General features: G+C 69.0%; 42 protein-coding genes and 1 pseudogene. 13 read left to right on the top strand and 30 right to left on the bottom strand.

What is annotated here, in order from left to right; translation table 11 throughout:
• Positions 1–27 precede the first annotated feature (27 nt).
• From glgX to glgB, 3 genes are read left to right on the top strand one after another with little or no spacing between them, the layout of a single operon-like run.
• Positions 28–1,854, top strand: a complete 1,827-nt coding sequence (glgX, locus tag BFN01_RS12855) for a glycogen debranching protein GlgX (protein ID WP_256221159.1) — start codon at positions 28–30, stop codon at positions 1,852–1,854.
• Positions 1,855–1,885: 31 nt separating this feature from the next.
• Positions 1,886–3,970 (top strand): alpha-1,4-glucan--maltose-1-phosphate maltosyltransferase, encoded by a 2,085-nt coding sequence (locus BFN01_RS12850; RefSeq protein WP_071644739.1) that lies wholly within the window; start codon positions 1,886–1,888, stop codon positions 3,968–3,970.
• On the top strand, positions 3,967–6,174 hold the full coding sequence (glgB, locus tag BFN01_RS12845; protein WP_071644738.1) for a 1,4-alpha-glucan branching protein GlgB: 2,208 nt from the start codon (positions 3,967–3,969) through the stop codon (positions 6,172–6,174). Before BFN01_RS12850 ends, glgB begins: the two co-directional genes overlap by 4 nt.
• Positions 6,175–6,231: 57 nt before the next feature.
• On the opposite strand, the gene BFN01_RS12840 is transcribed toward glgB, so the two are convergent.
• On the bottom strand, positions 6,232–7,176 hold the full coding sequence (locus tag BFN01_RS12840; RefSeq protein ID WP_071644737.1) for a tetratricopeptide repeat protein: 945 nt from the start codon (positions 7,174–7,176) through the stop codon (positions 6,232–6,234).
• Entirely contained in the window at positions 7,173–9,056 is a 1,884-nt protein-coding gene (locus tag BFN01_RS12835) for a hypothetical protein (RefSeq protein ID WP_071644736.1), read from the bottom strand. Before BFN01_RS12835 ends, BFN01_RS12840 begins: the two co-directional genes overlap by 4 nt.
• A gap of 182 nt (positions 9,057–9,238) precedes the next feature.
• Between BFN01_RS12835 and BFN01_RS12830 the strand changes: the two genes are divergently transcribed.
• Entirely contained in the window at positions 9,239–10,318 is a 1,080-nt protein-coding gene (locus BFN01_RS12830) for an AI-2E family transporter (protein WP_071644735.1), read from the top strand.
• Between the two features lie 16 nt (positions 10,319–10,334).
• On the opposite strand, the gene BFN01_RS12825 is transcribed toward BFN01_RS12830, so the two are convergent.
• The 8 genes from BFN01_RS12825 to rpsB all read right to left on the bottom strand — a co-directional run bounded on the left by BFN01_RS12825 (position 10,335) and on the right by rpsB (position 16,330).
• On the bottom strand, positions 10,335–10,622 hold the full coding sequence (locus tag BFN01_RS12825; RefSeq protein ID WP_071644734.1) for a hypothetical protein: 288 nt from the start codon (positions 10,620–10,622) through the stop codon (positions 10,335–10,337).
• A gap of 9 nt (positions 10,623–10,631) precedes the next feature.
• Positions 10,632–11,255: a transglycosylase SLT domain-containing protein gene (locus BFN01_RS12820; protein WP_256221158.1), complete on the bottom strand. Its 624-nt coding sequence runs from the start codon at positions 11,253–11,255 to the stop codon at positions 10,632–10,634.
• Positions 11,256–11,369: 114 nt separating this feature from the next.
• A complete protein-coding gene (locus BFN01_RS12815) occupies positions 11,370–11,957 on the bottom strand; it encodes a DivIVA domain-containing protein (protein WP_071644733.1) in 588 nt (195 codons plus the stop codon).
• On the bottom strand, positions 11,957–13,120 hold the full coding sequence (locus BFN01_RS12810) for a phosphatidate cytidylyltransferase (protein WP_083428808.1): 1,164 nt from the start codon (positions 13,118–13,120) through the stop codon (positions 11,957–11,959). Before BFN01_RS12810 ends, BFN01_RS12815 begins: the two co-directional genes overlap by 1 nt.
• A 4-nt stretch (positions 13,121–13,124) precedes the next feature.
• Complete coding sequence (gene frr / locus BFN01_RS12805; RefSeq protein WP_071644732.1) at positions 13,125–13,679, bottom strand: ribosome recycling factor; 555 nt, start codon at positions 13,677–13,679, stop codon at positions 13,125–13,127.
• A gap of 74 nt (positions 13,680–13,753) precedes the next feature.
• Positions 13,754–14,470 (bottom strand): UMP kinase, encoded by a 717-nt coding sequence (gene pyrH / locus BFN01_RS12800; RefSeq protein ID WP_071644731.1) that lies wholly within the window; start codon positions 14,468–14,470, stop codon positions 13,754–13,756.
• A 90-nt stretch (positions 14,471–14,560) separates the two neighbouring features.
• Positions 14,561–15,388, bottom strand: coding sequence for a translation elongation factor Ts (gene tsf, locus BFN01_RS12795; protein WP_071644730.1), 828 nt, complete (start codon positions 15,386–15,388; stop codon positions 14,561–14,563).
• A gap of 42 nt (positions 15,389–15,430) precedes the next feature.
• Entirely contained in the window at positions 15,431–16,330 is a 900-nt protein-coding gene (gene rpsB / locus BFN01_RS12790) for a 30S ribosomal protein S2 (RefSeq protein WP_071644729.1), read from the bottom strand.
• A gap of 295 nt (positions 16,331–16,625) precedes the next feature.
• Between rpsB and BFN01_RS12785 the strand changes: the two genes are divergently transcribed.
• Positions 16,626–17,117 (top strand): murein hydrolase activator EnvC, encoded by a 492-nt coding sequence (locus tag BFN01_RS12785; RefSeq protein ID WP_083428809.1) that lies wholly within the window; start codon positions 16,626–16,628, stop codon positions 17,115–17,117.
• Positions 17,118–17,147: 30 nt separating this feature from the next.
• On the opposite strand, the gene BFN01_RS12780 is transcribed toward BFN01_RS12785, so the two are convergent.
• The 9 genes from BFN01_RS12780 to BFN01_RS12740 form a co-directional block, all read right to left on the bottom strand.
• On the bottom strand, positions 17,148–18,050 hold the full coding sequence (locus BFN01_RS12780; RefSeq protein WP_071644727.1) for a tyrosine recombinase XerC: 903 nt from the start codon (positions 18,048–18,050) through the stop codon (positions 17,148–17,150).
• Between the two features lie 54 nt (positions 18,051–18,104).
• Positions 18,105–19,280 (bottom strand): DNA-processing protein DprA, encoded by a 1,176-nt coding sequence (gene dprA / locus BFN01_RS12775; protein ID WP_071644726.1) that lies wholly within the window; start codon positions 19,278–19,280, stop codon positions 18,105–18,107.
• Positions 19,277–20,806, bottom strand: a complete 1,530-nt coding sequence (locus BFN01_RS12770) for a YifB family Mg chelatase-like AAA ATPase (protein ID WP_071644725.1) — start codon at positions 20,804–20,806, stop codon at positions 19,277–19,279. The genes dprA and BFN01_RS12770 overlap by 4 nt, the downstream gene beginning before the upstream one ends.
• Entirely contained in the window at positions 20,803–21,165 is a 363-nt protein-coding gene (locus BFN01_RS12765; protein WP_071644724.1) for a YraN family protein, read from the bottom strand. The genes BFN01_RS12770 and BFN01_RS12765 overlap by 4 nt, the downstream gene beginning before the upstream one ends.
• Before the next feature lie 92 nt (positions 21,166–21,257).
• Positions 21,258–21,584, bottom strand: a complete 327-nt coding sequence (locus BFN01_RS12760) for a DUF2469 family protein (protein WP_071644723.1) — start codon at positions 21,582–21,584, stop codon at positions 21,258–21,260.
• Between the two features lie 43 nt (positions 21,585–21,627).
• Positions 21,628–22,287, bottom strand: coding sequence for a ribonuclease HII (locus tag BFN01_RS12755; RefSeq protein ID WP_071644722.1), 660 nt, complete (start codon positions 22,285–22,287; stop codon positions 21,628–21,630).
• Complete coding sequence (gene lepB, locus BFN01_RS12750) at positions 22,284–23,015, bottom strand: signal peptidase I (RefSeq protein WP_071644721.1); 732 nt, start codon at positions 23,013–23,015, stop codon at positions 22,284–22,286. Before lepB ends, BFN01_RS12755 begins: the two co-directional genes overlap by 4 nt.
• 117 nt (positions 23,016–23,132) lie before the next feature.
• On the bottom strand, positions 23,133–23,480 hold the full coding sequence (gene rplS, locus BFN01_RS12745; RefSeq protein ID WP_071644740.1) for a 50S ribosomal protein L19: 348 nt from the start codon (positions 23,478–23,480) through the stop codon (positions 23,133–23,135).
• A gap of 175 nt (positions 23,481–23,655) precedes the next feature.
• Positions 23,656–24,150 (bottom strand): MFS transporter permease, encoded by a 495-nt coding sequence (locus BFN01_RS12740; protein WP_071644720.1) that lies wholly within the window; start codon positions 24,148–24,150, stop codon positions 23,656–23,658.
• Positions 24,151–24,252: 102 nt separating this feature from the next.
• Between BFN01_RS12740 and map the strand changes: the two genes are divergently transcribed.
• Both map and BFN01_RS12730 read left to right on the top strand, forming a co-directional pair.
• Positions 24,253–25,035, top strand: coding sequence for a type I methionyl aminopeptidase (gene map / locus BFN01_RS12735; protein WP_071644719.1), 783 nt, complete (start codon positions 24,253–24,255; stop codon positions 25,033–25,035).
• A gap of 141 nt (positions 25,036–25,176) precedes the next feature.
• Positions 25,177–25,884 (top strand): DedA family protein, encoded by a 708-nt coding sequence (locus BFN01_RS12730; RefSeq protein WP_143187244.1) that lies wholly within the window; start codon positions 25,177–25,179, stop codon positions 25,882–25,884.
• Positions 25,885–25,896: 12 nt separating this feature from the next.
• On the opposite strand, the gene trmD is transcribed toward BFN01_RS12730, so the two are convergent.
• Genes trmD through rpsP form a run of 4 tightly spaced genes read right to left on the bottom strand, consistent with a single transcriptional unit; the run spans position 25,897 to position 27,836 of the window.
• Positions 25,897–26,589 carry a tRNA (guanosine(37)-N1)-methyltransferase TrmD gene (gene trmD / locus BFN01_RS12725; RefSeq protein ID WP_071644717.1) on the bottom strand — a complete coding sequence of 231 codons (693 nt, stop codon included), beginning with the start codon at positions 26,587–26,589 and terminating at the stop codon, positions 25,897–25,899.
• A 16-nt stretch (positions 26,590–26,605) separates the two neighbouring features.
• Positions 26,606–27,169 carry a ribosome maturation factor RimM gene (rimM, locus tag BFN01_RS12720; RefSeq protein WP_071644716.1) on the bottom strand — a complete coding sequence of 188 codons (564 nt, stop codon included), beginning with the start codon at positions 27,167–27,169 and terminating at the stop codon, positions 26,606–26,608.
• A 1-nt stretch (position 27,170) separates the two neighbouring features.
• Complete coding sequence (locus tag BFN01_RS12715) at positions 27,171–27,401, bottom strand: RNA-binding protein (protein ID WP_071644715.1); 231 nt, start codon at positions 27,399–27,401, stop codon at positions 27,171–27,173.
• Between the two features lie 6 nt (positions 27,402–27,407).
• Positions 27,408–27,836, bottom strand: coding sequence for a 30S ribosomal protein S16 (gene rpsP, locus BFN01_RS12710; protein WP_071644714.1), 429 nt, complete (start codon positions 27,834–27,836; stop codon positions 27,408–27,410).
• A gap of 209 nt (positions 27,837–28,045) precedes the next feature.
• Here rpsP and BFN01_RS12705 point away from each other — a divergent pair, with 209 nt between their 5' ends.
• Positions 28,046–29,194: a glutamate--cysteine ligase gene (locus BFN01_RS12705; RefSeq protein ID WP_071644713.1), complete on the top strand. Its 1,149-nt coding sequence runs from the start codon at positions 28,046–28,048 to the stop codon at positions 29,192–29,194.
• A 42-nt stretch (positions 29,195–29,236) separates the two neighbouring features.
• Here BFN01_RS12705 and BFN01_RS12700 read toward each other — a convergent pair whose 3' ends face one another.
• Positions 29,237–30,205 carry a sugar-binding transcriptional regulator gene (locus BFN01_RS12700; RefSeq protein ID WP_071644712.1) on the bottom strand — a complete coding sequence of 323 codons (969 nt, stop codon included), beginning with the start codon at positions 30,203–30,205 and terminating at the stop codon, positions 29,237–29,239.
• Positions 30,206–30,305: 100 nt separating this feature from the next.
• Here BFN01_RS12700 and BFN01_RS12695 point away from each other — a divergent pair, with 100 nt between their 5' ends.
• From BFN01_RS12695 to glpK, 3 genes are all read left to right on the top strand, one after another.
• Entirely contained in the window at positions 30,306–32,024 is a 1,719-nt protein-coding gene (locus tag BFN01_RS12695) for a glycerol-3-phosphate dehydrogenase/oxidase (RefSeq protein ID WP_071644711.1), read from the top strand.
• An 87-nt stretch (positions 32,025–32,111) separates the two neighbouring features.
• Positions 32,112–32,864, top strand: a complete 753-nt coding sequence (locus tag BFN01_RS12690) for an MIP/aquaporin family protein (protein WP_071644710.1) — start codon at positions 32,112–32,114, stop codon at positions 32,862–32,864.
• Between the two features lie 28 nt (positions 32,865–32,892).
• On the top strand, positions 32,893–34,407 hold the full coding sequence (glpK, locus tag BFN01_RS12685) for a glycerol kinase GlpK (RefSeq protein ID WP_071644709.1): 1,515 nt from the start codon (positions 32,893–32,895) through the stop codon (positions 34,405–34,407).
• A 63-nt stretch (positions 34,408–34,470) separates the two neighbouring features.
• Here the strand turns inward: glpK and ffh are convergent, their stop codons facing one another.
• Positions 34,471–36,024 carry a signal recognition particle protein gene (gene ffh, locus BFN01_RS12680; protein ID WP_071644708.1) on the bottom strand — a complete coding sequence of 518 codons (1,554 nt, stop codon included), beginning with the start codon at positions 36,022–36,024 and terminating at the stop codon, positions 34,471–34,473.
• A gap of 39 nt (positions 36,025–36,063) precedes the next feature.
• Positions 36,064–36,648, bottom strand: coding sequence for a TetR/AcrR family transcriptional regulator (locus BFN01_RS12675; protein ID WP_071644707.1), 585 nt, complete (start codon positions 36,646–36,648; stop codon positions 36,064–36,066).
• A 103-nt stretch (positions 36,649–36,751) separates the two neighbouring features.
• Here BFN01_RS12675 and lipB point away from each other — a divergent pair, with 103 nt between their 5' ends.
• Positions 36,752–37,402 carry a lipoyl(octanoyl) transferase LipB gene (lipB, locus tag BFN01_RS12670; protein ID WP_071644706.1) on the top strand — a complete coding sequence of 217 codons (651 nt, stop codon included), beginning with the start codon at positions 36,752–36,754 and terminating at the stop codon, positions 37,400–37,402.
• Entirely contained in the window at positions 37,399–38,391 is a 993-nt protein-coding gene (gene lipA, locus BFN01_RS12665) for a lipoyl synthase (protein ID WP_071644705.1), read from the top strand. Before lipB ends, lipA begins: the two co-directional genes overlap by 4 nt.
• 3 nt (positions 38,392–38,394) lie before the next feature.
• Here lipA and BFN01_RS12660 read toward each other — a convergent pair whose 3' ends face one another.
• The 4 genes and pseudogenes from BFN01_RS12660 to BFN01_RS15910 form a co-directional block, all read right to left on the bottom strand.
• On the bottom strand, positions 38,395–38,895 hold the full coding sequence (locus BFN01_RS12660; protein ID WP_071644704.1) for a DUF2004 domain-containing protein: 501 nt from the start codon (positions 38,893–38,895) through the stop codon (positions 38,395–38,397).
• A gap of 48 nt (positions 38,896–38,943) precedes the next feature.
• The gene (gene ftsY, locus BFN01_RS12655; RefSeq protein WP_071644703.1) at positions 38,944–39,819 is read right to left on the bottom strand and encodes a signal recognition particle-docking protein FtsY; all 876 of its coding nucleotides are present in this window, start codon (positions 39,817–39,819) and stop codon (positions 38,944–38,946) included.
• A gap of 35 nt (positions 39,820–39,854) precedes the next feature.
• Positions 39,855–41,933: pseudogene (locus BFN01_RS15915) on the bottom strand (AAA family ATPase); the annotation flags it as partial.
• Positions 41,934–41,935: 2 nt separating this feature from the next.
• Positions 41,936–43,261 (bottom strand): chromosome segregation SMC family protein (locus tag BFN01_RS15910; protein ID WP_256221155.1); only part of this gene is annotated, 1,326 nt, incomplete at its 3' end.
• Between the last annotated feature and the right edge of the window lie 682 nt (positions 43,262–43,943).

The following is a 43,943-nucleotide window of genomic DNA, read 5'->3' as shown; positions in this document are numbered from 1 at the left end:
AGATGTGTATAAGAGACAGCCCTGCGCGTGGACGGCCCGCTCGGCCCTGGCAACGTGTTCAACTCCGAGACCCTGCTGCTCGACCCGTACTCGCGCGGACTCGCGCAGGGCGGCGGCTATCAGGAGTGGCGCTCGGTGGTCATCGCCGACGGCTTCGACTGGGGAGACGTGCGCAAGCCCGCCGTGCCGATGGACGAGACCGTCATCTACGAGGGCCACATCAAGGGCCTCACCAAGCGCCACCCCGGCGTGCCCGCCGCGCTGCACGGCACGTACGCCGGCCTCGCGCATCCGGCGATGACCGACTACCTGACGCAGCTGGGCGTCACGAGCGTCGAGCTGCTGCCGGTGCACGCGTTCGTTCCCGAACCGCGACTGCTCGAGCGCGGCCTGACCAACTACTGGGGATACAACACCCTCAACTTCTTCACCCCGCACGCCGCCTACGCGACCGAGGCCGCCCGCCGCGGCGGGCCCGGGGCCGTGCTCGCCGAGTTCAAGGGCATGGTCAAGCTGCTGCACCAGGCCGGTCTCGAGGTGATCCTCGACGTCGTGTACAACCACACCAGCGAGGAGGGCCTCGGCGGGCCTCGCTCCAGCTTCCGCGGCATCGACAACGCGCTCTACTACCGCCAGCTCGAAGACGGTGCGTACGTCGACACCACCGGCTGCGGGAACACGCTCGACACGTCGGCCGACGCCCCGGCGCGGCTCGTGCTCGACTCGCTGCGGTACTGGGCCACCGAGATGCAGATCGACGGCTTCCGGTTCGATCTCGCGACATCCCTCGCCCGCGACGGCGGCCACGAGTACGACCCCGAGCATCCGCTGCTGCGCGCCATCGCCGAGGATCCGGCGCTGGCGGACGTGAAGATCATCGCCGAGCCGTGGGATGTCGGACTGGGAGGCTGGCAGACGGGCAACTTCCCCGCCGGCTGGAGCGAGTGGAACGATCGCTACCGCGACCGTGCCCGCAACTTCTGGCTGAGCGACATCGACTACGCCCGGCGCGCGTCTGCACCGGTCGGCGTCGGCGGATTCGCCAACCGCCTCGCCGGCTCCGCCAACACCTACTCGCCCGAGCGCGGCCCCCTGGCCAGCGTCAACTTCATCACCGCGCACGACGGCTTCACGCTGCACGACCTCGTCAGCTACGACGTCAAGCACAACGAGGCCAACGGCGAGCACAACCGCGACGGCGCCGACGTGAACCGGTCGTTCAACCACGGGGTCGAGGGCGAGACCGACAGCCCCGGGATCCTCACCACGCGACGCAGGGCCATGCGCAACCTGATGGGCACCCTGCTGCTCTCCGCCGGCATCCCGATGATCACCGCCGGCGACGAGTTCGGCCGCACCCAGAAGGGCAACAACAACGCCTACTGTCACGACTCCCCCCTCACCTGGCTGAACTGGTCGCACGAGCCGTGGCAGCGGGATCTGCTCGCGCATGTCACGCTGCTCACGCGTCTGCGAGCGGAGAACCGCGCGCTGCGACCTGCGCGATACGCCGTGCTCGGCGAGCACGTCCCCGAGGCCTCGGAGATGGAGTGGTTCGATCAGAACGGCGAGACGATGGCCGCCGAGCAGTGGAACGACCCCCGTCACCGCACCCTGCAGTACGTCGCGACGAGCGATCCGCGCGACGGCGAGAGCAACCGCATCCTGCTGATCGTGCACGGCACCGAGGCTCCGATCGACGTCCGGCTGCCCGAGGGGCTCGACGGCGCCACCGTCTTCACGTCGCTGTGGTCGAGCGCCGACGAGGCACCGCGTGCAGAACAGCGGCGATACGCACCGGGCGAGGTGCTGCCGATCGCGGGCACCTCGATGCAGCTCTTCCGGGTCGAGTGACGCGCACCAGCCGGCACGGTACATTCGAGGTGTGGCAGCACCGACAGCACGTGACTCTGCGGGTCTGAGAAGCCCCGCCCAGATCCCTCTGCGCCCTGCCGCCGAGACGACACACCTCGCCGGCCTCAGAGCCGGGCGGATCCCGGTGTTCTCGCCGACGCCGCATGTGCCGCAGGGATACCCCGCGAAGGCCTTCGTCGGAGAGGCCGTGCCCTTCGACGTCGTGGCCTTCCGCGAGGGGCATGATCTCATCGGCGTGCATCTGCGCCTGGCCTCTCCGGATGGGCGCGAGACGCTGCACCGGCTCAGCCCGCTCGAGGACGGCACCGATCGCTGGCGCACGACCGTCGCGCTCGACCTGCCAGGCGACTGGCGCTACCGCTTCGAGGCGTTCTCAGACGACTTCGGCACCTGGGCGCACGCCGCCGACGTGAAAGCGGTGGCCGGCGTCGACGTGCCGGTGATGTGCGCTCTGGGTGTGCAGCTGCTCGCGGCGGCCGCCCGGCAGGCCGACCGGCCCGCCGCAGAGATCCGCATCCTGAAGGCCGCCGCGACGACCCTGCGGAAGGCGCAGAAGACGGCGGATGCCGTGTCGCTGCGCGCCGTGGCCGTCGACGCGGCGCTGGCCGAAGCGTTCACCGCTCGCCCGCTCGCCTCGCTCGGATCGGTGATCGACTGGCTGCCGCTGCGCGTGGAGCGTCACCGGGCGGGCGTCGGCGCCTGGTACGAGTTCTTCCCCCGCTCCGAGGGCGCGGTGCGTCGCAAGGACGGCACGGTGAAGAGCGGAACGTTCCGCACCGCAGCCAGGCGTCTGCCTGGCGTCGCCGGCATGGGCTTCGACGTCGTCTACCTCGTGCCGATCCATCCGATCGGCACGACCAACCGCAAGGGTCGCAACAACACCCTCACCACCGAACCCGGCGATCCGGGCTCGCCGTACGCGATCGGCTCCCCCGACGGCGGACACGACGCGATCCACCCCGAGCTCGGCACCGAGAAGGACCTGCGCGCCTTCATCCGCGCCGCCGCGAAGGAGGGCCTCGAGGTGGCCCTGGATCTCGCGCTGCAGGCGTCTCCCGATCACCCCTGGGTGACCGAGCATCCGGAATGGTTCACCACCCTCCCCGACGGAACCATCGCGTACGCCGAGAACCCGCCGAAGAAGTATCAGGACATCTACCCGATCAACTTCGACAACGACCCGGCGGGCAGCTACGCCGAGATGCTGCGCGTGGTCATGCACTGGGTGCGGCTCGGAGTGAAGATCTTCCGGGTCGACAACCCGCACACGAAGCCGCTGCAGTTCTGGGAGTGGCTGATCGCCGAGGTCAACGCCCAGGATCCCGACGTCATCTTCCTGGCCGAGGCGTTCACCCGCCCCGCGGTGATGCGCGCGCTCGCCGCGGTGGGCTTCCAGCAGAGCTACTCGTACTTCACCTGGCGCAACACAAAGGCCGAGCTCGAGGAGTTCCTCACCTCGGTGTCGCACGAGACGAGCGACTACATGCGCCCGAACCTGTTCGTGAACACGCACGACATCCTCACCGAGTACCTGCAGTACGGCGGACGGGCCGCCTACCGCATCCGCGCCTGCATCGCCGCCACCGCGGCGCCGATCTGGGGTGTGTACGCGGGTTACGAGCTGATCGAGAACGTGGCCAGGCCCGGCTCCGAGGAGAACATCGACAACGAGAAGTACGAGTACAAGTTCCGGGACTGGGAGGGTGCCGAGCAGCGCGGCGAATCCCTCGCGCCGCTGCTGCGACGCCTGAACGAGATCCGGCGCGAGCATCCGGCGCTGGGTCAGCTCCGCAACTTCGCCGCGCACTGGAGCGACGACGACGCCGTGCTGGTGTACTCCAAGCATCTGGATGCCGCATTCACCGGCACCGGCCGGGCCGACACCATCATCGTGGTGGCGAACGTCGACCCCCACTCGGTGCGCGAGACGACGGTGCACCTGGACACCACGGTCTGGGGTGTCGAACCCGGTGACGAGTTCGAGGTCGAGGATCTGCTCACCGGAGCGGTCTGGACCTGGCGCGATCACAACTACGTGCGACTCGACGCGTTCGCCGAGCCGGTGCACATCCTGAAGGTGAAGGAGCGATCATGAGCTATCTCGAAGACGTCTCTGCATCGGCGGAGTGGATCGCGGTGGCGCAATCCACCCATCACGATCCGCACGCTGTGCTGGGGGCGCATCCGCGCACCGACTCCGTGGGGCGCACCACCACGGCGATCCGTGCACGTCGGCCGTTCGCCGAGGCCGTTCAGGCGGTCTTCGACGACGGGTCGCGGCTGGACCTGGCGCATGTCGCGCACGGGATCTGGGAGGGCAGCCACAGCGGGCCGCCGGTGCCGTACCGCATCGCGACGACCTACGAGGGCGGTCACGAGGACATCGTCGGCGACCCGTACCGACACCTCAGTGCGGTCGGGGAGCTCGACATCCACCTCATCGCGGAGGGGCGCCACGAGCGACTCTGGGAGGTACTCGGATCGCACCCGCGCGCTCTGGACGGGGAGCAGGGGGTCGACTTCGCGGTGTGGGCTCCGAACGCCAGGTCGATGCGCGTGGTCGGCGACTTCAACGGCTGGAACGGCGAAGGCCACAGCATGCGCTCGATGGGTGGCAGCGGCGTGTGGGAGCTGTTCGTCCCCGGCGTCGCGGTGGGCGCGCGCTACAAGTACGAGATCCTCGGCGCCGACGGGCACTGGCGGCTGAAGGCCGACCCGATGGCGCAGGAGGCTGAGCTGCCGCCGGCCACCGCCTCCGTCGTCACGCTGAGCGCCTACCGCTGGAACGACGACGCCTGGCTCACCCGGCGGGCCGCCGGCCACGCCGTCGCCCAGCCGATGTCGGTGTACGAGGTGCACCTCGGTTCGTGGCGTGCGGGTCTGACCTACCGCGATGCGGCCGACCCGCTCATCGAGCACGTGCTGGCCACCGGCTTCACGCACGTCGAGTTCATGCCCCTCGCCGAGCACCCGTTCGGCGGATCGTGGGGATATCAGGTGAGCGGCTACTACGCCGCGACGAGCCGATTCGGCACACCCGACGACCTGAGGTATCTGGTCGACCGGCTGCACCAGGCCGGTATCGGCGTGATCATGGACTGGGTGCCGGGCCACTTCCCGAAGGACGCGTTCGCGCTGGCGCGCTTCGACGGCACCGCACTGTACGAGCATGCCGATCCGCGACGTGGCGAGCACCAGGACTGGGGCACCCTGGTCTTCGACTACGGCCGCAGCGAGGTGCGCAACTTCCTCGTGGCGAACGCCCTGTTCTGGCTCAGCGAGTTCCACATCGACGGCCTGCGCGTCGACGCCGTCGCGTCGATGCTGTACCTCGACTACTCACGCCGGGCCGGCGAGTGGGAGCCGAACATCCACGGCGGGCGCGAGAACCTCGAGGCGATCCACTTCCTGCAGGAGGTGAACGCCACCGCCTACCGCACGCACAAGGGCATCGTGATGATCGCCGAGGAGTCCACCGCCTTCCCCGGCGTGACCGCCCCCACCGACCACGCCGGACTCGGCTTCGGGTTCAAGTGGAATATGGGCTGGATGAACGACTCGCTGGAGTACATGAAGCGCGATCCACTGCACCGATCGCACCACGAGGGCGAGATGACGTTCTCGTTCGTCTACGGCTTCGGCGAGAACTACATGCTGCCGATCAGCCACGACGAGGTCGTGCACGGCAAGGGCAGCCTCGTCTCGCGCATGCCGGGTGACCACGCGCAGAGGCTCGCGAACCTGCGCGCGTATCTCGGCTTCATGTGGGGGCACCCCGGCAAGAAGCTGCTGTTCATGGGCCAGGAGTTCGGTCAGATCGGCGAGTGGTCGGTCGACCGGGAGCTGGACTGGTGGCTGCTCGATCAGCCGTCGCACGCTCAGCTGCAGCAGCTGGTGGGCTCACTGAACGCCGTGTACCGCGCGCAGGCGCCGCTCTGGGAGCGCGACAACGACAGCTCGTCGTTCTCGCGACTGGGGGCGCCCAGCTGGGATCCCAGCGTGATCGCGTTCGAACGCCGGGATGCCCACGGCGGCCGTCTGGTGGTCATCTCGAACTTCGCGGGCGTGACCCGCACCGGATACCGCCTCGCGCTGCCGGTCGAGGGATCGTGGCAGGAGATCCTGAACACGGATGCCGCTGCCTTCGGCGGAGGCGACGCGGGCAACCTCGGCATGATCAGCGCGCACCGGGAGGACGACGACGCTCCGGCGATCGCCACCGTCACGCTTCCGGCGCTGTCGACCCTGTGGTTCCGGTATCAGCCCGACCCGCACCTGCCGACACCGAGCCGCTGGTGAACGACGAGCGCCCGGCCCCTGAGGGGCCGGGCGCGGTCGTTCGGGCACGGCGTGCGGTCAGAACAGCAGCGAGGTGAGCCTGGTGCGCGCGGATGTCACGCGCGGGTCGGCGGGGCCGATCAGCTCGAACAGCTCGACCAGCCGCTCGCGGATGCGCGTGCGGCTGTCGGCGTCGACGGCGGTGAACAGGTCAAGCAGTCGGTCGAACGCGTCATCGACATGCCCGCCGGCGAGGTCGAGGTCGGCGACCTGGAACTGCGCGTCGACATCCGTCGGCGCGGCAGCCGCGGCTGCGCGGACCTGCTGCAGGTCGAGGCCCTGCACACGGTGCAGCAGGCGCACCTGGCCGAGACCCGCCTTCGCATCCTCGTCACGCGGGTTCTCCGCCAGGGCCTTCTCGTACGCGCCGATGGCGCGCGCGTAGTCGCCCGCTTCGATGGCCTCGAACGCCTCCGCGTGCAGAGGCGGCAGCGGCGCCGGCTCATCGTCCTCCGCCGCGGGTGCCTCGTCGCCGAACGGGACCGACCCGGTGACGCCGTTCTGCGCGGCCACCTCGAGCAGGCGTGCGAAGACCTCGCGCACCTGCTCCTCGGGGACCGCTCCGGTGAACATCGGCACGGGCTGTCCGCCGATCAGTGCGACGACCATCGGGATGGACTGCGCCCGGAAGGCCTGAGCGATCTGCGGGTTCGCGTCGACATCGACCTTCGCGAGCACGACGCGTCCGCGCTGCTCGCGCGCCACCTTCTCGATGATCGGGCTCAGCTGCTTGCACGGCCCGCACCACTCCGCCCAGAGATCGACGACGACGGGAACCGAGCGGGACAGCTCGAGGATCTCGCCGAACGACTGGTCCGTCACATCGACGACGACATCCGGCCGGCCGTCACCCGGCGAAGCCGGGGCTGGTGCGCCCGCCGGTGCCTGGTCGGCGGCCGGACGGCTGCGCAGAGAGGACAGGTCGACTGCGCCGCGGAGCGCGGCAGCGGAGATCTCGGTCACTTGTTCACCTTCACGCTGAGGAGGTCCTGATGGTACGCGAGGAGACGGATCTGCTCCTTGGAGCCCTGCGCGGGCACCGAGAAGAAGAGCTGGATGCCGTAGGTCGTCGTGAAGCCCTTCGCGGACTCCTTCACTCCCGTCAGCACACTCGCCTCCTGATTCTCGCCGATGCGGATCACCGCATCGGATGAGGTCGGGGTGATCGTCTCGGTGTCGTCGACCCGCACGGCCACGACCGCACCGCTGCCCAGAGTGGCGAGGGAGAGCGGCGTCTCCTCCGGTGCGGTCATGTCGAACGCGACCGACGACGTGGTGTCGGCCTTCTTCTCCTTGAGCCCGGTGAGGATGGCCGTGCGGCTGTCGCGGATGCTCTGGGCCAGCTTCTCGGCCGTGGCGTCGAAGCGACCGGCGAACTCGCTCTTGTCGCCGCTGTCGACGAAGTCGGAGAACGCCTCGGCCAGCTGCTCCGGTGCGAGCGCGAGGAACGGCGACTCGGCCGGGATCCGCGTGGTGCCGAGCCACGCCGGGGCGACGTCGGGGAACTCGGCAGCCGCCGGCATGTCGGCCATCTCGGTGATGCGGTAGTTCGACCACGGGTCGTCCTGCGTCATCGTCAGCAGCACGGGCGCTGCGGTGTCGTCCTTCTCGGAGACGGTCAGGGCCAGCACGGCGCGCGGCCAGCTGTCCGTCGCCTCAGGCAGCACGATCTTGACCTTGTCACGCGGTGCCGTCAGCGGCTCCGTGCGCTCGGCGATCTTCGCGCGGAGGGCGTACTCGGTGCGCCGGCCTTCGAGCACGGCGCCGGCGAGGCGGGTCTCCGCGCGCGCGATGTCGAGCTCCGCGTCTGCCTGCTGCACGACTTCGGTGATCTCGGACACGATGCGCTGGCCCTGCTTCTTCGTCACGACCGGCGGCTTCTGGTCTTCGGGGGTCACCACCGTCGGCGTGGGGGTCGGCGTGGGCGTCTGCGCGCCGAACTCTGGCCAGGACTCCGCTGAGCAGCCCGTCGCGAGCACTGCGGTCAGCGTCAGAGCCGGCAGCCCCAGAGCCAGACGACGGCGCAGCGCGGTGCGCGGCGCACGCCCGGTTGACTGTTCCTCGCCTTCGGAGGTCGGGGCGGGTGGGTCCGTTCGACCGGTCGCCGCGCCGTCGGGATCGGCGGCGGTGCCGTCACCGGCCTCGATGGGTTCTCTGCGCGGGCCGCTCTGCATCTCGATGGGCTGCGTCTCCGGCAGCGGCCCTGGGCCCTTGCGCAGCGGACCGCGTCCGCGACGCTGGTGGCGGATGGCCAGGATGTAGAGTACGAGGCCGGCGAGCAGCAGCACTCCCCCCGCGGTCATCAGCGGACCCGCGAGCGGTGTGCGCGTGTCCAGAGCCCAGCTCACGGCGATGTCCTCGGGCGCGGGCTCGACGCCGTCGCGCGCGATGAGCACGCTGTGTCCAGGGGTCAGCTGCATCTCGGTCACGAGATAGTCGTCTTCGACGAACGAGTCCAGCCAGAGATCGGATCCTGCCGGGTTCCGCCCCGACGTCTCCCCGCCGCCGGCCGGTGCCTGCTGCGCGTCGACGGTCTCGCTGACCGGCTCATCGCCCTTGCCGAGCGTGACCTTCGTGTAGCTCGTGTCGGACAGCCACGCCTCGGCATCGCCGGTACGGGCGTAGGCGACGAAGATCTGGCCCTCACCGCGCACGAGCAGCGTCTGCAGTCCCGGGTGCGCATTGAGCACCTCGGCGTCGACGAGCACATAGGGCTGCGCCTCGTCGGCTGACAGCTCCATCGTCTGCTCTGTGGGGCCCATGAAGATGGTGCGCTGAGCAATTCCGGCTCCGATGAGAACCGTGGCCAGCACGAAGGCCACGACGGCCCATACGAAACGCACGAATCAACTCCTTACGTGACCGGGCATCCGCCGCCGGTCCGCTCGACGTTTCAGACTAGCGAAACCACCTGGGCATTGCCCACGAAGCCCACCGTCTGCGCTGCGCCGGATGCGCTTCGGCCCGTCGCGCCGCCGCCGCACCGTGCAGCAACTAGGATCTTCGCAGATCGACCGGGAGAGCCATGAAGATCCACAGTCCCTTTCGCACCGCGCTGGTGGCGACACTCGGCGTGGGTCTGGGCCTTCTGCTGCTCACCGGCGTGCAGACGCTGTCGACCGTCATCCTCTACATCGGCACGGCTCTGTTCCTGAGTCTCGGACTCGACCCGCTCGTCACCTTCCTCGAGCGCCGCGGACTGCCGCGATGGGCCGCTGTGCTCTTGACCATCCTCGCCGTGCTGAGCGTGTTCGCCGCCGTCATCCTGATCGTGCTGCCCGTCTTCACCGATCAGATCACGCAGCTGGTGGCGCGCACCACGCCGCTGTTCGTCAACGGCGAGCAGACCGTGAGCGACATCAAGGCCTGGCTCACCGACGCCTTCCCCAATCTCGAGGTCAACCTCGTCTTCGACTACATCGACAGCTGGATCACCTCCGATCAGTGGACCAAGAGCGTGACCGAGTGGAGCACGACGATCGGCGAGGGTGTGTGGGTCGTCGGCGGTGCGGTGCTGGCCGGGGCGTTCGGCGCCTTCATCGTGCTGATCCTCACGATCTACATGACGGCCTCGACGCCTTCCCTCAAGCGGGCCGTGTACCAGCTGGTGCCGGCATCGCGGCGCGAGCGCTTCATCGACATCGCCGACCAGATCACCGATTCGGTCGGCCACTACGTGATGGGCCAGGTCACGCTCGGTGTGATCAACGGATTGCTGAGCATGGTGTACCTGTCGATCATCGACGCGCCGTTCACCGCGGTGCTCGCCGTCGTCGCCTTCTTCTTCTCGCTCATCCCCCTGGTCGGAACCCTGACCGGGTCGACGATCATCGTGCTGGCCTGTCTGCTGCCCGGGGTCGGCTCGCCGGGGACGGCGCTGGCCGCGGCGATCTACTACCTCATCTACATGCAGGTCGAGGCGTACTTCATCGCCCCGCGCATCATGAGCCGAGCGGTCTCGGTGCCCGGAGCGGTGGTCGTCATCGCGGCGCTGTCCGGCGGCGCCCTGCTCGGGCTCCTCGGTGCGCTGATCGCGATCCCGGTCGCGGCGAGCGTGCTGATCATCTACCGCCAGGTGCTGATCCCTCGGATGAACGAACGCTGAGCCGGGGCGGCCGCTCTCAGGCGACCCGCCAGCAGTGCGAATGCCAGTGCCGGCGGGCGGCGAGGTCGGCGCTCTCGCCCATCACTCCGTCCGCACGCCAGACGACGACGTGGGCGGTACCGGGCGCGATGATGCTCGTGCAGCCCGGGCACCGGTAGTCCTTGAGCGCCTGCGTCGCCGAGATCGGCTGCACGGTCCACTCCCGGCCCCGTTTCGTCTCGGTGCGCTTCCACCCCGCCAGAAGCCGATCGAAGGAATCGCCGGACGCGGGACGCTCAGGCCGGCGTCGACGGGATCGTGGCATGACGCCCGATCACCACCAGTGGTTGCGCGTCCAGAAGTCGTACGCTCCGGCCCAGCTGCCGTAGCGGCCGACGGCGTAGCCGTTGCCCCAGCGGAGGTTGTCGACCGGGTCGTATCCGTTGCCGGGCACCTTGCTGCAGGGCAGCGCCTGCACGAGCCCGCACGCGCCGGACGACTGGTTGGTCGCGTTCGGATTCCAGCCGCTCTCCTTGGAGACGATGTAGTCGACGTACGCCCAGTCGCCGCTCGCGATTCCGGCCGCAGCCATCCACTGCTCCTTGGAGCCGCCACCCGTGTACCGCGGCTGCGCGGGTGCACTGCTCTTCTGAGCCGATGCGGTCTTCGCCACCGGTGCGGGCGCTGGTTTCGGCTTGGGTTTCGGCTTGGGTTTCGGCTTGACGTAGACCTCGAAACCATTGCGGGCCACGGGCGCGATGTCCGCGCCCTCGACGGAGACCGTGATGCTCTGCGTGTCGGCGGCGGCGAGCGAGAAGGCGGTCACGGGTCCGTCGGTCGGCTCGGGGTCGGCGACGGCCACACCGCTCGGCGCCATCATGGCGGCGGAGATGCCGACGACGGCGAGCCCGGCCAGCACGGCGCTGACGGGGCGATGGGTCTGAGTCTTCTTCTTCAAGCGAGAGGCGGGCCGGCGCGTCTCGTTCGAGATCAATTCGTTATCGGGGGTCACGATGGCCATCAGTCTACGCACACCTGCACACCTCATCCATGAGAACTCACCGAGAACGCCTCAGCGCACCGAGAGAATGACTTCCACCGTGGCGTCGAGCAGGGCATCCACCTGCTCCTCGCGATACCCGCCGCGCTGCATGCGGAAGGCGGCGCCGCGCACCTGATCGACATCGAGCGGCTCGCCGTCCCGCAGGAACGCGGCGATGCGGTCGCCGACGTGGTCGACCTCGTCCACCTGGTAGCCGAACGTCAGGATGCTGGTGCGCGCGAACCTCTTCTTCCGCGGCCGACTCAGGTGATCGAGCACCTGCTGAGCGTCCTCCCGCGCCTGAGCCACCCAGGCGTCCACTCCGACGCGGGCGATCGCCCGTTCGCGGGCGCGCTGGGCGAACGCATCCTCCACCCGCGAGAGCGCGGCGTCGACCTCGGCGATGACGTACCCGCCCCTGACCAGCGGGAAGGATGCCGCGCGCACGTCGTCCGCGCCGAAATCTGCACGCGATTCCTCGAACGCCGCTCGGGCGGAGTCGAGGAAGCTGTCGACCGCAGCACGGTGGTACCCGCGCTGGCGGCCCTGTGCCAGGGCGAACGCCGGCGGCGTCTCGTCGTGCGGCCGTGTGAGCGTCTCGAGGTCGGGATCAGTCATCAGGATCCGATCAGAGGAGTAAGGAGGTGATACAGCGCGAGCGCGGGAACAGTCGAGGGCAGGATGCTGTCGAGGCGGTCGAGCAGCCCGCCGTGGCCGGGAAGCCAGGAGCTCATGTCCTTGATGCCGAGGTCGCGCTTGAGCATCGACTCGCCGAGATCGCCGAGCGTGGCGCAGATGAGGATCGCCGCGCCGAAGATCAGGCCGCACCACCAGGGCAGCTCGAGCAGGAAGATCGCCAGGAGCACGCCCACCGCGAGCGACCCGACGACGGCACCGCCGAAGCCCTCCCAGGTCTTCTTGGGGCTGATCCGCGGCGCCATGGGGTGCTTGCCGAACGCGAGTCCGGCCGCGTACGCGCATGTGTCGGCGGCGACGGCGACGGCGATGAAGCCGAGCACCCACCATTCGCCGTTCTCACGGCTCAGCAGCATGAGCGCGACCGAGGTCAGGAACGGCACGTACACCTGCACGAACGCCCCGACGACGACATCGGCGAGCACCGCACCGTAGGTGCGACCGTCGCCGGCGATCATCTGGCCGATCATCCGCCACACGCTGACGAAGGCGACGGCGGCGATGAGCACGACCCAGCTCAGCCACAGCGCCGCGAACGGCCCGGTGAGCAGCACCGCCGCACCCGCGATCAGCTGGGGGGCGATGTCCACACGGCGACCGCCCGCGCGAAGTGCCCGGGTGAGCTCGTAGGTGCCGAGCAGACCGGCCGCGATCGCGATCGGCAGGAACAGCCACTTGATGAAGAGCAGGGAGGCGATCAGAACCGCACCGAACGCGACGCCGATGAGGATGGCCACGATGAGATCGCGGCCGGTGCGCTGTTTGATCCGCTCGTTGGCCTGATCGAACTGCTCGCGAGCCTGCGTCACGTGCGACTCGAACTCGCCGCGCCTGGCGCGCCACTGCTCACGCAGCGCGTGCGAGTCCGCGCCGTCCTCGGCGGGCATCGGCGGGCGCGGGGGGATGCGGGCGGTGTCGAAGACCGGGAACGACGCACCCGCGAGCGGGCGCGTCGAGTCCGATGCGCCGACACCCGAATCGCCGAGAGCGCGGCGCGATGACTCATCGCCCTCAGCGGGAGCATCGCCCTGTCGGGCTTCTCTTCGCGTCAGCGGCTGTTCGCCGGAATCGCTGTCGCCTGCCATGCCGTCAGACCTCGAGCAGCTCTGCCTCTTTGCGCTTGAGCGCGTCGTCGATCGCGTCGACGTACTGACGGGTCAGCGCGTCGAGCTCCTTCTCGCCGCGAGCGATCTCGTCTTCGCCCACGTCGTTCTTGAGCGCGTCGAGCTGATCCTTCGCCTTGCGTCGGATCCCGCGCACCTGCACCTTGGCGTCCTCGCCCTTCGAGCGCACGAGCTTGACGTACTCCTTGCGACGCTCTTCGGTCAGCTCGGGCATCGTCACGCGCACGATGTTGCCGTCGTTGGTCGGGTTCGCGCCGAGGTTCGGCATGTCGCGGATGGCCTGCTCGATCGCCCGCAGCGCGCTCTTGTCGTACGGGGTGACGATCAGCGTGCGCGCCTCGGGGTTGGCCATCGAGGCGAGCTGCGCGATCGGCGTCGGGGAGCCGTAGTAGTCGACCATCAGCTTCTGGAAGAGCTGGGGGTTCGCGCGCCCGGTGCGGACGGTGGCGAAGTCCTCCTTGGCGGCGTCGACCGCGCGGGTCATGCGTGCGGTGGTATCTGCGAGGACGTCCGCGATCACGGGTGCTCCTTAGGTCGTGGTTTTCGAACGATTCTATCCGGCGATGTGCCGCAGAACCCTGAGCGACGAGGCGGTCAGGGCGTGACGAGCGTTCCGATGGGCTCGCCGAGCAGCGCCTTCGTGACATTGCCCGTCGGCTCCATACCGAACACGCGCATGTCCATGTTGTTGTCCATGCACAGGCTGAACGCGGTGGAGTCGACCACCTTGAGGCCGCGCTGCAGAGCGTCGCGGTAGGTCACGCGGTCGATGCGCTCGGCGCTGGCGTCCTTGTTGGGGTCGGCCGTGTAGATGGCGTCGACGCCGTTCTTCGCCACCAGCACCTCGTCCGCTCCGATCTCGAGGGCGCGCTGCGCGGCGACCGTGTCGGTGGAGAAGTACGGCAGGCCCGCACCGGCACCGAAGATGACGACGCGCCCCTTCTCCATGTGACGCTCGGCGCGACGCGGGATGTACGGCTCGGCGACCTGGGTCATCGAGATGGCGGACTGCACCCGGGTCGCGGCGCCGGCCTGCTCGAGGAAGTCCTGCAGGGCGAGGGCGTTCATGACCGTGCCGAGCATGCCCATGTAGTCGGCTCGGCCGCGGTCCATCCCGCGCTGGCTGAGCTCGGCCCCGCGGAAGAAGTTGCCACCGCCCACGACGATCGCGATCTCGACGCGGTCGACGGCCGCGGCGATCTCACGCGCGATCTGTCCGACGACGTCGGGGTTGACGCCCAGCTGGCCTGCGCCGAACGCTTCGCCGGAGAGCTTCAGGAGGACGCGCCGGCGTCCGGTGCCTTCGGTCATGGGTGGGTTCCTCTCGTCCCGATTCAAGATAGTGCCTTCTGGGCATGAAGAAGGGGGTTCGGATCGCAGATCCGAACCCCCTGGAGGTTGTTACGCGCCGACCTTGAAGCGGGCGAAGTCGGTGACGGTGATACCGGCATCCTTCGCGACCTGGGCCACGGACAGCTTGTTGTCCTTCGCGTAGTCCTGCTCGAGAAGCGCGACCTGCTTGAAGTAAGCGGTGACGCGACCCTCGACGATCTTCGGCAGAGCAGCCTCGGGCTTGCCCTCGTTGCGGGAGATCTCGGTGACGATCTCGCGCTCCTTCTCGACCTCGGCGGCCGGGACGTCCTCACGGGTGAGGTACGACGGGTTCGCGAACGAGATGTGCTGGGCGATGCTGCGCGCGGTCTCGGCGTCCGAGCCGCTGTACGCGACGACGACACCGATCTGCGGCGGCAGGTCCTTGCTGGTGCGGTGCAGGTACACCGACACGGCGTCGCCGGTGATGGTGCGCACGCGACGCAGTTCGACCTTCTCGCCGATGATGGCTGCCTCGTCCGAGATCAGCTGCTCGACCGTCTGGTCGCCGGCCGGGGCTGCGAGGGCCGCCTCGATCGAGTCCGCGGAGACGGCCGCGACGGCGTCGGCGACCTTCTCGGCGAGCGTGATGAAGCGCTCGTTCTTCGCGACGAAGTCGGTCTCGCAGGCGAGCTCGATCAGCGTGACGGCACCGTCGGTCTCACGAGCGACGACGAGGCCCTCGCTGGTGGAGCGGTCGGCGCGCTTCGCGTTGCCCTTCGCACCCTTGAGGCGAAGGATCTCGGTGGCCTTCTCGACGTCTCCGTCAGCCTCCTCGAGCGCCTTCTTGGTGTCGACCATTCCGGTGCCGAGCTGCTCGCGCAGCGCCTTGATGTCGGCGATGGTGAAGTTGGCCATGTGTGGTGGCTCCTTGCTTCGTATCTGAACGTGTGGGGTGACTTACTTGGCGTCTGCCTCGGCGGCGGGCTCAGCCGTCGCGTCGGCGGCCGGAGCCTCATCGGCGGGTGCCTCGGTGGCTGCAGCTTCGGTGGCCTCGGCCGCGGGTGCCTCGTCGGCGGCCGGAGCGTCAGCGGCGGCCGGAGCCTCGCCGCCCTCGAGCAGCTCGCGCTCCCACTCGGCGAGCGGCTCGGCGTCACCGGCGTCGGGGTTGTGCTTCTGCTGCAGGCCCTCGGCCGCGGCGTCGGCGATGATGCGGGTCAGCAGCGAGACCGAGCGGATCGCGTCGTCGTTGCCGGGGATCGGGTACTGGAAGTCGTCCGGGTCGGCGTTCGTGTCGAGGATGCCGATCACGGGGATGCCGAGCTTCTTGGCCTCGTCGATGGCGAGGTGCTCGCGCTTGGCGTCGACGACCCACAGAGCCGACGGGGTCTTCGACAGGTTGCGGATGCCGCCGAGCGACTTGTGCAGCTTGTCGAGCTCGCGCTTCTTGAGAAGGAGCTCCTTCTTCGTGAAGCCGGAAGCCGCGGGGTTGTCGTAGTCGAGCTCCTCGAGCTCCTTCATGCGAGCGAGACGCTTCGCGATGGTGGAGAAGTTGGTGAGGAGGCCACCCAGCCAGCGCTGGTTGACGTAGGGCTGGCCGACGCGGTCGGCCTGCTCGGCGAGGATCTCCTGCGCCTGCTTCTTGGTGCCGACGAAGAGGATGGTGCCGCCGCGCGCGACGGTCTCCTTGACGAAGTCGTAGGCCTGGTCGATGTACGACAGCGACTGCTGCAGGTCGATGATGTGGATGCCCGAGCGCTCGGTCAGGATGAAGCGCTTCACCTTCGGGTTCCACCGGCGGGTCTGGTGTCCGAAGTGCACGCCGCTGTCGAGCAGCTGGCGGATGGTGACCACAGCCATGGTCGTCTCCTTGTTCTGACGCTCTCGCGTCGTTGAGGTTGATACGCCGATCGATTCGACCGGCAGTCCTGGTACCCGGCGCACACCCGCCCGCTCGAAGAGCGGGACCTGTGGGAGTGGATGCCACGACCTGAGTCGCTGTGGGCACGCGTAGTCACCTCGATTTCGAGGTGCTCCCCCAGTGTACAGGATCGGGCCACCGCGAACGTCCTGCACAGGAGCGTGAATCGGCGGCTTATCCCCGGCCGTCGCCATCCCGCGCACGCGGCGACGCGGCATGGGCGAGGGTGAGTCGATGCGCTCCAGATCGGCCGCCCTCGTCCTCTCGCTCGCCCTGTCCCTCGGCGGCAGCGCGAGTCCCTCCGAAGCCGACGGAACGTGGGAATGGCCGGTGCGCGGCGCCCGCTCGATCGTCGCTCCCTTCCGCGCCCCGGCGCACGAGTACGGGTCAGGTCATCGCGGCATGGACGTCGCGGTCGGCGCGAGCCCTGACGTCATCGCTCCCGCTCCCGGCGTCGTGGCGTTCCGCGGAACGGTGGTCGACAGGCCGCTGATCACGATCGACCATGGCGGGGGTCGGGTGAGCACGTGGGAGCCGGTGTCGTCGGCCTTGTCCCCCGGCGATGCGGTGGCGGCCGGGGATCTGATCGGCACGGTGGCGGCAGGTGGTCATACCGCGCGCGGCGCGCTGCATGTCGGCGTCCGGCTCGACGGGCGCTACGTCAATCCCCTGCCCCTGTTCGGCGAAGTGCCGAGGGCTGTCCTGCTTCCCTGCTGCGAAGGGTGAGGGGGCGCGCACCGGGTCATCCGCCGGGTGTCACGCGCGCGGATGCGCGAGGCGGTATCCGGCGAGCAGACGCTCAGCCGACACGTGCGTGTAGATCTGCGTCGTGCCGAGGCTCGCGTGACCGAGGATCTCCTGCACCGCGCGCAGATCGGCCCCGCCGTCGAGCAGGTGCGTGGCTGCGGAGTGCCGGAGGGCATGCGGGCCGACGTGCTCGGCGCCGACGATCGGGCTCAGAACCCGGGCCACGAGGGCGTAGACGGTGCGGGCGCCGATGCGCGCTCCGCGCGCACCGAGGAACAGCGCCGGCGTCGACTGCGCGGCGCGCACCATCAGCGCCGGGCGCCCTCGGCTCAGGTAGGCGCCGATGGCGTCGGCGGCGGGCGCGCCGTACGGAACCACCCGCTCCTTGGCGCCCTTGCCCAGCACCCGCACGGTGCGACGATCCATGTCCACGTCGTCGACGTCGACGCCGCACAGCTCGGACACGCGCATGCCGCTGCCGTACAGCGCCTCGAGGATCGCATGGTCGCGCAGCGCGAGGGGATCACCGGCGGCCGCGGCCGCACGAAGCTGGTCGAGCAGGTCGCGCATGCCGTCCTGGGATGCGACGACCGGCAGCGTCTTGGTGCGCTTCGGCGTCACGAGGCGCAGGCTGGGATCGACCGGGATGAGTTCGCTCTCGTGCGCCCACCCGAAGAACGAGCGTGCGGCCGCCGCGCGTCGAGCGAGCGTCGACCTCGCGTCGCCGCGTCGGGTGGCTCGCCACAGCCACTCGCGCAGCAGCTCGAGGTCGATCTCGCGCAGGTCCACGTCGGCGACGACGGCGCCGAGGTCGGCGAGGTCGGAGCGGTAGGCGCGCACGGTCGCCGGTGACAGCCGTCGCACCCGCTCGAGGTACGACGTGAAGGATGTCACCGCGTCCGCATACCGCACCGCTCCAGCATGCCGCTCCTCGGCGGCATCGCCGACTGCCGCGCCGTGATGCGGTCAGTCGCTGCGCACCCACCCGTCCTCCCGCTGTGCGACCGCACCCTCGAGGGCCAGCACGCCGAGGAGCGAGCGCACGCGTTCGACGGAGAGTCCGCTGCGGCGCGCGATGTCCGCCGGGTCGCGGGGGCTGCGGGCGCTCATCGCGTCGAACAGCCTGGTGCGGTCGTGATCCGGGGCGGTGGAGGGACGGGCCGTGACATCCTGCTCCCCCCACAGCTCTCTGACCTCCTGAGCGCTCGTGACGCACACCGCGTCGTACTCCCGCAGCAGCCGATGGCATCCGGCCGATGCCGGGGAGGTGATCGGCCCGGGGACCGCACCGATCGGGCGTGCCAGCGACGCCGCGTGCCCGGCGGTGTTCAGCGTGCCGCTGCGCCAGCCCGCCTCCACGACGACGGTCGCCATGGTCGCGGCCGCGATGAGCCGGTTGCGGGCGAGGAAGCGCCACTTCGTCGGCGCCGATCCGCAGGGCACCTCGCTGAGCACCACGCCGGACTGCCTGATCCGATCGAAGAGCTGCTGATGTCCGATCGGATACGCCCGGTCGACACCGCCCGCGAGGAACGCAGCCGTCGCGCCGCCGACGCCGAGCGCTGCGCGGTGCGCGGCGCCGTCGATCCCGTAGGCGCCTCCCGACACGATCAGGGTGCCCCCGGTCGCGAGGTCGCCCGCCAGCTCGGCGGCGGTGCTCTCGCCGTACCCCGTGGCGGCCCTCGCGCCGACGATCGCCGCGGCCGTCTCTGCGCGCAGCACATCGACATCGCCCCGCGCCCACAGCAGCACGGGCTGGTGGACCTCGAGGTCGTCGAGTCCGTCCGGCCAGAGCTCGTCGCCGGGAAGCAGCAGGCGCGCTCCCACACTGTGCGCGGCGAGCATGGCATCCCGCACCGCGCGGGTGCTCGCGCGAGGCCGCCACCTCGCCAGCGCCTCCGCCAGAGGCCGGGGCGCTGTCACTCCGGGAGGGACGAGACCCGACTCCCCTAACGCGGTGCGCAGCGCCTGCACCGCACCCAGAGCCTGCAGCAACGCACCGGCCACACCATCTCCGGGTTCGACGAGCACGGACCACGCGACCCGCGCTGCCACCTCGGCGGGGTCCGCATCGGCACGCAGCAGGCGAGCGCTCGAACGCAGCTCCGGGTCGTCGATCAGTTCGAGTCCTGTCGCGATCATGCCAGAAGTCCTTTCTTGAGGAACAGAGCGTGCCCGAGCTGATCGGCTCCGGGTGATGACAGACCTGCCAGATCGCTCAGGGTCCACGCGATGCGCAGCACCCGGTCATACGCCCGCAGCGTGACCGCACCTCGCTCGAGTGCGCGGTCCAGCGGTGCGCGCACCGCCGGCGGGAGGCGCAGCGCACCCTGTCGCAGCCGCTCCCCCGGCACCTCGCCGTTGACGCGCCAGGGGCTGGCACGCCATCGCTCCGCTGCGGCAGCGCGTGCGCGGGCGACGCGCTCGCGCGCCTCGGAGGTGGACATGGTCGACCGCTCGCCGGACGTCGCCCGTGATGCAGACACGCGCGCGACCTGCAGGTCGATGTCGACGCGATCGCGAAGCGGGCCCGACAGTCGCCCTGCGTAGCGGCGGATGGCGGCCGGCGGACACGCGCACTCCGCGCCTCGCACCCCGTAGTTGCCGCACGGGCAGGGGTTCATGGCGAGCACCAGCTGGAACTGCGCGGGAAAGCTGGCGGCGAATCCGGCACGGACGATCTCGATGCGCCCCGACTCGAGCGGCTGGCGCAGGGCGTCCAGGGCGGCTCGCTGGAATTCCGGAGTCTCATCGAGGAACAGCACGCCGCGATGCGCGCGCACGATCGCTCCCGGCCGCGGGGCGCGAGAGCCGCCACCGACCAGCGCGGCAGCCGACGCCGTGTGGTGCGGGGCCTCGAACGGGGGCAGGGCGTCGAGGCGGGTGACGGCATCCCCCGTCAGCGACCGGATCGCCGCCACCTCGAGCGCCTCGGTCTCGGTCAGCGGCGGAAGGATGCCGGGTAGGCGCCGAGCCAGCATGGTCTTGCCGGCACCGGGAGGACCGCTGAGCATCATGTGATGTCCGCCGGCCGCGGCGGTGATCAGCGCGTCCACCGCTTCGTCCTGGCCGATCACATCCGCGAGATCCACGGTGTCATCTGCCGCGTCCACGCGGGCCGGGAGCACGACGGGCTCCGTGTCATCCACCTCGAGATCGGCGCCGTGCGCCACCGCGACCTCCGCGAGCGACACCGCGGCGTGCACCTCGACGCCGGGCACGAGACGAGCCTCGGTGGCGTTGGCGTGGGGCACGATCACGCGTGTGAATCCCGCGCGCGCCGCGGCGTAGACGGCGGGCAGCACGCCGGGCACCGGGCGCAGCCTGCCGTCGAGGCCCAGCTCGCCGATGTGCACGGTCGAGCGCACGGATTCGCGACGCAGCGCTCCCCCGGTCGCCAGCGTCGCCACAGCGACGCTCAGGTCGAAGCCGCTGCCCGCCTTCGGCAGGTTCGCGGGTGACAGATTCACGGTGAGTCGCCGACGCGGGAAGTCGAGCCCTGCGTTCACGCAGGCGTTGCGCACGCGCTGTGCGGCCTCACCGAGCGCCTTGTCGGGCAGGCCGATGATCTGGAACCCCGGGGTCTGGTTGCTGAGATCCGCCTCGACCTCGACCATGTGCCCGTCCACCCCGGTCAGCGCGACAGCCCAGGTGCGCGCCGTGCTCATCGCAGGTCCTCGAGATGCTCGAGTCGTGCGTCACGGACGTCCGTCCCGGTGAGACCGATGATCTCGACCCTGATGCGTCTGCCCCTGGACAGCTCGGGGTGGGCTTCAGCCCACGCGAACGCCAGGCGCCAGAGCCGCTGATGCTTGCGCTCGTCGATCGCCTCGAACGGGTGCCCGAAGCGCTCGGATCGGCGCGTCTTCACCTCGGTCATGCAGAGCAGGTCGCCGCGCGTCGCGACGATGTCTATCTCGCCCTGCGCGCACCGCCAGTTGCGCTCCAGGATCTCGTAGCCGGACGCGCTCAGATGCTCTGCAGCGCGCTGTTCGCCCGCTCGCCCGAAGTCGTCTTTCGCTGCCATGACGACAGCCTGCGTCGCGACGCCGACCTCGGCGGCCGGGTTTCACAGTGATTGTGGAGAACCCGCCGACATCCCCGAACTGGGGATGATCATCACTTGCCGTCGAGCGACAGCTCTTCGGGCAGCTCGAATTCGCGCCGCTGCAGCTCTTCGACGTTCACGTCCTTGAAGGTCAGCACGCGGACGGCCTTGACGAAGCGATCGGCGCGGTAGATGTCCCACACCCACACATCGGTCATCGAGATCTCGAAGTAGAAGTCGTGCTCGGTGTCACGACGGACGACGTTCACCTCGTTCGCGAGGTAGAACCTGCGCTCGGTCTCGACGACGTACTGGAACTGGCCGACGACGTCGCGGTACTCGCGGAACAGCGCGAGCTCGAGCTCGCGGTCGTAGTCGTCGAAGGCATCCTCATCCATGATGTCTCCATCCTATGAGGACAGGGCCCGTTATGCGGATTCCTCAGAACAGCGTCGGCGCGTCCGCGATGGCCCACGACGATCGGTGCAGCGGCGACAGGCCCTTCTCCCGGATCGCCTGGCGGTGCTCCGGGCTCGCGTAGCCCTTGTTCCGCTCCCACTGGTAGTCCGGATGCTCGGGATGCAGGGCGGCCATGTGCGTGTCGCGCGCCACCTTCGCGATGACGGACGCAGCCGACACGGAGGCGCAGTCGCGGTCGCCCTTGACGACGGTGCGAACGGTGAGCGGCGCGGGATGCACGCGGGAGACGTAATCGTGGTTGCCGTCGAGGATCACGAGCGTCCGCTCCAGGCTCGCGCCGGCGTCGACGACAGCCTGCACCGCCCGCGACGCGGCCAGGCCGAGAGCGCGCATGATCCCCACCTGGTCGATCTCCGCGGCGCTGGACCAGCCCACGGCCGACAGCGGCACCCACCTGCTGGCCCGCTCGGCCATCTCGGGTCGACGCTTCTCGGCGATCAGCTTCGAGTCCCGCAGCCCCTCGAGCACCCGACGACGAGAGCCTGCGGCATCGATCACCGCCGCCCCGACGGCGACGGGACCCGCGAGCGCTCCCCTGCCGACCTCGTCCAGCGCGATGATGAGGTCGAAGTCCTTGAGCAGGCGACGCTCGAGCGTGAGCGTCGGGGCCACCACGGTCATTCGGGTGCGGGCACCGCGCGGAACACGTCGTCGTGCGTGTCCACGGACCCGAATCTGTCGAGGGGCCAGGTGGTCAGGAAGGCACGGCCCACGACGTTCTCCAGCGGCACGAAACCGCCGCCGGGCAGCTCCTGATGCGCGCGGGAGTCCTGTGAGCGGTCGCGGTTGTCGCCCATCACCCAGATGCGGTCCTCGGGCACGGTCACGTCGAACTCGATGTCCGAGGCCGCGGTGTCGCCCTCGGGGAGGTTGAGGTACCCCAGCTCGTTGATCGGCGTGCCGTTCACCGTGATCTGCCCGAGCGCGTTGCAGCAGACCACGTGGTCACCGGGCATGCCGATCACCCGCTTGACCAGGTGATCCTGGGCATCGGTGGTCGAGATGCCCACGAAGGTGAGCGCCCAGTCGACGGCCTCGACCAGCGGTGGCCGTGCCGGCCGCTGCGGAGCCGGGGGCAGCCATCCGCCTGGGTCCTTGAACACGACGACATCACCGCGGTCGTACCCGGTGAAGCGGGGAGTGAGCTCGTCGACGAGGATGCGGTCGTTGACGAGCAGGGTGCGCTCCATCGATCCCGACGGGATGTAGAACGACCGCACGACGAAGGTCTTGACCACGAACGACACCAGCGCGGCGATGACGATGATGACCAGGACATCGCGCAGGAAGACCAGTGCGCCCCGACGCCGCTGCGGTGGCTGGACTGCCGCGGGGGCATCGGATGTCATGTGTTTCCTCTTCATCGACTCACCGCGCACGCGGCAGTACAAGGTTCGCACACCCACGAGTGAACGAAAGAACCCCGGGACGAGTGTCCCGGGGTTCTTTCGCAAGGATGCGACGGATCAGTTGTCGCGCTTCTCCTTGATCTTGGCCTTCTTGCCGCGCAGGTTGCGCAGGTAGTACAGCTTCGCGCGACGGACGTCACCGCGGGTGACGACCTCGATGTGGTCGATCACCGGCGAGTGCACCGGGAAGGTGCGCTCGACGCCCACCTGGAAGCTGATCTTGCGGACCGTGAAGGTCTCGCGCACGCCATCGCCCTGACGGCCGATGACGACGCCCTGGAACACCTGGATACGCGAGCGCGTGCCCTCGGTGATGTTCACGTGCACCTTGACGGTGTCGCCGGGGTGGAAGACAGGAATGTCGGAACGGAGCGAAGCCGCGTCGACGGCGTCGAGGATCTGCATGATCGTCTCTCTCTGCACTCGCCACAGGTCGGATGCATGATTCAAAGGGATGAGAACGGGTGTGTGCCGAGCGGCGCGCTATGCGACCGCGGGTTCCCCTGAGGCAGAACCGGATCACGGCACAAACAGCTATTCTGCCACGAACCGGCCCCCCGCGCCACTCGAGGGGCGTCGGTCAGAACTCTCGCGAACGAGACTCCTCGATGATGACGACGCTCGGCTCGCTGCGCGTCGAGTCGCTGCGCTGCTGCGGGGCGATCGTCGACCACGTCAGCGTCTCGCGCAGCCGCGCGCCGGCGTCGCGCGCCTCGTTCCAGAGCTGCCAGATCTGCATCCAGAACAGGGCGACCGCGGCGACGATGGCGGCCGCGAGCAGCCACGGGAACGCCCCCGCGATGAAGAAGCCGACCAGGATGGTCAGGACGTGCCACACCGCGAAGCCGGCGATGTCCAGCCACGACACCGCGCGCTCGGCGCGCACGGACGGGCGCGAACGTGTCAGCAGCGTGAGCACGAGCTGAGTGACGAGAACGCCGGGGATCGCCATCAGCAGCACCCAGAGCAGCGCCCAGCCGCTCTGGCCGAAGATGGCCCAGCCGACCAGCATCCACGCGGGAAGGGCGAGCGATGCCGGCAGCAGCCAGCGGAAGAACAGCCGTCGCAGGTCCATACTCCGATGCTACGTGCGCACCCGCCTGTGCGGGCGAGTGTTCGCTGTGGGCATCGCCGGGGTGCGCATCGGGGAGAATGGATGCTGACGAGAGGAACCTCCATGATCGAACTGCGCACCCCCGCCGAGATCGACGAGATGCGCGCCGCCGGCCGCTTCGTCGCCGAGACCCTGGCGACCCTGCGCGATGAGACGAAGGTGGGGACGAACCTGCTCGCCATCGACGCCAGAGCACACGATCTGATCCGCCGCGCCGGCGCCGAGTCCTGCTACATCGACTACGCGCCCTCTTTCGGTCGCGGTCCGTTCGGGAAGGTGATCTGCACCTCGGTGAACGACGCGGTGCTGCACGGACTCCCGCACGACTACACCCTGCGCGACGGCGACCTCGTCTCCCTCGACTTCGCGGTGTCCCTCGACGGCTGGGTGGCCGACTCGGCCGTGTCGTTCGTGGTCGGCTCGCCCCGCGACGAGGATCTGCGGCTCATCGACACCACCGAGCGCGCTCTGGACGCCGCCATCGCCGCCGCCGTCGTCGGCAACCGGATCGGCGACATCTCGGCATCCATCGCCTCGGTCGCGCACGGCGAGGGTTACTCGATCAACACCGACTTCGGCGGCCACGGCGTCGGCCGCATCATGCACGGCGACCCGCACGTGCCGAACGACGGCCGCGCCGGGCGCGGATTCCCGCTGCGAGAGGGTCTCGTCTTCGCGCTCGAGCCGTGGTTCCTCGCGACGACCGACGAGCTCGTCACGGACGACGACGGCTGGACGCTGCGCAGCGCCGACGGGTCACGCGGCTCGCACTCCGAGCACACCGTGGCCGTCACGAAGGACGGCCCGATCGTGCTGACGGACCGCAGCTTCCTCGGCGTCGACTGATCGCACGACATCGGCGCAGCCGGCCCGCTCGGCTCGCCGCGCGACCGCGGGCACGCCGCGAGCCTTCCCAGAACTCTCGCATGCGTCCTGCCTAGACTCGCGTGCGACCCCACCCGACGACCCCGAGGGATGCGCCGCACGATGACGACCTCCACGACCGACACCTCCTGGCTGGGCTCACTCATCGATGCGGTGATCAGCCTGATGGACATCATCGGTCCGATCGGGGCCGGCGTCGCGATCGCCCTCGAGAATCTGTTTCCGCCGCTGCCGAGCGAGGCGATCCTCCCGATGGCGGGGATCGCCGCCCACGACGGCGCCTTCGGACTGTGGGAGGCCGTGGCGTGGACGACCGCGGGATCGCTCGTGGGAGCGCTCGCCCTGTACGGTCTGGGCGCGTGGCTGGGCCTGAGTCGACTGCGACGCATCGCGGATCGTCTTCCGCTGATCGACGTCTCCGACGTCGACCGCACGGTGGCCTGGTTCCACCGTCACGGCGGGAAGGCCGTCTTCTTCGGTCGGTTCGTGCCGATCTTCCGCAGCCTCATCTCGATCCCGGCCGGCGTCGCACGCATGCCGCTGTGGCGCTTCGGCGCGCTGACCACGCTCGGCAGCCTGATCTGGAACACCGCGTTCATCCTCTGCGGCTGGTTCCTCGGCTCGGGCTGGCACATCGTCGAGCAGTACGTGGACGTGGTGCAGAACGTCGTCATCGTGGTCGTCGTGGTGACGGCCGTCGTGTTCGCGGTCGTCCGCATCCGCTCCCTGCGGGCGAAGAAGCGGCACGGCGCATCGCCGGAGCCGAGCGACACGCGCACCGGCGAGCTGCCGGTGCGCTCCGGGCGCTGACCGGCCGCGAGCTCAGTCGGAGAGCAGGTCCGGACGACGCGCGCGGGTGCGCTCGATCTGCTGCTCACGGCGCCAGGCCGCGATCGCACCGTGGTTGCCGCTGAGCAGGATCGGCGGCACCTCGCGGTCTCGCCACACCGACGGCTTCGTGTAGGAGGGATACTCCAGCAGTCCGTCCTCGTGCGACTCCTCGACCAGGCTCTCCGGGTTGCCGACGACGCCGGGGATGAGTCGCCCGATCGCCTCCACCATCGCCATCACGGCGACCTCTCCCCCGTTCAGCACGTAGTCGCCGAGGCTGATCAGGCGCACCTCGCCGAGCTCGGCGGCGTACTCGAAGACGCGCTCGTCGATCCCCTCGTAGCGCCCGCAGCCGAAGATCAGATGCTCGCGGGTGGCGAGATCGCGCGCGGTCGCCTGCGTGAAGACCTCGCCGGCGGGGGACGGGAAGATGATGGTCGGCCGGTCGGATGCCTCCGTCGCCGCGAGCTGATCGAGTGCGAGCCCCCAGGGCTCAGGCTTCATCACCATGCCGGCGCCACCGCCGTACGGGGTGTCGTCGACGGTGCGGTGCCTGTCGGACGTCGAGTCGCGCAGATCGTGGATGCGCAGATCCAGGATGCCGGAGTCACGCGCCTTGCCGAGAAGCGAGAGAGCAAGACCGTCGAAATACGACGGGAAGATCGATACGACGTCGATTCTCATCCGCGGAGGCCGTCGCTCACTCAGATGGCGCGTCGTCACCCGAATCCGCTGCCGGAAGCTCCTCGAAGAGCCCGGCGGGCGGCGTGACGGTGACACGGCCGGCGGCGACGTCGACGGTGGGAACGATGGCTTCGACGAACGGCACCATCACCTCGCCCGACTCGGTCTTCACGATCAGGAGATCCTGCGCCGGCAGATGCTCGACCCTCGCGACGCGACCGACGACGACGTCGTCGCGCAGCACGTCGAGACCGACGAGCTGGTGCGCGTACCACGCGTCGTCCTCGACCTCGTCGTCCTCATCCATCCAGAGGATGGCGCGGACGAGCGACTCCGCCGCATCGCGGTCGTCGACGCCGTCGAGGAACACGACGGAGTTGCCGTTCATCACCCGGTACTCGCGGATCGTGACGGTCTTGCCGTGCCAGCTGGATGCCTCAGGCACCTGCAGCGTGAACTCGGCGCCCGGGACGAAGCGGCGCTCCGGATTGTCGGTGTACAGCTCGAGCTTCAACGCGCCCTTGAGGCCGTGCGCCTTGAGCAGCCGGCCGACGCGGAGCTGATTCTTCTCGGCGGCCACGTCAGTCGTCCGCGACGTCGACGCGGACGCGACGTCCGTCGGCGAGGGCGGAGATGAGGGTGCGCAGCGCCTTGGCGGTGCGGCCGCCGCGCCCGATCACGCGACCACGGTCATCCGGGTGCACGTGCACCTCGAGGAGGTCGCCACGGGGCGACGCGGATGCGGTGATGCGGACATCGTCGGGGTGATCGACGATCCCCTTGACGACGTGTTCGAGCGCGGCGGCGAGCACAGCGGATTACTCTGCGTCGGCGGCGGGAGCCTCAGCGGCCTCCGCGTCGGCGGGAGCGTCGGCCGGGGCCTCCTCGGCCTTCTTCTCGGCCTTGGGCTTGATGACCGACTTCTTGGCGGAGTCGATCTCGAACGGCGCCTTCGGCTCGGCGACCTGAACCGTGGACTTCGCGTCCTTGTCGCCCTTGAACTTGCCCCAGTCGCCGGTGAGCTTCAGCAGCGCCGCGACCTGCTCGGTCGGCTGAGCGCCGACGGACAGCCAGTACTGCGCGCGCTCCGAGTCGACCTCGATGAACGAGGGGTGCTCGGTGGGGTGGTACTTGCCGATCTCCTCGATCACGCGACCGTCGCGCTTGGTGCGCGAGTCGGCGACGACGATGCGGTAGTGCGGTGCACGGATCTTGCCCATGCGCTTGAGACGGATCTTGACAGCCACGATTCTCCTGAATGGTGTGGAAAGAAAGATGAACCGGTCGCCTGGAGAGTGGGGTGCACATCCGGCGGAAGCTCTGTACGGGGTGACGAATGCTGGATAGAGGGTCGAGCAGCCGTCCGACCCTCTATTCTGCCAGATCCGGCCGCCGTCCGCGAAACGACACGACACGGTGCGCGCAGCGAGTCGGCCGTGCGTGTCAGACTGTGCGCGTGCCGATCGAATTCGCCTCCTCCGCTCGTTCGACAGTGGGGCTGGAGTGGGAGGTCATGCTCGCAGACCCCACCACCGGAGATCTCGTCGGCCGCGCACCCGAGCTGCTCACCCTTCTCGAACGGCAGAGCGCCCCGGAACGCCACACCGTCACCGGCGAGCTGCTCACGAACACCATCGAGGTGACCAGCGGCGTCGGCGCCACGGTAGCCGACGCGGTCGACGATGTCGCCGCCGCCATCGCGGCGGTGCGCCGATCGACCGATCCTGCCGGGATAGAGCTGCTGTCGGCCGGCAGCCATCCCTTCGCCCAGTGGTTCGATCAGCGCGTGACTGACAAGAACCGCTATCGCAAGCTCATCGAGCGCACCCAGTGGTGGGGTCGGAACATGATGATCTGGGGCATCCATGTGCATGTCGGTGTCGACGACCGGGCGAAGGTCGTGCCGATCATGGGCGCGCTGGCGGGATTCCTCCCCCACCTTCAGGCGCTCTCCGCCTCGAGCCCGTACTGGGCCGGCGAGCGGACGGGCTACGCGTCGAACCGCGCGCTCGTGTTCCAGCAGCTGCCCACCGCCGGGCTCCCCTGGTCGATATCGAGCTGGCAGGAGTTCGAGACCTTCGTCGACGACATGACCCGCACCGGGGTGATGGAGGATCCGTCCGAGATCCGGTGGGATGTCCGGCCCGCACCGAAGTGGGGCACGATCGAGGTCCGCGCGTGCGACGGCATGTCGACGTTGAGCGAACTGGCGTCCGTCGCCGCACTCACCCAGACGCTCGTGGAGTTCTTCTCCCGCGAGCTCGATGAGGGCAGGCCTCTGCCGACGCTTCAGCCCTGGTTCCATCGAGAGAACAAGTGGCGGGCGGCTCGATACGGCCTGGATGCCAGGGTTATCGTCGATCGCGCCGGATCGCAGGTGCCGGTGCGCGAGCACATCACCGCCGTCGTCGAGGATCTGATGCCGATCGCCGCCGATCTGCGCTGCACGCAGGAGCTGCAGGGTGTGCGCACGATCGTCGAGCAGGGGGCGAGCTATTCGCGCCAGCTCGCGGCGGCCGACGCGGCGGGCGGCGACCTGCGCCAGGTCGTTCAGCATCTCATCCGGGAGTTCCGGGCGGGGCCCGACCGCTCGGTCCTCGCCTGAGGCGCCGCGCGCTCCGCCCATCGGCGAGGCGGTCCTGATGGATCAGTCGCTGTCGAGCAGCCTGCGAGCCAGCGCGTCATCGAGGACGACGTCCGTGATGAGTCCCGCTCCGATCGCGGCCTTGAGCGAGCCGAGCTTCGCCGCGCCCGAGACGACGCACACGCGGCGCGGCACACGCCTCAGCCGGTCGAGTCCGGGGCCGGTAGAACGTGCATTGAGGCGCACATCGCGCCAGGTCCCGTCTGCGCGGAAGAACACCGTCGCGACATCGCCGATGACCGCGTCCTCCTTCAGGCTGCCGTAGTCGTCGCGGCCGAGATAGCCGCCGACGTAGACCCGACTGGGCACATCGGCCTCAGGCGAGCCCAGACCGAACACGGCGATGTCCATCTTGGCCTGGAAGGCGAGCACCCGCCGGGTGCTGCGCTCGCGCCACATCGCCTCTCGGGTGTCGGGACTGTCGAAGAACGCGGGGACGGGGAACTGCTCGACCTGGGCGCCGAAGGCGTGACCGAAGCGCTGCAGGATGTCGCTGGAGTACTCCAGACCGCTCGTCTGCGTGTTGCCTGCGCCGTTGAGCTGCACGAAGGTCGTCCCGTGGGTCTCCTTGGGGATCAGCGCCCGACTGACGGCGCTGATCGTGGAGCCCCAGGCGACCCCCGCGACCATGTTCGAGTCGATGAACTGCGACAGCAGGCGCCCGGCGGTGAGCGCGACGCGCTCCAGTCGCTCGACCTCGCTGACCCGCTCCGGGATCGGGGCGATGTGAGCGGTGATCCCGTGCCGCTCGTTGAGTCGCTGCTCGAGCATCCCCAGCCGCTCCAGCGGCGAATGGATACGGATGTCGACCAGGCCCACCTCCCGGGCGAAGCTGAGCAGACGGGACACCGATGATCGGGAGGTGCCGAGCTCGCGAGCGATGACCTCCATCGTCTGGTCCTGCATGTAATACAGCTGAGCCGCGGTCAGCGCCGCGATCAGCTTCCGGTCGCGTGCGGCGTCCGTTGTCATGTCGTCCTCCGCGCCGATTCTTGCACATATGTGCATCCGGGTTGCACGTGTCGCTCTTCGGGTCGATGCTGAGAACATCCAGAGAAGAGGGAGGTCGAAGATGATCGAGTCGACGCACTCATCACGTGAACGCCAGCAGGTCGAAGCCGTCCGCGAGTCGGGACGCACCACGGTTCTCATCATCGGTGCGGGGATCAACGGCATCTCCACGTTCCGCGATCTCGCCCTCCAGGGCGTGGACGTGCTTCTCGTCGAACGCGGCGACTTCGCCTCCGGGGCCTCGGCAGCTTCGAGCCACATGATCCACGGCGGCATCCGCTATCTCGAGAACGGCGAGTTCCGCCTCGTGCGGGAATCCGTCCAGGAGCGCAACGGCCTGCTCAAGATCGCGCCGCACTACGTCAAGCCCCTGCAGACGACCATCCCGATCTACTCGACATTCTCCGGCATCCTCTCCGCACCGCTGCGCTTCCTCACGCACCGCAGCGGAAAGCCGCAGGAGCGCGGCGCCTTCCTGATCAAGGTCGGGCTCACCATCTACGACACGTTCTCTCGCGATGGCGGGGTCGTCCCCCGCCACCGTTTCCTCGGACGCAAGCGCTCGTTGTCGGAGCTGCCCGCGCTCGACCCGAAGATCAAGTACACCGCCACGTACTACGACGCTTCGATGCACGACCCGGAGCGTCTCGCGCTGGACGTGCTGCAGGACGGACGGGCCGCGCACCCTGGCGCCGTGGCGCTCAACTACGTCGAGGCCGTCGGCCGCACCGCAGAGGGCGTGCTGCTGCGCGACCTCGAGACCGGCACCGAGTTCACGGTGTCGGCCGACGTGGTCGTCAATGCCTCGGGTCCGTGGACCGACCTCACCAACGACGCCCTCGGCGAGGAGACCCGCTTCATGGGCGGCACCAAGGGGTCGCACATCGTGCTGGATCACCCGGAGCTGCTCGACGCGACCGGCGGGCGGGAGATCTTCTTCGAGCACTCCGACGGACGCATCGTGCTCATCTATCCGCTCAAGGGCCGCGTGCTCGTCGGCACGACCGACATCGACGCCGACCCTCGGGAGGTGCCGGTGTGCACGGAGGAGGAGATCGACTACTTCTTCGACCTCATCCATCACGTGTTCCCGTCCATCCCGGTATCGCGCGATCAGATCGTCTTCACGTTCTCGGGCATCCGTCCGCTCCCCCGCCACGAGGACACTGCGCCCGGGTTCGTCTCGCGCGACTACCGGGTCGAGGTCGACCGCGACGGAGACGTCCCCCTGGTCAGCCTCGTCGGCGGCAAGTGGACCACGTTCCGCGCCCTCGGCGAATCGCTCTCCGACGTCGTGCTCGGTCTGATCGGTCGCGGCCGCCGAGTGTCGACTGTCGGCCGCGCGATCGGCGGCGGACAGGGCTTCCCTCGCACCGCGCGCGCCCGGCACAGCTGGATCGAGCAGAACCTTTCCGGCGCCGGCGACCGGGCCGAGCGCCTGCTGACCCGATACGGCACGCACGCGGCTGACGTATGGCAGTTCATCCAGGAGGGCGATGACGCTCCGCTCGCCGACGGTGACCTTTCGACCCGAGAGCTGATGTGGATGATCGAACGCGAGCACGCGGTCCGACTGCAGGATGTCATCCTGCGCCGCACCAGTCTCGCCTTCACCGGTGAGGTCACCGGCGAGGTGCTCGTCGAACTGGCCGATGCGATGGCGCCTCTCCTCGGTTGGGATGACGGACGTCGCATCGCCGAGCTCGAAGACACGCGCTCGCTGCTCAACGACCGACACGGCCTCGACGTTCCCGCTCTTCCGTCGCATCAGAACGGCTGAAGCACCGACCGTCGCCTCCCCGCGACATGAATTCACCCATTGCCCGCGCCGGGGAGAGCGTGGGCAGCACGAAAGGTCAATGAAGACATGACTGATGTCAATCTCGGGTTGTACTTCCTCTCCGAGTTCGTCGGAACAGCGATGCTGATCCTCCTCGGATGTGGAGTCGTCGCCAACGTGGCTCTTGCCAAGAACAAGGGCTTCGCAGGTGGATTCCTCATGGTCAACTGGGGCTGGGGTCTCGCCGTGTTCGCGGGTGTACTCGTGTCGGCGTACTCCGGCGCGATCATCAACCCGGCCGTCGGGCTCGGTCTGCTGATCGCCGGCAAGATCACTTTCGTCGCCTTCCTCGTCGCGACCGCTGCGGAGCTGCTCGGCGCCATCGTCGGCGCGGTGCTCGCATGGCTGGCGTACAAGCAGCACTTCGATGAGGAGCCGGAGGCGGCGAACAAGCTCGGCGTGTTCTCCACCGGTCCCGCGATCCGTTCCTACGGCTGGAACCTGGTCACCGAGATCATCGGCACCTTCGTGCTGATGTTCGTCATCTTCGCGTTCGCCGATTACGGCGACATCCAGGTCGGCACCCCCGGCGGCCTCGGCCCGCTCACCGCTCTGCCTGTCGCACTGCTCGTGGTCGGCATCGGCGCCTCGCTCGGTGGTCCCACCGGATACGCCATCAACCCGGCCCGTGACCTCGGACCCCGCATCGCCCACGCGATCCTGCCGATCAAGGGCAAGGGCTCCAGCGACTGGTCGTACTCGTGGGTGCCGGTCGTCGGCCCGTTCATCGGCGCGGCGATCGCTGCGCTCCTCGCACCGGCTCTGCTGAGCCTCGCCTGACCCGTATCGATTTCAAAGGAGAGACACCATGGCTGAATACATCATCGCTATCGATCAGGGCACCACGTCGAGCCGTGCGATCATCTTCGACCGCAAGGGCAGCATCATCGCCACCGGTCAGAAGGAGCACGAGCAGATCCTGCCCAGGGCCGGCTGGGTCGAGCACGACGCGCTGGAGATCTGGCGCAACGTGCAGGAGGTCATCGGCCTGGCGCTGAGCCGCGCCGACCTGACCCGCCACGACATCGCCGCCGTCGGCATCACCAACCAGCGCGAGACCGCGGTGGTGTGGGACAGGAACACCGGCAAGCCGATCTACAACGCGATCGTCTGGCAGGACACCCGCACGCAGGAGATCGTCGACCGACTCGCGGCCGACGGTGGTGTGGAGCGGTTCAAGCCGGTCGTCGGTCTGCCATTGGCGACCTACTTCTCGGGAACGAAGATCGCCTGGATCCTGGAGAACGTCGAGGGCGCACGCGAGAAGGCGGAGGCCGGCGACCTGATGTTCGGCACGACCGACTGCTGGGTTCTCTGGAACCTCACCGGCGGCGTCGACGGAGGCGTGCACGCGACGGACGTCACCAACGCGTCGCGCACCATGTTCATGGACCTGGAGACCCTGGAGTGGCGGGACGACATCCTCGAGGCCTTCGGTGTGCCGCGCTCGATGATGCCGGAGATCCGCTCGTCGTCCGAGGTGTACGGCACCGCAGAGGACTCCTCGCTCCTGCGCGAGACCCCGATCGCCGGCATCCTGGGCGACCAGCAGGCCGCCACGTTCGGACAGGCCGCGTTCGACAAGGGCGAGAGCAAGAACACCTACGGCACGGGCTGCTTCCTGATCTTCAACACGGGTGAAGAGGTCGTGCACTCCAAGAACGGTCTGCTCACCACGGTCGGATACAAGCTGGGCGACGGTCCCACGCACTATGCGCTCGAGGGGTCGATCGCGGTCACCGGATCGCTGATCCAGTGGCTGCGCGACCAGCTCGGGATCATCGGCTCGGCACCCGAGGTGGAGGATCTCGCCCGCCAGGTGGACGACAACGGCGGCGTGTACATCGTGCCGGCGTTCTCGGGACTGTTCGCCCCGTACTGGCGTCCGGACGCGCGCGGCGCGATCGTGGGCCTGACGCGGTACTCCAACAAGAACCACATCGCCCGCGCGGCGCTCGAGGCGGTCGCGTTCCAGACGCGCGACGTGCTCGACGCGGTGAACGCGGATGCCGGAGTCGATCTCTCCGAGCTCAAGGTCGACGGCGGCATGGTCGCGAACGACGCGCTCATGCAGTTCCAGGCCGATGTGCTCGGTGTGCCGGTCGTGCGCCCCGTGGTCGCCGAGACCACCGCACTCGGTGCCGCCTACGCGGCGGGGCTCGCCGTGGGCTTCTGGAACGGGCTGGACGACCTGTCCGCGAACTGGCAGGAGGACAAGCGCTGGGAGCCGACCATGGATGCCGAAGAGCGCGACCGTCAGCTGCGCCTCTGGCGCAAGGCCGTCTCGAAGTCGATGGACTGGGTCGACGCCGACGTGAGGTGATCCGCGAATGACGAAGCGGGCCCGGAGAGCGATCTCCGGGCCCGCTTCCGTCTGCGCGGACGATCAGCCCTTGCCGAACAGCTTCTGGATCTCTGCGAGGTCGGCCTCGCTGGGCGCCTTCTGCCCGCCGAGCCCGAAACCGGTTCCGGTCGGTGCGGCGTTGGAGGTCGCCCGTCCTGCGTTCTCCGCGGCGCGCTTGGCGGGGTTGCCGGAGCGCGAGCCACCGCTCTTGGCCTTCGCGCCCTTCTTGCCCCGCTTGCTCGACGCGCCGGGCTTGCCCATGGGACCCATGCCGGGGATGTTGGGGGTGCCGCCGCGGGCGACGGTCTTCATCATCTTGGCCGCCTGCTCGAAGCGCTGCACGAGCTGATTCACGTCCGTGACGGTCATGCCGGAGCCCTTGGCGATGCGCAGCCGGCGCGAGCCGTTGAGGATCTTCGGGTTGCGGCGCTCTCCGGGCGTCATCGAGCGGATGATGGCCTCGGTGCGGTCGATCTCGCGCTCGTCGAAGTCCTCGAGCTGCTGCTTCATCTGCCCCATGCCCGGCAGCATGCCGAGCATCTTCTTCATCGAGCCCATCTTCTTCATCTGCTGAAGCTGCTCGAGGAAGTCCTCGAGGGTGAAGGCCTCGTTGGCGAGCTTCTCGGCCATCTTCATGGCCTCTTCCTCATCGAAGGCCTGCTGGGCCTGCTCGATGAGGGTGAGGATGTCACCGAGGTCGAGGATGCGGCTCGCCATGCGGTCGGGGTGGAAGGGCTCGAGATCCTCGAGGTTCTCCCCCGTCGAGGCGAAGATGATCGGGCGGCCGGTGACCGACGCCACCGACAGCGCGGCGCCACCGCGCGCGTCGCCGTCGAGCTTCGACAGCACGACGCCGGTGAAGTCGACGCCGTCCTGGAACGCCTTCGCGGTGTTGACCGCGTCCTGTCCGATCATGGCGTCGATGACGAACAGCACCTCGTCCGGACTGGTCGCCTTGCGGATGTCGGATGCCTGCTTCATCAGCTCGGCGTCGACGCCGAGGCGTCCGGCGGTGTCGATGATGACCACGTCGTGCTGGTGGCGGCGCGCATAGTCGACGCCGTCCTTCGAGACGCGAACAGGGTCGCCGACGCCGTTGCCCGGTTCGGGCGCGAAGATCGTCGCTCCTGCACGCTCGGCGACGACCTGCAGCTGGTTCACGGCGTTGGGACGCTGCAGGTCGGCGGCGACGAGCAGCGGCGTGTGCCCCTCGCCCTCGAGCTGCTTGGCGAGCTTGCCGGCGAACGTGGTCTTTCCCGAGCCCTGCAGGCCTGCGAGCATGATCACCGTCGGCGGGTTCTTGGCGAACTCCAGACGGCGCTGCTCACCGCCGAGGATCGCCACGAGCTCCTCGTTGACGATCTGGACGACCTGCTGCGCGGGATTCAGCGCCTTGTTCACCTCGTCACCCAGGGCGCGCTCACGCACCTTCGCGGTGAAGTCCTTCACGACGACGAGGGCGACGTCGGCGTCGAGCAGGGCGCGCCGGATCTCGCGGACCGTGCCGTCGACATCGGCGGGTGTCAGCTTTCCCTTCGTGCGCAGGTTGCGGAAGGTCTCGGTGAGCCGATCGGAGAGCGTGCCAAACGTAGCCATGGTGCCTCCGATTCTACGCGAGCGGCGCGTGTCGTCCGATCAGCGCCAGGGAAGGTCGTGAACGACGCGCATCGCATCCTCGAACCGCGCCTCGAGCGATGCCTGACCCGCACCCTGCTCGGCCCACACCCGCACGGAGGAGAGCACCGCCGTCGCGAACGCGGAGCCCAGGATGTCGGCTCGGATCACCTCGATTCCGGCGCTGCGCGCTGCGGCGGCGATCGCGGACGCGAGCCGGGCGTGTCGAAGCCCGGTGTCGCGGATCAGCTCGGCTTCGACGCCCATCGCACTCGCGTGGCGCAGCGCCAGCGCCAGCGGGTCCGGTGCCAGCTCGTGCAGCATCGGACGCAGCGCGTCTCGAACGACCGGGCCGTCGGCATCCGTCCCCAGACGCGCCAATGCGATCAGTGCCGCGTCGATCCTGGCGTCGAAGCCCGACCAGATCACATCGCTCTTCGACGAGAAGTAGTTGAAGAAGCTCGATCGGCTCACACCGGCGCGACGGGTGATGTCGACGATGGACGTCGCCTCGTACCCCTGCTCGAGGAACAGCTCGCACGCGGCCTCCGCGAGGGTCTCGCGAGACGACGCTCGGGGGCGCCCTGCTCGCGAAGTCGTACTCATAGCGATCAGCGTAGCCGCGGGTCGTGTCCGCCGACGGCGCGAAGGGCGTATGGTGAATGCCGTACCGTTTCTTGGACGGCATCCAACAATGGGAGAAACGTCGATGCTCGACATCCAGACACCCGGTCTCGCACCCGACTACGTGCCCTACCTCGAGGGATGGGATCTGCAGCGCAGCGTCCACGCCGAGGTCGTCGCCGGCACGAGGCCCGACACGCTGCTGCTGCTCGAGCACGAGGCCGTCTACACCGCAGGCAAGCGCACCGAGGATCACGAGCGCCCCCACGACGGCACTCCGGTGGTGGATGTCGATCGCGGCGGGAAGATCACCTGGCACGGCCCCGGCCAGCTGGTCGGCTACCCGATCGTCCGTCTTCACGAGCCGATCGATGTGGTCGCCCACGTGCGTCGCCTCGAGCGGCTGCTGATCGGCATCCTGAAGCCGCTGGGGGTGGACGGCTATCAGGTCGACGGTCGCAGCGGCGTGTGGGTGCGTCGCCCGCTCGGCGAGGACAAGGTCGCCGCGATCGGCGTGCGCGTGCAGCAGGGCGTGACCATGCACGGATTCGCGATCAACTGCGACAACACCCTGGCCGGCTTCCGCGGGATCATCCCCTGCGGCATCACCGACGCCGGCGTCACGACCGTGAGCGAGGTCACCGGCAGACGGATCGCGCCGACCGACATCGCGCGGGCCGTCGCCGACGCCTTCGTCGCCGAGTACGCGACAGCCCAGGAAGGAGTCGCCGCATGAGCGCCGCCCACCCCGACGGGCGCAGGCTTCTGCGTCTGGAAGTGCGCAACGCCGAGACCCCGATCGAGCGCAAACCCGAGTGGATCAGGACCAAGGCGAAGATGGGCCCGGAGTACACCGCGCTGCAGTCGCTGGTCAAGAGCGAGGACCTGCACACGGTCTGCCAGGAGGCGGGCTGTCCGAACATCTTCGAGTGCTGGGAGGACCGCGAGGCGACGTTCCTCATCGGCGGATCCCAGTGCACGCGCCGCTGCGACTTCTGCCAGATCGACACCGGCAAGCCGGACGCCTACGACACCGACGAGCCCCGGCGGGTCGCCGAGAGCGTGCAGCGGATGGGCCTGCGCTACGCGACGGTGACGAGCGTCGCCCGCGACGACCTGCCCGACACGGGCGCATGGCTGAACGCCGAGACCGTGCGGCAGATCCACACGCTGAACCCGAACACCGGGGTCGAGCTGCTCGCGAACGAGCACAACGCCGACCCCGCCTTCCTCGGGCAGATCTTCGACGCCCGGCCGGAGGTGTTCGCGCACAACGTCGAGACGGTTCCGCGCATCTTCAAGCGCATCCGGCCCGCCTTCACGTACGAGCGCTCGCTGAGCGTGATCACGCAGGGGCACGACGCGGGTCTGATCACGAAGTCGAATCTCATCCTCGGCATGGGCGAGGAGCCGGAGGAGGTCGTGCAGGCGCTGCAAGACCTCCGCGATGCGGGATGCGACATCATCACCATCACGCAGTACCTCCGCCCGACACCCCGCCACCTGCCGGTCGCCCGCTGGGTGAAGCCGGACGAGTTCGTCGAGTTCAAGGCCGAGGCCGAGCGCATCGGGTTCCTCGGCGTTCTGGCAGGTCCCCTGGTGCGCTCGTCATACCGCGCCGGACGCCTGTGGGCCCAGTCGATGATCTCGAAGGGCCGCGAGATCCCGCCGCATCTCGCGCACATCGCCGAGGGCGCCGACCTCGGATTCGCGCAGGCGGTCTGAGGATCAGTCGGCGCTGGTGACCGACTGCACCGAGCCGTCGGATGCGAGGTTCACCAGCAGCACCTCGTCGGTCTCGTCGGCGTCGAGCGCGTACTCGAGCACCGCGAACGGCTCCGATCCGCCGTGCTCGTCGGCGAGGATGGTCATGCTCGACAGCCGCAGCGACCGGATGATGTCGACGGCGGCGTCACCGCTGACGTCGACCAGCACGTCCTCGAGGTCCTCGCCGAACGCCTCCTGCTGCTGCAGGATGTACTCGGTCACCTCGCTGGTGCGATCGTCGACCTCGGTGAGCATGGCGCCGCGCACCGTGGCATCCAGATCCTCGATGCCGGCGATCAGCGCCGCCGCGACGTCCAGCGCTGCCATCGACACGTCGTCCTGATCCGGCGCGGTGAGGTCGACGGTGACCGACTGGTCGCCGAAGTCGACCCGCTCGGTCCAGAAGATGGCGCCGTCGGGGCCCGAGGAGAGAACCCCGAAGTAGTCGTGTTCGATCGCCATATCGCTATGAAACCAGCCTCTCCGCTGCGGCGGTAGTCCCAGGTCGTCTCATGCGCCGACCAGCGACGACACGAACACGTGCGGCGTGAAACCGGTCAGATCGTCGATCCCCTCGCCCTGGCCGAGAAGCTTCACGGGGATGCCCGTGCGCTCCTGCACGGCCAGCACGAAACCGCCCTTGGCCGAGCCGTCGAGCTTGGTGATGACCAGCCCGGTGACACCGGCGTGCTGCAGGAACGACTCGGCCTGCATCACGCCGTTCTGGCCGGTCGTCGCGTCGAGCACGAGCAGCACCTCGCTGATCGGCGCCTGCTTCTCGATGACGCGGCGCACCTTCGACAGCTCGTCCATCAGACCGCTCTTGGTGTGCAGGCGCCCGGCGGTGTCGATGATCGCGATCTCGATGCCCTGGTTCTTGGCGTACTCGACCGTCTGGAAGGCGACGGATGCCGGATCCTGGCCCTCCTGCTGCGGGCGGACGATGGCCGCTCCCCCGCGCTGCGCCCAGGTCGCGAGCTGCTCGACGGCGGCCGCGCGGAACGTGTCGGCGGCGCCGACCACGACACTGCGCTCGAACCCGCGCAGGAACTTCGTGAACTTGCCGATCGTCGTGGTCTTCCCGACGCCGTTGACGCCGACGACGAGCACGACCGCGGGGCGCTCGGTGAGCTTCAGGGTGGTGTCGAACTTGGCGAAGCGCTCTTCCAGCGTCTCACGCAGCATGCGCTGCAGGTCGCGCGGGTCGGTGGTGCGGTAGCGGTCGACCTTGGCGTGCAGCTCGTCGAGCAGCTGCTCGGTGATGTCGGGTCCGAAGTCGGCCGTGATCAGCGCGGTCTCGAGGTCTTCCCACGTGGTCTCATCGATCGTGGGCTTGACGAACATGCCGCGCAGCGCGCGACCGAGGGACCAGGACTTCTCCGCCATGTCTCCAGCCTAGGTGCTCGCGGCGCCCGGCCGGATCAGGCGGATGCCGCCGTGCGGTCGCCTACGCGCTGTCCGACCACGGCTGAGACGCCGTCCTGGCGCATGGACACGCCGTACAGGGCGTCGGCGATCTCCATCGTGCGCTTCTGATGCGTGATCACCAGCAGCTGGGAGCTCTCGCGCAGCTGCTCGAAGACCGTGAGCAGTCGACCGAGGTTGGCGTCGTCGAGTGCGGCCTCGACCTCGTCGAGGATGTAGAACGGGCTGGGTCGCGCCTTGAAGATCGCGACGAGCAGCGCGACCGCAGCCAGCGACCGCTCGCCGCCCGAGAGCAGCGAAAGCCGCTCGATCTTCTTGCCGACCGGACGCACGGAGACCTCGATGCCCGTGCTCAGCATGTCGTCGGGGTTCGTGAGCGAGATGCTGCCAGAGCCGCCGGGGAACAGCAGCGGGAACACTTCGCCGAATGCCTGCCTGGTGTCCTCGAACGCCGAGGCGAAGATCGTCTGCATGCGCTCGTCGAGCTCGGCGATGATCGTGAGCAGATCCTGGCGCGTCTTGGTCAGGTCGGCGAGCTGCTCGGTCAGGAAGGCGTGCCGCTGCTCGAGCGCGGCGAACTCCTCGAGGGCCAGCGGGTTCACCCGCCCGAGCTGGGCGAGCTTGCGCTCGGCGTCCTTCAGACGCCTCTCCTGCACACGCCGGTCGAACGGCGTGCCCCTGTCGTCGTCCTCGTCCGGCTCCGCGCCGGGATCGCGGGGAATCAGCTGATCCGGACCGTACTCCGCGACGAGGATGTCCTCGTCGAGCGCGAGCTCCGACGCCACCCGGTCGAGGAGGCTGCCGAGGTGCAGCTTCTTCTCGTGGATCTGCAGCTCGAGCCCGTGCACGCTCTCGGTGAGGCTGGCGAGGCGATCCCGCAGCGAGCTCTCCTGCGTGCGCAGAGCCACGAGCTCCTCGTTGTGCGCCGAGCGCTCGGCCTCGGCTGCGGCGAGGGCGACGCGCGCCTCGCTCACCGATCGGTCGATCGAGTCCAGCACGCGGGGCAGCTCCTCCGCGACGGCGGACGCGGCCGCGCGCTGAGCGCGACGGATCACGGCCCGACGCGCGGCCTCAGCCGCGGCATCCCGCTCCTGCTCGCGCTGACGCTCGAGAGCGACCACTCGCGCCTGAGCCGCCCGCACGCGCTCGCGCAGGGTCTCGATCTCGAGACGAGCACGAACCTCGCCCTCGCGTGCCGACTCCAGCGCGTCGAGAAGACCGTCTCGGGCGGAGGCATCGAGCACCGGGCGCGGCTCCGACTCGGCGGACTGCAGCTCGTTCTTGGCCGCCGCGGCCTTCTGCTCAGCGTCAGCGACAGCGGACTGCGCCTGGGCAAGACTCGATTCGAGCCGGTCGCACTCGGCCACCGCGGCCTCGTGCTGCACGGTGACCCGGTTGACCCGCTCGGCATGGTTCGCCAGCGCGGCGTCGTGCTCACGCAGAGCGCGCAGGGCATCCTTCGCGGCTCGCCGCGCCGTCTCCACACGGTCGGTGGCGTCGACCCGGCCCGCGCGCAGCGCGTCGACGACGGTGCGCACCTCGGCCAGACGATCGCTCGCCGCGTCACGCTCCGCCATCAGCTCCAGGCGCGATGTCTCGCCGGACCCGGCACGGAGGGTGTGGGCGGTGACCACCTCGCCGGTCCTGGTGACGATCGTCGTGCGGTCATCGCCGATCGCGTCGAGAGCGCGGCGAACCGTGCGCGCGGTCTCGAGATCGTCGGCGATCAGCACCGTCGCGAGCAGCGACCGCACCCCGTGCGGCGCATCCACGACCTCGCCCGCGCGGACGGCTCCGTCATGGCTCGGCATGGCGACGTCCGAGGCGACCGTGCCCTCGGCGATCACCAGATCCACGGTGCCTCGAGCACCCTCAGCCACGAGCGCGAACGCGTCGTCGGCGGCGTCGACCAGCACGCCTTCTGCGAGAGGGCCGAGCACGGCGGCGATGGCGCCCTCGAAACCCGGGCGGACCTGCACGGAGTCTCCGACCAGCCCGCGCACCCCTGGGGCTCCGGATGCGACGATCTCGGCTGCTCCGCCCGAGAGCGACAGCGCGCTGGTGAGCGCCGCCGCNNCGCCGCGGAGCCCTCGGGAGCGTGCGCGTCGTCGATCGCCTCGAGGGATTCGGCCGCCTCGCGGCGACGCTGATGCGCAGCCTCCAGGGCCTGCTCCTGGCGCAGCACGGCGCCGCGCACGGCGGCGAGGGCGGATGCCGCCGCGTCGGCGTTGCCGCGCAGCGTGTTCAGTCGCATGTCGTACTGCGACACCAGCGCGCTCTGCTCGGCGATGTCGACGTCGAGGGTGTCGAGCTCGGCTCGGGCGTTCACGACCTCCCGGCTCGCGGCCACTGCGGCGTCCTGCGCGTCGCCGAGCCCTTCCGAAATGCGCGTGATCTCGTCGGATGCCTCGTCGATGGCGTCCTGGGTGACGGTGATCGCGGTGACCGCATCATCGTCTTCGCTGCCGAGCAGCGCGAGACGCTGGTTGGCGAGCGTGTAGAGGCTGCGCATCCGCTCCTGGGCCTGTTCCAGAGCGAACGCGATGCTGCGCGCGCGGTCGACGGCGGCGGAGTTCTGCTGCTGCTCGAGGCGCTGGATGCCCGCGCGCACGCCCTCCGCCTGCTCCGAGAGCACGAGTCGCTCGGTGTGCCGCTCGTGTTCGGTGCGGGTGTGATCGGCGAGGGCCGTGCGCAACGCGACCACGTCGTCGGCGAACAGCCGAGCCTTGGCATCGCGCACCACCGCCGCGATCGTCTGCGCTTCGCGCGCGATCTCGGCCTGCCGTCCCAGTGGCTTGAGCTGTCGACGGATCTCGCCGGCGAGATCGCTGAGCCGCGTGAGATTCGTCTCCATCGCGCCGAGCTTGCGCACCGTCTTCTCCTTGCGGCGACGGTGCTTGAGGATGCCGGCAGCCTCCTCGATGAAGCCTCGGCGGTCTTCTGGCGATGCCTGCAGCACGGTGTCCAGGCGCCCCTGGCCGACGATGACGTGCATCTCGCGGCCGAGACCCGAATCGCTGAGCAGCTCCTGCACATCGAGCAGCCGGCAGCTCGAGCCGTTGATGGCGTACTCGCTCGAGCCGTTGCGGAACAGCGTGCGGCTGATCGTCACCTCGGCGTAGTCGATGGGCAGAGCACCGTCGCTGTTGTCGATTGTCAGCTGCACCTCTGCGCGGCCGAGAGGGCCACGGGTCGAGGTGCCGGCGAAGATGACGTCCTCCATCTTCCCGCCGCGCAGCGTCTTCGCGCCCTGCTCGCCCATCACCCAGGCGAGCGCGTCGACGACGTTCGACTTGCCCGACCCGTTCGGGCCGACGATGCACGTCACCCCGGGCTCGAACACGAAGGACGTGGGCTGCGCGAACGATTTGAAGCCCTTGAGCGTCAGGCTCTTCAGATGCATGACGGCGCCTTCGGGGTCAGGGGGTTCACGGGTGAGACGCTACCGGAGATCGACCGGAACGACGCGGATTCCGCGCCGTTCTCGCCGGGTTCTGACGCCGCCGGCGCCGATCGCGACACGCCGCGTCGAAAGGAAATGCTTGACGCGGGCTGTGAGACTTCACTAGCGTGTCCTCCGATCACAAGAGAGGAGGTCACCGATGATCACGAACAACAACGACGCATGGTTCTTCACCACGTCGCCGATGCGTGCGCCACGCGCCGCCACGTCGGTGACCTTCACCCGTTCTCAGGGCTAGAACCACCCCGCCTCTCCCGATCTCTCTGACGCCTCTGTGCGTCTGATCGATGATCGCCGTCGCCGCCTTCCCGGCAGCCGACGCCCGCCCGCATCGCGGGCCACGCCCCGTCAGCATCCTGACGTCTCGGTCGAACCGCGTGTCGGCCGGTCTGTTGCGATACTGCATCCCCGGGCGCCGACTCCGCCGGCAACGGCGGTGGCTTCGCCCCGCCATCACCACAGAAAACGCACACATCGTGAGCACCGGTCTGCTTACCGATCACCCGCAGCTGTCCCCATCCATCTCCCCACCCGATACCCAGGGGCGTCAGACCCTCAACATCCCCCACCGAGACGGTCTGCCGCCTGTCTCTTATACACATCTGACGCTGCCGACGAACTC

The sequence above is a fragment of the Microbacterium sp. AR7-10 genome (genome assembly GCF_001878835.1).
Taxonomy (GTDB): Bacteria; Actinomycetota; Actinomycetes; order Actinomycetales; family Microbacteriaceae; genus Microbacterium; species Microbacterium commune.
The sequence above is the reverse complement of the archived record's forward strand: the minus strand, read 5'-3'. Positions and strand labels throughout refer to the sequence as shown.

Coding starts and splice junctions, on each gene's coding strand:
- glgB (WP_071644738.1), top strand. CDS start 3,967: ATGAGCTATCTCGAAGACGTCTCTGCATCGGCGGAGTGGATCGCGGTG.
- BFN01_RS12830 (WP_071644735.1), top strand. CDS start 9,239: ATGAAGATCCACAGTCCCTTTCGCACCGCGCTGGTGGCGACACTCGGC.
- BFN01_RS12825 (WP_071644734.1), bottom strand. CDS start 10,622: ATGCCACGATCCCGTCGACGCCGGCCTGAGCGTCCCGCGTCCGGCGAT.
- BFN01_RS12815 (WP_071644733.1), bottom strand. CDS start 11,957: ATGACTGATCCCGACCTCGAGACGCTCACACGGCCGCACGACGAGACG.
- BFN01_RS12810 (WP_083428808.1), bottom strand. CDS start 13,120: ATGGCAGGCGACAGCGATTCCGGCGAACAGCCGCTGACGCGAAGAGAA.
- pyrH (WP_071644731.1), bottom strand. CDS start 14,470: ATGACCGAAGGCACCGGACGCCGGCGCGTCCTCCTGAAGCTCTCCGGC.
- tsf (WP_071644730.1), bottom strand. CDS start 15,388: ATGGCCAACTTCACCATCGCCGACATCAAGGCGCTGCGCGAGCAGCTC.
- rpsB (WP_071644729.1), bottom strand. CDS start 16,330: ATGGCTGTGGTCACCATCCGCCAGCTGCTCGACAGCGGCGTGCACTTC.
- BFN01_RS12785 (WP_083428809.1), top strand. CDS start 16,626: ATGCGCTCCAGATCGGCCGCCCTCGTCCTCTCGCTCGCCCTGTCCCTC.
- dprA (WP_071644726.1), bottom strand. CDS start 19,280: ATGATCGCGACAGGACTCGAACTGATCGACGACCCGGAGCTGCGTTCG.
- BFN01_RS12770 (WP_071644725.1), bottom strand. CDS start 20,806: ATGAGCACGGCGCGCACCTGGGCTGTCGCGCTGACCGGGGTGGACGGG.
- BFN01_RS12765 (WP_071644724.1), bottom strand. CDS start 21,165: ATGGCAGCGAAAGACGACTTCGGGCGAGCGGGCGAACAGCGCGCTGCA.
- BFN01_RS12760 (WP_071644723.1), bottom strand. CDS start 21,584: ATGGATGAGGATGCCTTCGACGACTACGACCGCGAGCTCGAGCTCGCG.
- BFN01_RS12755 (WP_071644722.1), bottom strand. CDS start 22,287: ATGACCGTGGTGGCCCCGACGCTCACGCTCGAGCGTCGCCTGCTCAAG.
- lepB (WP_071644721.1), bottom strand. CDS start 23,015: ATGACATCCGATGCCCCCGCGGCAGTCCAGCCACCGCAGCGGCGTCGG.
- rplS (WP_071644740.1), bottom strand. CDS start 23,480: ATGCAGATCCTCGACGCCGTCGACGCGGCTTCGCTCCGTTCCGACATT.
- BFN01_RS12740 (WP_071644720.1), bottom strand. CDS start 24,150: ATGGACCTGCGACGGCTGTTCTTCCGCTGGCTGCTGCCGGCATCGCTC.
- map (WP_071644719.1), top strand. CDS start 24,253: ATGATCGAACTGCGCACCCCCGCCGAGATCGACGAGATGCGCGCCGCC.
- BFN01_RS12730 (WP_143187244.1), top strand. CDS start 25,177: ATGACGACCTCCACGACCGACACCTCCTGGCTGGGCTCACTCATCGAT.
- trmD (WP_071644717.1), bottom strand. CDS start 26,589: ATGAGAATCGACGTCGTATCGATCTTCCCGTCGTATTTCGACGGTCTT.
- BFN01_RS12700 (WP_071644712.1), bottom strand. CDS start 30,205: ATGACAACGGACGCCGCACGCGACCGGAAGCTGATCGCGGCGCTGACC.
- BFN01_RS12695 (WP_071644711.1), top strand. CDS start 30,306: ATGATCGAGTCGACGCACTCATCACGTGAACGCCAGCAGGTCGAAGCC.
- BFN01_RS12690 (WP_071644710.1), top strand. CDS start 32,112: ATGACTGATGTCAATCTCGGGTTGTACTTCCTCTCCGAGTTCGTCGGA.
- glpK (WP_071644709.1), top strand. CDS start 32,893: ATGGCTGAATACATCATCGCTATCGATCAGGGCACCACGTCGAGCCGT.
- ffh (WP_071644708.1), bottom strand. CDS start 36,024: ATGGCTACGTTTGGCACGCTCTCCGATCGGCTCACCGAGACCTTCCGC.
- BFN01_RS12675 (WP_071644707.1), bottom strand. CDS start 36,648: ATGAGTACGACTTCGCGAGCAGGGCGCCCCCGAGCGTCGTCTCGCGAG.
- lipB (WP_071644706.1), top strand. CDS start 36,752: ATGCTCGACATCCAGACACCCGGTCTCGCACCCGACTACGTGCCCTAC.
- lipA (WP_071644705.1), top strand. CDS start 37,399: ATGAGCGCCGCCCACCCCGACGGGCGCAGGCTTCTGCGTCTGGAAGTG.
- BFN01_RS12660 (WP_071644704.1), bottom strand. CDS start 38,895: ATGGCGATCGAACACGACTACTTCGGGGTTCTCTCCTCGGGCCCCGAC.
- ftsY (WP_071644703.1), bottom strand. CDS start 39,819: ATGGCGGAGAAGTCCTGGTCCCTCGGTCGCGCGCTGCGCGGCATGTTC.